Annotated in this window: 52 protein-coding genes (1 of these 52 running past the window's edge); 22 read left to right on the top strand and 30 right to left on the bottom strand. The window is 70.8% G+C overall.

What is annotated here, in order from left to right; all coding sequences use genetic code 11:
- Window positions 1-40 precede the first annotated feature (40 nt).
- The 4 genes from BIV03_RS00995 to BIV03_RS00975 all read left to right on the top strand — a co-directional run bounded on the left by BIV03_RS00995 (window position 41) and on the right by BIV03_RS00975 (window position 5,094).
- Window positions 41-532 (top strand): hypothetical protein, encoded by a 492-nt coding sequence (locus tag BIV03_RS00995; RefSeq protein ID WP_071294286.1) that lies wholly within the window; start codon window positions 41-43, stop codon window positions 530-532.
- Between the two features lie 416 nt (window positions 533-948).
- The gene (locus BIV03_RS00990; RefSeq protein ID WP_071294285.1) at window positions 949-1,206 is read left to right on the top strand and encodes a hypothetical protein; all 258 of its coding nucleotides are present in this window, start codon (window positions 949-951) and stop codon (window positions 1,204-1,206) included.
- A gap of 2,084 nt (window positions 1,207-3,290) precedes the next feature.
- The gene (locus tag BIV03_RS19375; RefSeq protein WP_175475658.1) at window positions 3,291-3,455 is read left to right on the top strand and encodes a hypothetical protein; all 165 of its coding nucleotides are present in this window, start codon (window positions 3,291-3,293) and stop codon (window positions 3,453-3,455) included.
- Window positions 3,456-4,161: 706 nt separating this feature from the next.
- Window positions 4,162-5,094, top strand: coding sequence for a TIR domain-containing protein (locus BIV03_RS00975; protein WP_071294282.1), 933 nt, complete (start codon window positions 4,162-4,164; stop codon window positions 5,092-5,094).
- A gap of 318 nt (window positions 5,095-5,412) precedes the next feature.
- Here BIV03_RS00975 and BIV03_RS00970 read toward each other — a convergent pair whose 3' ends face one another.
- The 4 genes from BIV03_RS00970 to BIV03_RS00955 all read right to left on the bottom strand — a co-directional run bounded on the left by BIV03_RS00970 (window position 5,413) and on the right by BIV03_RS00955 (window position 12,802).
- Entirely contained in the window at window positions 5,413-5,754 is a 342-nt protein-coding gene (locus BIV03_RS00970; protein WP_071294281.1) for a hypothetical protein, read from the bottom strand.
- 277 nt (window positions 5,755-6,031) lie between these two features.
- The gene (locus tag BIV03_RS00965) at window positions 6,032-10,405 is read right to left on the bottom strand and encodes an RHS repeat-associated core domain-containing protein (RefSeq protein ID WP_071294280.1); all 4,374 of its coding nucleotides are present in this window, start codon (window positions 10,403-10,405) and stop codon (window positions 6,032-6,034) included.
- A 192-nt stretch (window positions 10,406-10,597) separates the two neighbouring features.
- A complete protein-coding gene (locus tag BIV03_RS00960) occupies window positions 10,598-11,881 on the bottom strand; it encodes an SGNH/GDSL hydrolase family protein (protein ID WP_083403109.1) in 1,284 nt (427 codons plus the stop codon).
- A gap of 177 nt (window positions 11,882-12,058) precedes the next feature.
- Window positions 12,059-12,802, bottom strand: coding sequence for an NADH(P)-binding protein (locus BIV03_RS00955; protein WP_071294278.1), 744 nt, complete (start codon window positions 12,800-12,802; stop codon window positions 12,059-12,061).
- Between the two features lie 64 nt (window positions 12,803-12,866).
- Here BIV03_RS00955 and BIV03_RS00950 point away from each other — a divergent pair, with 64 nt between their 5' ends.
- Window positions 12,867-13,421 carry a TetR/AcrR family transcriptional regulator gene (locus BIV03_RS00950; RefSeq protein ID WP_070417396.1) on the top strand — a complete coding sequence of 185 codons (555 nt, stop codon included), beginning with the start codon at window positions 12,867-12,869 and terminating at the stop codon, window positions 13,419-13,421.
- A gap of 68 nt (window positions 13,422-13,489) precedes the next feature.
- The gene (locus tag BIV03_RS00945; protein WP_139201811.1) at window positions 13,490-13,963 is read left to right on the top strand and encodes a hypothetical protein; all 474 of its coding nucleotides are present in this window, start codon (window positions 13,490-13,492) and stop codon (window positions 13,961-13,963) included.
- A gap of 29 nt (window positions 13,964-13,992) precedes the next feature.
- Here BIV03_RS00945 and BIV03_RS00940 read toward each other — a convergent pair whose 3' ends face one another.
- The 4 genes from BIV03_RS00940 to BIV03_RS00925 all read right to left on the bottom strand — a co-directional run bounded on the left by BIV03_RS00940 (window position 13,993) and on the right by BIV03_RS00925 (window position 15,843).
- The gene (locus BIV03_RS00940) at window positions 13,993-14,304 is read right to left on the bottom strand and encodes a YciI-like protein (RefSeq protein WP_070417398.1); all 312 of its coding nucleotides are present in this window, start codon (window positions 14,302-14,304) and stop codon (window positions 13,993-13,995) included.
- Between the two features lie 75 nt (window positions 14,305-14,379).
- Window positions 14,380-14,988 (bottom strand): TetR/AcrR family transcriptional regulator, encoded by a 609-nt coding sequence (locus BIV03_RS00935; RefSeq protein WP_071294276.1) that lies wholly within the window; start codon window positions 14,986-14,988, stop codon window positions 14,380-14,382.
- A 68-nt stretch (window positions 14,989-15,056) separates the two neighbouring features.
- Window positions 15,057-15,614, bottom strand: a complete 558-nt coding sequence (locus BIV03_RS00930) for a MarR family winged helix-turn-helix transcriptional regulator (protein WP_070417400.1) — start codon at window positions 15,612-15,614, stop codon at window positions 15,057-15,059.
- A gap of 46 nt (window positions 15,615-15,660) precedes the next feature.
- Entirely contained in the window at window positions 15,661-15,843 is a 183-nt protein-coding gene (locus BIV03_RS00925; RefSeq protein WP_070417401.1) for a hypothetical protein, read from the bottom strand.
- 277 nt (window positions 15,844-16,120) lie between these two features.
- Here BIV03_RS00925 and BIV03_RS00920 point away from each other — a divergent pair, with 277 nt between their 5' ends.
- The 6 genes from BIV03_RS00920 (at window position 16,121) to BIV03_RS00900 (ending at window position 19,915) form a co-directional block, all read left to right on the top strand.
- A complete protein-coding gene (locus tag BIV03_RS00920; protein WP_071294275.1) occupies window positions 16,121-16,552 on the top strand; it encodes an Hsp20/alpha crystallin family protein in 432 nt (143 codons plus the stop codon).
- An 11-nt stretch (window positions 16,553-16,563) separates the two neighbouring features.
- Entirely contained in the window at window positions 16,564-16,884 is a 321-nt protein-coding gene (locus BIV03_RS00915) for a hypothetical protein (RefSeq protein WP_071294274.1), read from the top strand.
- Between the two features lie 75 nt (window positions 16,885-16,959).
- Entirely contained in the window at window positions 16,960-17,646 is a 687-nt protein-coding gene (locus tag BIV03_RS00910; RefSeq protein ID WP_071294273.1) for an SDR family NAD(P)-dependent oxidoreductase, read from the top strand.
- 124 nt (window positions 17,647-17,770) lie between these two features.
- Window positions 17,771-17,932, top strand: coding sequence for a hypothetical protein (locus BIV03_RS19370; RefSeq protein ID WP_175475656.1), 162 nt, complete (start codon window positions 17,771-17,773; stop codon window positions 17,930-17,932).
- A 34-nt stretch (window positions 17,933-17,966) separates the two neighbouring features.
- Window positions 17,967-19,247, top strand: coding sequence for a sensor histidine kinase (locus BIV03_RS00905; protein WP_139201810.1), 1,281 nt, complete (start codon window positions 17,967-17,969; stop codon window positions 19,245-19,247).
- Window positions 19,244-19,915, top strand: coding sequence for a response regulator transcription factor (locus BIV03_RS00900; protein ID WP_071294272.1), 672 nt, complete (start codon window positions 19,244-19,246; stop codon window positions 19,913-19,915). Before BIV03_RS00905 ends, BIV03_RS00900 begins: the two co-directional genes overlap by 4 nt.
- A 13-nt stretch (window positions 19,916-19,928) precedes the next feature.
- On the opposite strand, the gene BIV03_RS00895 is transcribed toward BIV03_RS00900, so the two are convergent.
- The 12 genes from BIV03_RS00895 to BIV03_RS00840 all read right to left on the bottom strand — a co-directional run bounded on the left by BIV03_RS00895 (window position 19,929) and on the right by BIV03_RS00840 (window position 35,958).
- Complete coding sequence (locus tag BIV03_RS00895; protein ID WP_071294271.1) at window positions 19,929-20,699, bottom strand: triose-phosphate isomerase family protein; 771 nt, start codon at window positions 20,697-20,699, stop codon at window positions 19,929-19,931.
- Window positions 20,696-22,402, bottom strand: coding sequence for a dihydroxyacetone kinase family protein (locus BIV03_RS00890; protein ID WP_071294270.1), 1,707 nt, complete (start codon window positions 22,400-22,402; stop codon window positions 20,696-20,698). Before BIV03_RS00890 ends, BIV03_RS00895 begins: the two co-directional genes overlap by 4 nt.
- Window positions 22,399-23,781 (bottom strand): MFS transporter, encoded by a 1,383-nt coding sequence (locus BIV03_RS00885; protein ID WP_071294269.1) that lies wholly within the window; start codon window positions 23,779-23,781, stop codon window positions 22,399-22,401. The genes BIV03_RS00890 and BIV03_RS00885 overlap by 4 nt, the downstream gene beginning before the upstream one ends.
- 78 nt (window positions 23,782-23,859) lie before the next feature.
- A complete protein-coding gene (locus BIV03_RS00880) occupies window positions 23,860-24,627 on the bottom strand; it encodes an SDR family NAD(P)-dependent oxidoreductase (RefSeq protein ID WP_071294268.1) in 768 nt (255 codons plus the stop codon).
- An 11-nt stretch (window positions 24,628-24,638) separates the two neighbouring features.
- The gene (locus tag BIV03_RS00875) at window positions 24,639-25,592 is read right to left on the bottom strand and encodes a 3-hydroxyacyl-CoA dehydrogenase family protein (RefSeq protein ID WP_071294267.1); all 954 of its coding nucleotides are present in this window, start codon (window positions 25,590-25,592) and stop codon (window positions 24,639-24,641) included.
- Entirely contained in the window at window positions 25,589-26,587 is a 999-nt protein-coding gene (locus BIV03_RS00870) for a sugar phosphate isomerase/epimerase (RefSeq protein ID WP_071294266.1), read from the bottom strand. The genes BIV03_RS00875 and BIV03_RS00870 overlap by 4 nt, the downstream gene beginning before the upstream one ends.
- Before the next feature lie 192 nt (window positions 26,588-26,779).
- Window positions 26,780-27,496, bottom strand: coding sequence for a GntR family transcriptional regulator (locus tag BIV03_RS00865; protein ID WP_070417415.1), 717 nt, complete (start codon window positions 27,494-27,496; stop codon window positions 26,780-26,782).
- A 50-nt stretch (window positions 27,497-27,546) separates the two neighbouring features.
- Entirely contained in the window at window positions 27,547-28,548 is a 1,002-nt protein-coding gene (locus tag BIV03_RS18560; protein ID WP_083403107.1) for a matrixin family metalloprotease, read from the bottom strand.
- 126 nt (window positions 28,549-28,674) lie between these two features.
- Window positions 28,675-29,589 carry a GNAT family N-acetyltransferase gene (locus tag BIV03_RS00855; protein WP_083403106.1) on the bottom strand — a complete coding sequence of 305 codons (915 nt, stop codon included), beginning with the start codon at window positions 29,587-29,589 and terminating at the stop codon, window positions 28,675-28,677.
- Window positions 29,590-29,696: 107 nt separating this feature from the next.
- The gene (locus BIV03_RS00850) at window positions 29,697-31,628 is read right to left on the bottom strand and encodes a prolyl oligopeptidase family serine peptidase (RefSeq protein WP_071294265.1); all 1,932 of its coding nucleotides are present in this window, start codon (window positions 31,626-31,628) and stop codon (window positions 29,697-29,699) included.
- On the bottom strand, window positions 31,625-33,409 hold the full coding sequence (locus BIV03_RS00845) for an N-acetylglutaminylglutamine amidotransferase (RefSeq protein ID WP_071294264.1): 1,785 nt from the start codon (window positions 33,407-33,409) through the stop codon (window positions 31,625-31,627). Before BIV03_RS00845 ends, BIV03_RS00850 begins: the two co-directional genes overlap by 4 nt.
- The gene (locus BIV03_RS00840; protein ID WP_071294263.1) at window positions 33,409-35,958 is read right to left on the bottom strand and encodes a carboxylate--amine ligase/circularly permuted type 2 ATP-grasp protein; all 2,550 of its coding nucleotides are present in this window, start codon (window positions 35,956-35,958) and stop codon (window positions 33,409-33,411) included. The genes BIV03_RS00845 and BIV03_RS00840 overlap by 1 nt, the downstream gene beginning before the upstream one ends.
- A gap of 127 nt (window positions 35,959-36,085) precedes the next feature.
- Between BIV03_RS00840 and BIV03_RS00835 the strand changes: the two genes are divergently transcribed.
- Window positions 36,086-37,435: an alpha/beta hydrolase gene (locus BIV03_RS00835; protein ID WP_083403105.1), complete on the top strand. Its 1,350-nt coding sequence runs from the start codon at window positions 36,086-36,088 to the stop codon at window positions 37,433-37,435.
- Window positions 37,432-39,021 (top strand): GMC family oxidoreductase, encoded by a 1,590-nt coding sequence (locus tag BIV03_RS00830; protein WP_071294356.1) that lies wholly within the window; start codon window positions 37,432-37,434, stop codon window positions 39,019-39,021. Before BIV03_RS00835 ends, BIV03_RS00830 begins: the two co-directional genes overlap by 4 nt.
- Window positions 39,022-39,090: 69 nt before the next feature.
- Here BIV03_RS00830 and BIV03_RS00825 read toward each other — a convergent pair whose 3' ends face one another.
- From BIV03_RS00825 to BIV03_RS00800, 6 genes are all read right to left on the bottom strand, one after another.
- Window positions 39,091-39,459, bottom strand: coding sequence for a hypothetical protein (locus BIV03_RS00825; RefSeq protein WP_071294262.1), 369 nt, complete (start codon window positions 39,457-39,459; stop codon window positions 39,091-39,093).
- Between the two features lie 429 nt (window positions 39,460-39,888).
- Window positions 39,889-40,764 carry an ABC transporter permease gene (locus BIV03_RS00820; protein WP_070417422.1) on the bottom strand — a complete coding sequence of 292 codons (876 nt, stop codon included), beginning with the start codon at window positions 40,762-40,764 and terminating at the stop codon, window positions 39,889-39,891.
- Complete coding sequence (locus tag BIV03_RS00815) at window positions 40,761-41,693, bottom strand: ABC transporter permease (protein ID WP_217637333.1); 933 nt, start codon at window positions 41,691-41,693, stop codon at window positions 40,761-40,763. Before BIV03_RS00815 ends, BIV03_RS00820 begins: the two co-directional genes overlap by 4 nt.
- Window positions 41,690-42,901, bottom strand: a complete 1,212-nt coding sequence (locus BIV03_RS00810) for a PotD/PotF family extracellular solute-binding protein (RefSeq protein ID WP_071294261.1) — start codon at window positions 42,899-42,901, stop codon at window positions 41,690-41,692. Before BIV03_RS00810 ends, BIV03_RS00815 begins: the two co-directional genes overlap by 4 nt.
- Window positions 42,898-44,085, bottom strand: a complete 1,188-nt coding sequence (locus tag BIV03_RS00805) for an ABC transporter ATP-binding protein (RefSeq protein ID WP_139201809.1) — start codon at window positions 44,083-44,085, stop codon at window positions 42,898-42,900. Before BIV03_RS00805 ends, BIV03_RS00810 begins: the two co-directional genes overlap by 4 nt.
- A gap of 42 nt (window positions 44,086-44,127) precedes the next feature.
- Window positions 44,128-45,570 carry a gamma-aminobutyraldehyde dehydrogenase gene (locus BIV03_RS00800; RefSeq protein WP_071294259.1) on the bottom strand — a complete coding sequence of 481 codons (1,443 nt, stop codon included), beginning with the start codon at window positions 45,568-45,570 and terminating at the stop codon, window positions 44,128-44,130.
- A gap of 125 nt (window positions 45,571-45,695) precedes the next feature.
- Between BIV03_RS00800 and BIV03_RS00795 the strand changes: the two genes are divergently transcribed.
- Genes BIV03_RS00795 through BIV03_RS00780 form a run of 4 tightly spaced genes read left to right on the top strand, consistent with a single transcriptional unit; the run spans window position 45,696 to window position 50,300 of the window.
- On the top strand, window positions 45,696-46,166 hold the full coding sequence (locus BIV03_RS00795) for an Lrp/AsnC family transcriptional regulator (RefSeq protein WP_092385836.1): 471 nt from the start codon (window positions 45,696-45,698) through the stop codon (window positions 46,164-46,166).
- Entirely contained in the window at window positions 46,163-47,596 is a 1,434-nt protein-coding gene (locus BIV03_RS00790; RefSeq protein WP_070417427.1) for an aspartate aminotransferase family protein, read from the top strand. Before BIV03_RS00795 ends, BIV03_RS00790 begins: the two co-directional genes overlap by 4 nt.
- A gap of 2 nt (window positions 47,597-47,598) precedes the next feature.
- On the top strand, window positions 47,599-48,963 hold the full coding sequence (locus BIV03_RS00785) for an FAD-binding oxidoreductase (protein WP_254790662.1): 1,365 nt from the start codon (window positions 47,599-47,601) through the stop codon (window positions 48,961-48,963).
- The gene (locus BIV03_RS00780) at window positions 48,963-50,300 is read left to right on the top strand and encodes an NAD(P)/FAD-dependent oxidoreductase (protein ID WP_071294258.1); all 1,338 of its coding nucleotides are present in this window, start codon (window positions 48,963-48,965) and stop codon (window positions 50,298-50,300) included. Before BIV03_RS00785 ends, BIV03_RS00780 begins: the two co-directional genes overlap by 1 nt.
- A gap of 64 nt (window positions 50,301-50,364) precedes the next feature.
- Here BIV03_RS00780 and BIV03_RS00775 read toward each other — a convergent pair whose 3' ends face one another.
- Window positions 50,365-50,811 carry a hypothetical protein gene (locus BIV03_RS00775; RefSeq protein ID WP_071294353.1) on the bottom strand — a complete coding sequence of 149 codons (447 nt, stop codon included), beginning with the start codon at window positions 50,809-50,811 and terminating at the stop codon, window positions 50,365-50,367.
- 136 nt (window positions 50,812-50,947) lie between these two features.
- Here BIV03_RS00775 and BIV03_RS00770 point away from each other — a divergent pair, with 136 nt between their 5' ends.
- Window positions 50,948-52,030 carry a VanZ family protein gene (locus BIV03_RS00770; RefSeq protein WP_175475654.1) on the top strand — a complete coding sequence of 361 codons (1,083 nt, stop codon included), beginning with the start codon at window positions 50,948-50,950 and terminating at the stop codon, window positions 52,028-52,030.
- 422 nt (window positions 52,031-52,452) lie between these two features.
- Complete coding sequence (locus BIV03_RS00765; protein WP_070417431.1) at window positions 52,453-53,106, top strand: DUF1345 domain-containing protein; 654 nt, start codon at window positions 52,453-52,455, stop codon at window positions 53,104-53,106.
- Here the strand turns inward: BIV03_RS00765 and BIV03_RS00760 are convergent.
- Window positions 53,099-54,031: an SDR family oxidoreductase gene (locus BIV03_RS00760; RefSeq protein WP_071294257.1), complete on the bottom strand. Its 933-nt coding sequence runs from the start codon at window positions 54,029-54,031 to the stop codon at window positions 53,099-53,101. The genes BIV03_RS00765 and BIV03_RS00760 overlap by 8 nt on opposite strands.
- 127 nt (window positions 54,032-54,158) lie before the next feature.
- Between BIV03_RS00760 and BIV03_RS00755 the strand changes: the two genes are divergently transcribed.
- Window positions 54,159-55,001 (top strand): helix-turn-helix transcriptional regulator, encoded by an 843-nt coding sequence (locus BIV03_RS00755; protein WP_071294256.1) that lies wholly within the window; start codon window positions 54,159-54,161, stop codon window positions 54,999-55,001.
- Between the two features lie 12 nt (window positions 55,002-55,013).
- Here the strand turns inward: BIV03_RS00755 and BIV03_RS00750 are convergent, their stop codons facing one another.
- Complete coding sequence (locus BIV03_RS00750) at window positions 55,014-55,832, bottom strand: SDR family oxidoreductase (protein ID WP_071294255.1); 819 nt, start codon at window positions 55,830-55,832, stop codon at window positions 55,014-55,016.
- Between the two features lie 108 nt (window positions 55,833-55,940).
- Window positions 55,941-56,381 carry a VOC family protein gene (locus BIV03_RS00745; RefSeq protein ID WP_071294254.1) on the bottom strand — a complete coding sequence of 147 codons (441 nt, stop codon included), beginning with the start codon at window positions 56,379-56,381 and terminating at the stop codon, window positions 55,941-55,943.
- A gap of 60 nt (window positions 56,382-56,441) precedes the next feature.
- Between BIV03_RS00745 and BIV03_RS00740 the strand changes: the two genes are divergently transcribed.
- Window positions 56,442-57,145 carry the 5' portion of a nitrilase-related carbon-nitrogen hydrolase gene (locus BIV03_RS00740; protein ID WP_071294253.1) on the top strand. Its footprint extends 331 nt past the window's final position, so 704 of the gene's 1,035 nt are visible here — the first part of the coding sequence; its start codon is at window positions 56,442-56,444; its stop codon lies off the right edge, out of view.

Raw genomic sequence — 57,145 nt, 5'->3', positions numbered from 1 at the left:
TCGCGCGACGCACCAGTGTCTGCGGTGCGATGCTGGCGGGGTGATCCTGCTGAACGAACCGCACGCGGCGCGGATCGTCGAGCGCGCCGGCCGCTGGGCGACCGTCGGAGGTGTCCCTGGCACGGGCTTCGAGGCGTACGCGAGGCTGCTGCACCCGGTGGATGCAGACCGGACCCATCCGAACACGGTCGACGAGTGGGGGAATCCCGTCAACGTTGAGTACACGCGTTGGGGGTGGGCCGAGGTCGCGCGACGCAATGGCCGGGTGATGCATCCCCTGGTGCAGTGGTGGCGCATCACTGACGAAGAGCAGACCAGGAGCTGGGCGGACGGGTGGAGTGTCGGCCAGTCCGACGACGGGTGGTTCGACCCGGAGGATCTCGCGGTCCTGACGACGCACCTGCGCGCCGCGACCCTCACCCCGAATGACCTGGTCGTCGGAGCGTGGGAGGGCACAGGCAACCCGCCATGGGCGGAGGGAGGTCGAGACGCCCGCGCGCGACCGCATGCAGTTCCATTGGCCGGGCCGTGACATGTGGTTGTTCGGTTCGAGCTTGGGCGAGCTCGCGGAGCCGACGTGGGCGCACCGCACCGTGCCTGGATGGGAGTGCAGCCGCTCCAACCAGGAGGGGCCGTACACGTCGATGATCTGGCCGGAGGATCACGCCTGGGTCGTCGCGTCGGAGGAAGGCTGGGACTCGACGATCGTCGCCGGCTTACGCACACTCGTCGATAACCGTGGAGCTTGTCGAAGCCAGCACCGGGTGGCCAAACCAGTCGTTCCCGATCCCCACGCATCCTGACGCGCTCACCCGCACCGCAGACGTCGCATCCGCCTTCATCGCTGGCCCCATAGAAGAGTTCCTCCTGCTCGGCCTCATCGTGGTCGCTCTGCGAACCAAGGACTACCCATGAGGGGCGGTATTTATCACCGCAGCGTTACTTCGCGTGCCCTTCCACCTCTACTATGGCTCGTCCGCGACCGCGACCGCGACCGCGACCGCGACCGCGACCACGACCACGACCGCGGTGTGGCCGCTTCTGATGGTGCTCCTCGTCCGCTGCCTCGGCCTCTGGGCCGTCCTCGGGGCAGCCATCGGACACTCCATCTGGGACATCTCCGCGTACCTGCCGGAAGCCGCGAAAATGAACGCAGCCGCCGGTTGGGCGGCGTGGCCATTGGGAGATGCCAGACTGCTCGAGTGAGGATGTTGGGGCGGATCCTGCTGATGCCCGGGCGTGGAGTTCGGAGCTGGTGGCGCAGAGCGTTCCCGAAGACGCCTGAGCACGCCCACTCGGACCTGCGGAACTTCGAGCAACGGCTCACGGCGTATCGGAACGCGAGCGATGCGGCCCGGGCCGAGGCCCGCGCCGTCCTGCGCAAGCGGTCCGCTGCAGCCGGCAGCACCCTTCCCGGGACCGTCCTCGGCGCGGGACTTACCGCGATCGTGGCACTCACCGGCCTCATCGGCACTTACACGATCTTCCTCATGCAGTCCGGCGTCGCTGCCGCGAGAGATGCACAGGTCCGTTCGGATGATCTTCACGACGCCGGCAACCTGGAAGAGGCGAGAACATCCCTCAGACCGTCTTGAAAGGCTTGGACAGCCTGTTGAGCAGCGGCGGAGAGCTACTCCTCACCATGGGCGCGGTCGTAGTGGGATCGATCTTCCTCGCCTGGCTCATCGCCCGAGATCGCGCAGCGCTTCACGCCATCGCAACCGCGTGGCTCGAGGCGTACTTAGAGGTTGAGGACGCAGCTACGGAGGACAACACCTTGGTCCCTCGAGCGCGCTGGTGGCGGCGTCGATAATATTGAGCATGTCAGCCTTGCTGACATTCAAGCGCTGACCACCAGTCCTCTCCAGCCACTCGCTCGTGCGCCCACTTTGGCTGAGGGCGTATCCCGCCCAGCCAATTAGGTGAGGTGGACGCGACCCGCGGCGGATGGGGAGCGGCATCAGTCGCGGGCGGAAGCGTTATCGATTCCCGCGAGCACGACCGCGACTGCGCCGTGCGTCGCCGTGGTGCTCCTAACGTCCCCGCTAGAACCAGTGAGCAGCTGCGTTAAGAACGCTCTCTCGAACCCACACGGGGCACTTCGCCTGAGCTGCGCAACGTTGCGCAGTCGCTGCGAGTTCCGTGGGCGTGACCTCGTCATCTTCAAGCCGGTTTCGGAGAGCGAGTACCTCCTGGTGAAGCGCCGGCTGCCCCGTCCGCACGGCGCCGGCGAGCTCGCCGAGTGGTTGCCAGAGTGCCTCACGGGGTGTCCGATCCATGGCTGCATCCTGTCAGAACGGCACCGTCCTGTGTGTGGCACGTTCGAGCGCGGCGTCCCCATGACGACCGCATGGAGGATCGGGTCGAACGTGATGGATAAGGGCCATGATGCGCACCGTTCTGCACGCTGACGTCAGGCTGGCCAGCCGCGCTTGTTCTGTATCCGAGTCGAGCGCCGCCCGGTAGCTCGACAGCGCAGGCGCAGTCACCCATGTCGCCGGCCGCCTGCGTCATGCGCGTCGTCACGGTACGTCTGTGATGAGGGCGATCGCATCGACGTAGCTGACGCTGCGGGGCTCTAGTACGGTCACTGGCGGCACAAGCGCCTCGAGCCTCGGCGCGCTGAGCTACCTTTCGCTGTCGCCGCCGACTGCGTCGCGGGCGAGCGCGACAAACGGGTAGGGGCCCCGCTGATTGGGGAACGGAACGGCGGTACCGGTCGGGTCCATGCCCAAGACCACGCTGGATCCCTGTCGGGCAGGTACCAGCGAAGCGCGGACATGTTCGTCGGTACCCGGGTAACCCGTCGGCCGCCGGAACCGGGAGTGAAGGTCTTGGCCAAGAAGAACCGCGACGACTATATGGGTGCACCGCGGCAGGACAACCGGTCCAGGGGTGCTGCCCTAGTGATACTTACGGGTGAGCCGACGAAATCATCCCCTGAGGCCGAAATTGGCCGTTGAGGGGCCAGTTTCAGCCCCGAAACGCGAGTCACCCCAGCTACCGTTGTTCCATGACCAGTTCCGCCGCATCTGCTTGCACCAGTCCGCGTGATGAGCACGGACCTGTGCGGCCGGCGCGGCTCGCACCCGTCCACATCGAAGGGTGGTTCATGCGACCGTAACTCGCTGAACCGCGTGTCGCTTGCCGTCTGTCAGGTGAACGCGGTGGCATAGAGACGCGCTCGGAGGTTGCCACCTCCGAGCGCGTCACAGAACACAGAACCGGGTATCGCTTCCAGGCTCGCCCGGCCCTACTCACAGCACGTCCTCACAGAAGGAAGTACGCACATGCGTAAGTCATCATCGCCCCCCGGCGGGGGTGTGTCCAACACCGGACACGCGAACGACCCAAATTCGGCTCCGCCGCGTTGGCTCGAGCTCGTGGCCCAGTTCGCAGGCCCGGTCGTCAACCTCATGGTGTTCGTCGTCTCGACGTTCGTCATCCACCACTGACGTCGGGGTACTTCATTTGATGTGCCTGTGGAGGGTGCGAGCGCTCTCCACAGGCACATTTAAAGTGCTCGGGAGCTTCAGCCACCACTACGGCGATGATGTGAGCGACGAGGACGGGATCAGCGCCGAAGGGCTTGCTGCGATCGCTACCTCGGCCTTCGAGCGCGGTCTCGATGACGCTGGAGCGGAGGCGGAGGCGGAGGCGGAAGCGCTTCAGTGTCGGCTTGCGCTGGGCTCACCCCAGGGGTGTTCCGTGCGGTCGCCGAGGCGATCGCGAAGCAACCGCTCCCACTGGAAAAGCCCTCAGGAGGCAGTGTTTCGCGAATCACTTGGGTGGTTCGCCGGTGACAGATCAGCTCGCCGCAGCTCTTCGAACGCGGACCAAGGCAGCGAGAGTGCTCGACCAGGACAGGATATGATTTCAAGGGACGAAGGGGAGTCGTTCTCCTCACACCACGCTACGGCGATGGGGGCGGTGGGATTTGAAGCGCCGCTACCTCATCCGCTCCTTCGGCCTTGACGCCTCACTCGTCCACGCCGATGTGGCTGATGAGTTCCTGCCGCCACCACTGGTGCTTCTGCGGCGACCGGCGAGCGGTTCACGCGCGAACACGAGCAGCAGCAGCGCCCGGATGAACAACCCGACGACGAAGGGGCATGCGCCGGCCACGAACATATGGTTCCAGGATGCCGATAGCGTCGTCTCGTGAAGATCTTCATCAGTTGGTCCGGCAGTAGCGAACAAGCCGTTGCGGAAGCACTGCAGTCGACGCTAACGGAGCTCTGCGCCTCGGATGTCGAGGTGTTCGTGTCGAGCCGGAGCATCTCGAAGGGCGCGAATGGAATCGCCGTAATCGAGGCAAACCTTGACAGTTCTGCGTTCGGAATCGTGCTCGTCTCGAAGAAGAACCAGTCGGCAGCATGGCTGAACTACGAGGCTGGCTGGCTTGCAAGCACCCTCGATCGGCCGGTAGCGACAATCTGCCTCGACTTGCGCCCAAGCGACATCACCTCTCCGCTTGCACCCCGCCAGGCGACGCAGTTCAGCGATCCGGCTGACATGGAGACCTTGCTCCGCGAGATCGTTCGAGTCGCAAATCCGTCGATGAACGACCGCACGTTTGCCACCCTCCTCGCGTCCGTGTGGCCGACCATTCGCGATTCGTGGAAGCCCCGCGATGGCGACGGAGAGACAACCGACCCCCGCTCGGAACGCGACATGCTTTCTGAACTCGTCGAGCGGGTGCGCGCAATCGAAGCGCAACAGTTGGCCGACGCAACGAGTCCCATGTTTGATCGAGCCATCGCGGCGCGGTACCCCTCCAATTCCTTCAAGGCGAAAGAGCGGCGCCGTTCAATGGAGGTAGCGCATGCCTCCGCGGCGAGATTGACGCAGCTCGTTGACGAAGCGTCAGCCGGCAACGTGAGCCTCATCGAGTTTGGTGAGACGGATGGCAACATCTACGCCGTGTTGTCGAGCAAGGCGGACGCAGCCCCTGCCGACCGTGAGGCCGCCGTCAGAGCACTGAGGCGCAGATATCCCGAAAGCAAGATGCGGATCACCTTCGGCCAAGAGAGCGCGAAACGTGGCATTTTCGAGACTGAAGGTATCCGAGCCTACGAGCCCCACGAGCCCTAGTCGACGGATGGACTGTCGCGGGACGCGAATTCGGCGTCCAAGGCACTGGCGATGATATGTCCCCGCGTGCGAGTTTGGAGCGGCGGAGGGTGTCGTGCTGTCGAAGGTTAGGTGGATCAAATCGACTCACCGCTACCGCAGCGGCTCGGTCAGCCCTGCGAGCGGCTGCTCCATCACGGTCGGTTGCAGCCCGGCGCAGCTCACGGACCGCGAGCGGCTTGACCACCGACATACCCAGGCTCCCACAGCCTCACGGTCGCCAGGAAAATCGTGATCCCGGGTAGCCGATAATATATCTTATGTCAGATTAGGGTTTCGTCATGCACGTGACGGCCCGCCTGGCACAGCGCCGTTCGGCACGCTCGCGGGCCACCGGTACGCCTCGATCGCCTGCAGGCGGTCGCTCTCGGTCAGTACGTCGGCGAGGCTGAGCGGCGGGTACTCGGTGAGGACGGGATAGCCGCCGAGCGTGTACTCGACGGTTAGAGTCGACCAAAGCATCTCCATGTCCTCGTACTCGTCGTCCTCGTTGACGAAGGATGGTGGACGCAGGAACCCGGCCCCGTACGCGTCGATCGATTCGACCTCCCACCCGCGCCACAGCAGGATCTCCCCCGTCCGGCCGATTCCCTTCAGGATCACGGGCAGGTTGAACGGCACCGGACCATCCGCTGCGATCGCCGCCCGCTACCGCTCCGAATTCGCTCGCGGCCTTGATGAACTTGGTCCATTACAATTAACGACTAATGAAATCCATTATTGCAAGAACTGCGGCAGTGGTCGCAAACGCAATCACTAAAACTTGAAGGACCCGGAGCGTTCCTTGCCTCTTTTCCCGAAGGCTAGGGCGAAGGAGGAAGAGGAGCAGCGAGGAAACACAGGTGGCTACAACTGCTAAGATCAAAGCCCACGTCATTTGAAGTCCCTCTACGAGTTGTTAGCATGCAAAGTCTAGTGCGACAGTTACGGCGGCGCCGCCGAGTGCTGCACCTAGGCCGAGACCGACGACAAAGGGGTTAGCCGTGATAGCCCCGGCTACTGCTGCAGTCGCCCCTCCAAGGATGCCAATGTCAGCAGTCTTTTTCCCCGCATCGCAAGCAGCGGAGCTCAATAGAGCTTGGCCTGACGGGTCAGCTCCATTAACGGGGTCGCAGCCGACAAACGCATAGCGGTTCGCGTTGCCCGGGTCGAGCGGTACATCGAGCGTGTCTCGTTCTGCCCACGATCCGGTTGTTGCAGAGAACCAGCGGTACCCGAACTTCGTGAGCCCGCTATCGCTGTTGCTGGCGCGGAGGCCGGTCTTGTACCCGTAGGGGTTCTGCTGCCACTGCGTGCTGCTCCCTCCCTTGGTGACGGCCTCGGCGCCATAGGCGTCGTAGGAGACTTGGTACGCGATCTTGCCGGTGTCGGCGATCGACGTGGTCGGGTTCCCAATGCCATCGAGGACGTAGAGGCTGGTGACGCCGTCGCTGGTGCGGAGATCCAGCGGCTGCCCGGTCACCGGGTCGGACACGACCGATGCGGTACCGGTGCCGATCTGCTCGCGGGTGGCGATCACGGGGACGCCGTTCTGGTCGGTGGTGCCATACGTGTAGTCGTACTCCGCACTTCCGTCCGTGGACTGCGTGAGCAGCTTGTTCATGTCGGCGCCGGCGTACTCGTAATTGGTGGTCACCCCGTCCTTCGTCGAGGAGGTCAGCTGCTGCGCGCCGTTGTACGTGTACGTCTCGCCCGGCGCCTTGGTGAGGTTGCCGGTTCCGTCGTAGGAGTACCCGTCGGTGGTGATCTGCGAGGCGGCGTTGTAGGTCAGCTTCTGGTCGCTGATGACCGCGTCGGTGGCAGCGTTGGTTGCCTTGGCTTCGGTGCGGTTGCCGGCGTCGTCGTACGTGTACGTCCAGTTCGTCGGGTTGGTGCCGCCGGTCTGGGTGATCCCGGTGAGGTGCCTGCTCGGGGTGCCGTCGGTGTTCTTGTACGCGTAGTTGGTCACCTGCCCGGTGATGTTGTCCTTCGCCCACTGCAGCTTCGTGCGGTCGTTCGCCGTCGACACCGTGCAGGTCGGAGCAGTGGTGGACGCCATGTAGCAGTAGTCGGTGTCGACCACGAGCTGCGGGTCCTCCTCGGCGGCCCAGGCCTGCACCTTGGTGACCTTGCCGGACTTGTCGTAGGACAGCTTCTGGTGTGCGCTCCAGGTCGTCGGAGCAACACCGGGCGTCGCCGACGTGTCGGCGCCGAGCCAGGTGTCGGTGCGGCGGCCCTGCGGGTCGGTGAGGTAGATCTGCTTCGCCGTACCGGAGCTCGTCGGGTATGTCGTCGCGGTGAGGACCTCGGACGCGTCGTATGTGTGGGAGACAGTGCCGGTGGAGTCGGTCACCTGCGCGATGTTGCCGGCGAGGTCGTACCCGTAGGACACGGTCCCGCCACCGGCAGTGTTCACCGTGGAGATGAGCCGGTTGCGCTGGTCGTACGTGTTGGTGATCGTGCCCGGGGCGGAGGTCTGGCTGGTCTGGTTGCCGTTGCCGTCGTAGACGTTGGTGACCGTCGCCGTGCCGTCGCTGAACGCGGTGGTGGTGTTCCGGTCGGCCTTGTCGTACCCGTAGGTGGTCGTGTTCCCACGTCCGTCGGTTTCGGTCGCGACCCGGCCGAACGCATCGTACGTGTAGGTCTTCACGCCCAGGCTTGTGCCAGTGGGCGGGGTGATCTTCGACAGCTGCTTGTTGCCGTCGTACGTGTACGTGGTCGAGTTCGATCCGTTGCCCGGCGCCGTTGCACTCTTCACTGTGCCGTCGTCGTTGTACGCCACCTTGGCTTGGACGCTCGAGTCCGACCCGGACTGCGATGACGTCTGGTTCCCGACACCGTCGTAGCCGATGGTTGTGCTCTTGCCGGAGCTGTCAGTGACCTTGGACGGCAGGTACGCAGTCGCAGATCCCGACCCGTACTCCGCGGAGCTCGAGGAGCCCGAGCCGGTGGTGGACTTCGTCAGCGACTGGCTCTGGTTCTTGCCGTACTCATTCGACGTCGTTCCCGTCCCACTGTCGCCGGCCGCACCGATCGTCGACTTGGCGACACCGTTGTTCGCCGCGTTGTACGTCTTCGACCGTTCACGCCCTGCCGCGTCGACCGTCTTCAAGACGAGGTCGTTCGCGTCGAGCGTGTATGTGGTGTGGTCCGCGGTCGCGACGGGCTGAGCCTGGTCAGAGCGGGGGTCGGCGACCTGCGTGGTGTCACCGTCCGTGTACGCGAACCGGGTCACCGCGGTACCCGGGGATCCGGCGGTGGTGTTCGCCTGCGACACCTTCGTGACCCGCTTGTTGGAGTCGTACGTGAACGAGGTCACCCCGCCGGTCGGTGCGGTGATCGAGGTGAGGTCCCCGCTCGTGTACCCGAACGTGGTCGTCGCTCCGGTCGCGTCCGTGTACGTCGTGATGTCACCCGCGGCGTTCTTCGTCCACGAAACACTCCGCGACGACGAGCCGGAGGTCTGCGTGAACGTCGTCTTCCCGTTCGCGTACGACACGTTCGCCGTCTTCGCGCCATCGGTGCCGGCAGTGGAGACCAGGGTGCCGAGCGAGAACTTGTCCGCCGCCACGTTGAAGCTGACCTGGTTGCCGTTGCGGTCGTTGACCGACTTGGGCTGGCCGCCGAGGGTGAAGTGGATGACCTGGTTCGTCGTCCACGACGTCAGCGTGTACTCCCGCGTGTCCGCGTTCGCGACCCGCGCCAACGTCATCTGCAGGCCCGGCGGGGACGTGAACGCACCAGCGGTCCCGGTGGGCTTGAACTGCCACGCCGTCCCGACCGCGTCCGTGTAGACCACACCCGCAGCGTTCGCCGACAGGTCCCCCGCACCCGCGAGGGCGTACTGCCACCGGTTCGCTTCCATCGTGTTGCTGTTCGCCGTCGTCGTCGACCGCGAGTTGTACGCAGCACCGATCGTCGTGCTCTGCGTCACACCCGGCAGCGTCAGCGCACTGGTGGTGACCAGCAGGTTACCTGTGCCGACGTCGACGCTTGCGTTGGTCTGGTCCGAGATCGGGAACGGCAACGTCGTCGAGGACGTCCGCTGCCCGGTGACGTTCGTCGACACGGGTCCGCCCGGCAGCCAGTTGTAGGTGCCCTGCAGGTCGAGCACGAAGTCCGTGGTCCCCGAGGAAACGTTCTGGATCCGCACCTTCCCGTTCGACCCCACGGGCAGGATCGCCGTCGTCGTCCGGATCGACGACGTCGGCGCGTACCCGATGACCGCCCCGGTGGGCTCGGAGGAACCGTCCGCCCATGCCTTCGCGTACCCGCCGGTCGTGCCCGAGTGGATCGCCGTGACCGTCACCGCGACCGCCGACAGGCCACCCTCGACCGTCCCGATCCCAGCAACTCCCGCGACCTGCACCGCGACCGACGCATTCGCCCCGACGCTCGAGGACGTGCGGGTGTCGACGATGCGGCCCGTTCCCGGAGTGAACCCGCCACCCGGATTGCTGGGAACGAAGTACCCCTGCACGTCGACCTGGATCTGCACCGTGCCACCGTCGGGAGCGTTGTCGATCGTGATCTTCCCATCGGAGCCGACTGCGACCTGCGCGCTCATCGCCGTGGTCAGCTTCGTCGACGGGTAGTTCAACGACCCTGTGCTCTTGGGTCCATCGGACGGCGACGGACGCACCCACCCGGCACCACCGCCGGTGTTCTGCACCACGACACTGACCGCCACCGCGGCCGCGTTCGTCGGAACGCCACCCTTGCCGGTGACCTGGAACGTGATGCTGTCCCCACCCGACAGGGCACCCTGCCGCACGTTCGTGCCGTCCGCCGTGTTCGCGATCCGGGTCCCGGACAGCGGAACGAACCCGCCAGCGCCGACACCGTTCGCCGTGGACGTGTAGTAGCCGGTCACGTCCAGGATCACCCGCGACTGCGCAGTCGTCGTGTCGATCCGGATGGATCCGTCGTCCCCGACCGCGAGCAACGACGTGTTCGACGTGTTCCCCGCCACTCCGCTGCCGTAGATCATCAGCAGCGTCGGCCCGTCGCTCGACTCCGCTCGACCCTTCAGCTGCCCGGTGCCGTTCGCGTCCGCGACCGTCGCCAGCACACTGATCGCGCCGACACCGTCAGCGGGGATCCCCTTCACCCCGGCTACCGGCACCGTCGTCGACGACCCGGCAGGCGTGGCGCCGTCGAAGATCCTGGCGTTGGTCGGCATCGGCACGAACTGCCCACCCGTACCCGTCGCGAACGCCTGCGCCGGAGCAGGTGGCGAGACCACCGCCAACAACGACCCCAGCAGCGCCACCAGCGTGACGACGGCCAGCACGACCCAACGAGAACGAACAGACAACGGCGACGTCGCGAACACGCGCAGAACCCCTCAACAGGTCACCACCAGCGAATCCGCCCCCATGACGGCACTGTGCAACCACACAGAACGCTACGGAGCATCCCTCACCACTGCTCCCCCACTACAGGGGGTAGAAAGTTCCGCGTCCGAACCGATAGGGCTCCGGCCCTACCGGATCACGAGGTCGTCGAGCCGAGCTCGAGTGTCGGTGATCCGGACACCGCTCCTCGTGGCGGACCCGTTGAAGCTGTCCGCGCTGGAGTACACGGCGGGACCGTCGACGTAGACCTTGATCTTCGCGCCGTCGGCCCTGACCCGCACGGTCGACCCCGGCTTGACCTCGCGGCTCAGTGCCTTACCGATCTGGATGAACCGCCCGTTGACCCGCTTGTAGACCTTCGCGTTGCCCTTGCCCGACCCGTGGACGTCGAGCACGAAGTAGTCCTTGGCGCTGCTCAGTCGCCACACCGGCCCCGCACCCTTCGAGGAGATCGCCGTCATGGTGAGGCTGATGTCGACCGCAGCCTTCTTCGTGTCGACGGTGGCCGCGGATTCACGAACGGCCCCGCTGCTGGCTCGGTAGGCACGGCCAGCAGAGATGCCGTACTTCACTCCGCCGACCGTGGAGTAGGACCAGCCGTGCAGGTCCTTGCCGAGCCCGGTGATCATGTCGGGCCGGTTGAACGAGTCGTAGCGAACCGCCGGCGCCGGCGTCAGGACGTTCTGCCCCTCACGGAGCCGCACCCCGCTCAGTGCTGAGGTGATCGTCTCCGTGATGTGCGCCTGCCCGACGTCGTTCGGGTGCTGCCCGTCGGGCCCGATCATCGTCGCCTTGTTCCATCCGGTGAAGGCATCGGCGATGATGACCGATCCATCCTTCGGGTACGCCGCGACGACGCTGCGGAGGTAGCGGTTGTACCGGACGACGTCAGCGTCGGTCGGAGGTGACGGGTACCACGCGTAGCCCTTCGTCGTCGACGGCGTGTCGAGCACGATGACGATCGTGGGTGGGAACGGCCCGGTTCCCCGCACCCAGTCGATGAAGCCCCGGACGTTCGCCTTGAACGTGGCCTCGGGCACGTGGCGGCCGACGTCGTTCTGGTTCCCGAGGTACGAGACGACCCCGTAGTCGCCGCGGTTCCACGTCGAGCGCGCGCGGTCGAGGATCTGCGCCGTCGAGGCCCCGCTGATGGTCTCGTTCGACCAGAGCGTCGGATCCGCGCCGAGGCTCGTCCGGACCATGGACGGGTACATCCGGCTCGGCACCGAATCGGAACCGAGTTGGACCTGTCCGAACGAGTGACCGTACGCGGCGTACCGCACACCACGCAGCGCGTCGTTGCCGGGCGACGGAGCGGCCTGCACACCGCCCGGTAGGAGCGCACCGATGACCGCGAGGACGGCAGTGGCCGCCGTGATCACGGCAGAGCGGTGGCCACGGGTCGTGCGCATGTTCGTCCCCCTCCGGACGCCCCATGCGCCGCGACAGATACGGGCGCATCGATCGCACCCCCGCCTACGCTAGGGCAGAAACAAGCTCACCTTCTGCTCCCCGTTCGCGTGACACGCAGAGGAACGGGGCAACGCCCCGCCTAGAGATGACGACCGGACCGTTCGGTCGGGCGAGCGCTACCGGTCGCGAGCTGCGAGCCACTCATCGAAGGTCGGGCCGATCACCTCGACGTCGTCCGCGGGCAGGAGTGCACCGTCACGGAACGCCCGGCCCGTCCGGCCCGGGATCGGCATCGGGACGGGCACCACGCCCGGATGCGGCAGCGCCGTCGTCATCGCCCACAGGGACGTCGTCTCGGGCCCGGCGACCTCCACGACCGGCGCGGACCGCCGGCCCGTCGCGACCTCGGCGACCACCGTCGCCACCGCTTCGAGCGACACCGGAGCGATGGTCATCCGCGGCACGAGCGCGATCGGCCCGACGCGCAACCGCTCGAGGTTCTGCGCGGCGAACTCGAACCACTGGGCCGAACGGACGATCGTGGCGCCCCGGCCCGCCGCTCCCGCTGCCCGCTCCTGTGCAGTCTTGCCGGCGAAGTACCCGTAGCCCTGCACCTCGGACCTGGTGCAGTTGAGGATGGACAGCAGCACGTGTCGCGCCCCGGACCGTTCGGCCGCCGCACCGACCACCGCCGTCGAGCGCGTGAAGAAGTCCGTCGCACGCCGCCGACTCGTCGTGAACCGCCCGGTCGCCTCGACGACGACCTCCGGCCGGACCGACGCCAGCCGATCGACCGCGTCGTCCGCGAGCACGTCGAACCCCGATGACCGGGACAACCTCGTGACCGAGCAGCCGTGTGCCCCCAGCGCTGCCTCGATCGCGACTCCGGAGATCCCGCCTCCGACCACTGCAACCCGCATCCTGCCCCCTTCGGCTCTACATCCGTAGAGAACACTACGATGGTAGAGGCGAGAGGGGAAGAGCATGGGGCGACGCGAGGACCTGGCGGACGCGGGAGTACGGCTCACCGCTCGCGGTGGGGTCCGAGCCCTGACGCACCGGGCAGTCGACACCGAGGCCGGCGTGCCTGCCGGATCGACCTCGTACTACGCGTCGACGCGGCGCGAACTGACCGCGCTCGTCGTCGCGCGCATCACGGAGCAGCTGTCGACGGAGCTGGGCGCGTTGCGTCTCCCCGAGCCACTCGACGACGCGACGGTCGTCGAGGTCGCCGCCACGTTCCTCCAGGGCCTCGCAGAGCGGGCGGAGGCGCAAGCCGCTCGCCTGGCCCTCCTCCTGGAGCTCCGGGACGACGAAGCGCTCCGCGCACCCCTCACCGGCGCCGACCCGGTGCGCGCCGCGCTGCTCGCCACGGCGGAGGACCTGCTCGACCGCATCGGCGTCGACGACCCCCGGCGATCCGCGGTCGACCTCGTCGGACTCGTCGATGCACTGCTCCTCTACCGCGTCGCGGGGGTCGCGCCCGTGGACGACCGAGCGGTGCTCGGCGCGTACGTCGCAGGGCTGCCGCGCAACTGAACGCGCCCTCACCCACTCGCAGCTGCACCGGGCGATCGGCGGGTCCACCCCCTGCCAGGATGAGCGCCGTGGGGAGACGTCGGCTCGTGCTCGGAGGGGTGGTCGCCGCCGTGCTCGTGGCGGCCGGCACGGCGACGGTGCTGTCGGTGACGCACGCGCAGACCGTGGCCGCGCGACTCCCGCCCGCGAGCGCGTCCTCCGAACAGGTCCTCCGCGTCTACCTCCGCGCCGCGAAGGCCCACGACTGTGCTGTCACCGAGGCCCTCACCGACGACAGCGGCGGCTCGGACACGGCCTGGTGCGGCGGACGGACCCCGTCCTCGTGGTTCGACGACCACCCCGACCTGCTCGGCTACCGGCACATCGGGGCGGTCTCGCGACTGAGCGCGAAGGAGACGGGCCGGGCGGCGGAGGAGTGCATCCCGGTCGACGTCACCGAGACGAACATGACGGGCGCCGAACCCGGCGTGCTCCCCGGGTGGCAGTTCTGCTTCCGCCACACGCCGGCCGGCTGGCGCCTGACCGACGAGGGCTACGGCTGACCCGACGACGTCGCCGGTTCCCGAGAGCCTCAGTCGGGGCGGACCGGTCCCGCCGCGAGATCGCCCACCACGGTCGTCCACGGTCGCGCGGTCCACGACGTCACGAGTCCCCCGGTCACGTACGGGTCCGTCGCCGCGAACGCCCGCGCACGCCCGAGCGCGTCGTCGCCGACGAAGACGATCAGCGCGGTGAACGGTCCGGTCCCCTCGCCGACCGCACCGCCGAGGAGCAGCTCGCCGCGCTCCGCCGCAGCCCAGGCCGCCCGGAGGTGCTGCTGGCGGAACGCATCTCGGCGCTCGAGGTAGTCGTCGACGTAGGTGTACTCGAGTACGGCGTGCATGGTCCTGCTCCGATCCGGTCGTCAGCGGGACCCACGGCCCCGCTGACACGAGTGTGGCAGGACCGGCGGGTCCGGTCAGCCCGCCGGCGGCACGATCTGCTCGAGCAACCGCAGCACCCGCTCGCCGTCGACCGCGTCGGGGTCGAGCAGCCACTGCACCTGCAGTCCGTCCGACGCCGCGATGCTCAGGGACGCCAGGTCGACGGGGTCCAGGTCGGCCCGGATCCGCCCGGACGCCTGGTCCGCCTCGATCAACTCCGCCAGGTCCGCCCGCAGCCGGGTGAACCGTTCCCGCATGAACTCCCGCGTGGCGGGGTGCCCCTCCTGCACGGCATCGGCCGCCAGGGTCGTGTACAGCTGCACCAGCCCCGGGACCGCGCGATTCCGCGAGGCGCTCTCCCGCATGTCCCCGATCGCGGACTTCATCCGGTCCGGTGCCCCCTGCTCGCGGACCTCGTGCTCGCGGTAGACCGCGAGCAGCAGTTCGTCGCGGCTCGGGAAGTAGTGCCGCAGCGCCGCGTGGGTGATCCCGAGGGCGTCGGCGACGGATCGCAGCGAGGACGCGTCGACACCCTGCTCGGCGACCATGCGGATCGTCTCGTCGAGGATCTGCGTCCGTCGTTCGGCACCCTTGCGGTAGCCGCGTCGCGGCAGGGCCGCGTCGTCGTCGGCAGGGTGCGTCATGCGCCCAACTTACCGCTGGAAGGTTTTTTCCGGGAGGCGCGGCTCGGCGCCGTCACGGACCGCCCGGTTCAGGAGTCGTACGGCTCCGCGTCGCCGTCCGGGTCGACCGTGTACTCGTCGACGGGAGCTGGCGCGCCACCGACGAGGGCCTCGGTGATCTGGACGAGGCAGCGGGCGAGGACGTCGTTCTCCTCGGAGGACAGGTGGTCCATCACCTCGACCACGGCTTCGTGGAAGCGTGCGTAGGACGCGTCGATCTTCTTCGCCGCCTGCACCGTGGGCTCGAGCACCTGTGCCCGACGGTCGGTGGGGTGCGGGGCGCGGACGAGGTCGCCCTTCTCGACGAGCCCGTCGACGATCTTCGTCACCGACGCGTTCGAGACGTTGAGCATGACGGCGAGGTCCTTGGGCCCCATCGCCCGGCCGTCCCGGTGCGCCTGGAGCATGTACCGGACGGCGAGGAACTCGTTCTTGGTGAGACCGCTCTCCGACCGTGCCTGTTCGAGCTGCTGTTCCTCGGCGTGCTGCAGGCGGAGGAGCGCGTCCACGGCGCCCTTCGCGGCACGCGACCGGGGTTCCCGGGCGTAGAGGTGCATGTGCTCACGGCGGACGACGGTCAACGGCATCTGGTCGGGTGTGCTCTCTGCCTGGTGCGGATCGGGGGTGCGGGGCCTACGCCGCCGGGACCGAGAAGAAGTCGGCGTAGGACGGTTCGGAGCGACCGGACAGGAGCGACGGGTCCTGGATGCGGCGCTCGACGTAGGCGTCGATGATCGCGGGGTCGGTCAGACCGACGCGCGTGTGGGTGCCGCCGAGCCGTGCCTGTCGCGGCATCCCGGTGTACGTGCTGTGCATTGCGATACCGCCCCTCGTCGTCGTTGCTGTCCCCATCGGACGCCCGAAGTCTTTCACAACGTGAACGATCAGCAAAACGAACAATTCGTGTTCTGTACGGTTCACGCACTGAACAGTCAGCCCATCCGAACTACATCACTGTCATTCGCCGTCGCCGCGGATCCCCGGCTCCGAGCGGATTCCGAGCGTTCTTTTGGCACTCGCCAGGCTTGAGTGCTAAAAAATGTCGCAGTTGAGTCGAGGGGACTCAACACCAGACACGAAGGAGTTGACACCGATGACGATGAACTTCGATCCGTTCCGCGAGCTGGACCGTCTCGCCGGCTCCCTCCTCGGCACCGCGGGCCCCCGCTCGATGCCGATGGACCTCTACCGCACGGGTGACCACTACGTCCTCGACGTCGATCTGCCCGGCATCGACCCGGGTTCCGTCGACATCGACGTGGACGGCTCGGTCCTGACCATCCGCGCCGAGCGCACCCTCGGCGCTCCCGAGGGCTCGCAGTGGCTCACCCGAGAGCGCCAGCCGGGCACGTACGTCCGTCAGCTGACGCTCGGCGACGGCCTCGACGCCGAGCGCATCACGGCCGGCTACGACAACGGCGTCCTGAGCGTCACGATCCCCGTGAAGGAGTCGGCGAAGCCGCGCAAGATCGCCGTCACGACGGGTGGCGGACGCGAGCAGCTCGCCGTCGGCAGCGGGGAGTAGGAGCGGCAGCCGTGTTCGACCTCGTCAACGCCCTGGCCGCGATCGCCGCCGTGACGGTCGCGCTCGCGCTGTCCAGTCTCGACCGACGGACCGCGGTCCTGCTCGGGGCGACGGGCGGCCTCGCGGGGAACTTCCTGACGTGGCTGGCCGTCCCGTCGCTCTGGGACCGGTGGGCCGTGGTGCCGTGGGTCGCCGCCGTCGCGGGCACCGTCCTGCTCATCGCGGGATGGAGCGCCGTCCGGGCGTACTCGGGCCTGTTCGAGCCGCCGCGTGCGGACGAGACCGACACCGGCGCGCTCCTGACGGTCGGCGGGAGCGGCCACCGCAGCTGATCGAACCGACGGACGCCTCGGGCTCGGTGCACGACGTGTGCCGAGCCCGAGGCGTTCCGGGCGTAGCGTGACGTCGTGGACCTCGAACTGCAGAACCGTGTCGCGCTCGTTGTCGGAGGGAAGGGGTACATCGGCGCCGCCGTCGCCGATCGACTCCGGGCCGAGGGGGCGACCGTCGTCGTGGCCTCCCGCAGCGCCGGCGACTCCCCCGACAGCGTCGCGATCGACACCGCCGACCAGGCCTCCGTCGAAGCCGGAGTCGCGCGGGTGCTCGAGCAGCACGGCCGCATCGACGCCCTCGTCGTCACCGCGGCCCCGAGCGCCGGCACCCTCGACCCGGCGAAGAAGTCCGACCCCGAGCAGGTCCTCACCGCGATCGACGGCAAGGCACTCGGGTTCCTCCGCGTCGCCAACGCGGTGCTGCCGGCCCAGCGCGAGGCCGGGTTCGGGCGCGTCGTCGTGGTCAGCGGACAGAACGCCTACCTGTCGGGCAACATCACCGCATCGCTCCGCAACACCGCGGTGAGCGTCATCGCGAAGAACCTCGCCGACGAGGCCGCCGGCTCCGGTGTCACGGTGAACGTCGTCAACCCGGGGCTGGTGACGGACACCCCCAGCACCGAGGTCCGCCCCGGTGGCCCCGGCGACTCCAGCCCGCAGCAGATCGCCGACCTCGTCGCGTTCCTCGCGTCGCCGCTGTCGGTGGTGTCCGGTGAGTCGATCTCGATCGCCCACCGCGTGCTGGGCCAGATCACCATCTGACCGACGGGCGGGTCCGGCAGACCGGTGCGACCTGCGGGCCTGGAGGCGCGGTGCGGGCCCGACCCGCGCCTCCAGGCCGCCACCCGGTCGCGTCGCGACGGACCAGACGCCTTCATCCGTGCGGATGAACGCGTTCACCCGTGCGCCCGATGCCCTGCGCGCCCCGCTCGGCGAGGCTCGGAGCATGGAGTCCTCGACGAAGCACACGATCGCCACCCTGCTGGTCTGCGCCGCGATCGTCACGGTCACGGCCACCGCCCTCATCGCGATGTCGCCGGTCCCGTGACCGGCGGACGACGCCCCCGTGCGATGATCGTGCCGTGACGGAACGGCGCACGTTCATCCGGCCGCTCGCCACCCGCTCGATCATCATCGACGTGGCCTGGGCGGTCTTCGCGGCGTTCGTCTTCCTGCTCCCGATCGACCTCGAGCTCGAACACGCGAGCTTCTTCGCGGTCCTGGCCGCGGCCGGGGCGATCGCGCTCCGACGGGTCTCGCCGTCCGCGGCGATGCTCATGATCGTCGTCCTCGGCATCGTCCAGGTCGGCGGCGGCGAGCGGCCGTCGCTCGTCGACATCGCCATCTTCGTGGTCATCGGCACGGCGGCGGTCGTCGGCACGCGCGGTGAGGTCATCGTGTCGGGCCTACTGGCGTTCGTGGCCGGCATCAGCGCGACGCTCTACCTCGCACTCACCGGCTTCCGGTTCCTCGTCCTCATCAACGGCCCGCGCGACCAGGCGTTCCTGGCGATGGCCGCTCCGGTGACGGCGCTCCTCGGGGTCTGGGCGGGCGGGGTCGCCGTCCGGGCCTTCCGTTCGCGGGACCGCGAGTCCGAACGCCGGGCGGACGCCGAGGCCGCGGCGTCCCGCGCCGAGGCCGTCGCCACCGAGGCCGAGGCCACCGCCACCCGGGCCATCGACGTCGCCGAGTCCGAGCGCATCCGTGCGGACATCGCCCGCGACGTGCACGACGTGGTCGGCCACTCCCTCGCCGTGATCATCGCGCAGGCCGACTCGGTGCCGTTCCTCGCCGACGAGGCCCGCATCCGCGAGGTGAGCGCCACGATCGCGAGCACTGCCCGGAGCTCCCTCGTCGAGGTCCGGCAGGTGCTCGGGCACATCGACGGCTCCGGCGCCTCGACCGACCCGGGGTCGCTCGAGGAGATCGTGCAGGGCATCCGCGAGGCCGGGGTCGACGTCGACCAGGCCGTCCGCGGGGTCCCGGTGGTGCTCGGGCCGGAGAGCGGGACCGCCGCCCGCCGGGTACTGCAGGAGATGCTCACGAACGCGCTCCGACACGGCGCCCCCGGGATGCCGGTGACGGTGCGGGAGACCTGGCGGTCGGCCGACCTGGTGCTCGAGGTCGAGAACCTCGTCCCGACCGCCGGCACCGTCGGGACGGCCGCGCCCGGCGCCAGCACCGTCGGGACCGGCCCGGTCGCCGTCCCGCCGGTGAGCACCCGCGGGTCCGGCCGTGGCCTCGCCGGCATGCAGTCCCGGCTCACCGCACTCGGCGGGTCCTTCGACGCCGCCGTCCTCGACGACGTGTTCGCCGCACGTGCCCGCATCCCGTTCGACGTCCTTGGGGGGACCAACCGATGACCGATCCGATCCGCATCCTGCTCACCGACGACCAGGCACTGTTCCGAGCAGGCCTCCGCGTCGTGCTCGACGCCCAGGACGACATGGTCGTCGTCGGCGAGGCGTCCGACGGCGCCGAGGCCCTGGCGAGCATCCCCGAGCTGCGACCGGACGTGATGCTCCTCGACATGCGGATGTCGGGCATGGACGGGGTCGAGACCGTCCGGCAGCTGTTCTCCGGCGCGGTCGAGGGGCCGCTCCCCCGCGTGGTCGTGCTGACGACGTTCGGCCTCGACCCCGCTGCCGCCACCGCGATCCGCCTCGGCGCGAGCGGCTTCCTGCTGAAGGACACCACGCCGCCGTTCCTGTTCGCGGCCGTCCGGGCGGTGCACGAGGGGAGCTCGGTGATCGCGCCGAACGACCTATCCCAGCTGTTCGGCGCCGACGTCGAGCGCGCGCCGGCGCCGCAGCCCGAGGCGTTCCAGTCGCTGACGGACCGGGAGCGCATCGTGTTCGGCTGGGCCTCGCGCGGGTTGTCGAACGCGGAGATCGCGGCGAAGGAGTTCGTCACGGAGTCCACGGTGAAGACGCAGATCTCGAGCATCCTCGGGAAGCTCGCGCTGCGGGACCGGGTGCAGCTCGTGGTCTACGCGCACGACCACGGGCTGGCGGGCGCTCGCGACGCCTGAGCGGCGGGCCGGCTCAGCGTCCCTCGAGCGCCGCCACCTCGTCGAGGATCGTGGCGATCGCCGCCGGGTCGTGCGCGAACCGCCCCAGGAAGAGGCCGCCGATCCGCCCCTGCCCGCGGGTGAGCAGCCCCGGTCCGGCACTGCCGCCGTAGATCACGACCGACCCGGCGAGTTCCGGCCGCGTGGCCAGGTGCTCCTCGATCCCCGCGAGCACCCCCACGACGTGCTCGTCGGGCGCCGGTGCCGGGGCGCCGATGGCCCACACCGGCTCGTACGCCACGACGAGCGGCCCCGCCAGTCCGTCCGCGACCGCCGTCGAGACGGCCAGGTCGAGCTGCGCGGTCACCTCGGCGACGGTCTCCGCTCGGGAGGCGCGACTCGCCTCCCCGACGCAGACCAGCGGCCGCAGGTGGTTGCGGAAGGCGGCGTGCACCTTCCCCGCGACCTCGTCGTCCGTCTCGTGGAACAGGGAGCGCCGTTCGGCGTGGCCGATCTCGACGAGGTCGACGCCGATCTCGCGCAGCTCCGCACCCGTGACCTCGCCGGTGTACGCCCCCGCGTCGGCCCACGACAGGTCCTGGGCGCCGAGCAGCACGGGAGCACCGGCGTCGGTCAGGATGCGGCGGACCGGGACGAGCGCCGGGAACGTCGGCACCACGAAGAGCGACGCGGCACCGGAGGTCACCGCGGGGTGCCGCCGGGCGACGTCCGCGACCTCGGCCGCCCACGACAGCGTCCGGGCGTGCGAGAAGTACGTCTTGAGCGACACCCCGATGGTGATCACGGCGCGACGGCCTCCACGATCAGCGCGAAGGACACCGCTCCCGGGTCGACCGTCCCGACGGCGTGCTCGGCGTGGGTCCTGGCCCGGCCCTTCCTCGGCAGCAGCTCGGCGGTGCCCTGCGCAGCGTCCTGCGCGGCGGACACCGCCGCACGCCAGGCATCGGCGAGCGCCGCATCGTCGTCGACCCGCGAACGGAGGGCCTCGCGGAACGGGACGAGCGCGTCCACCATCGTCTTGTCCCCGGGCGCCGCGCCGAAGGCGAGGACCGCCTCGGTCGCCGCACCGACGGCCTCGACGACGTCCACACCCGTCGGACGCGAGTCGTCCCCGAGCACGCGACCCAGTGCCTCCAGGGCCGCGCCCCAGATCGCACCGGACGTGCCACCGGCCTTGTCGGACCAGGCGTCGCCGGCGATCCGCAGCACGCTGCCCACGCCGGCTCCACGCTCGACCGCGTCGGACGCGGCCTCGGCGGCGGCTTGCGATCCCCGCTGCATGCCGATGCCGTGGTCCCCGTCACCGGCCACCGCGTCGATGCGGCCGAGTTCGTCGGCGTGCTCGTCGATGACCGAGCGGACCGCGGCGAAGCCGGCGGCGACCTGGACGGCGACGGCCCGGGAGTCCTCGCTGGCCGGGCCGACCTCGTCGGGTGCCGCGTCGGCCGCCGCCACGGAGGGTGCGACGCGCTCCGCGGGGACGGCACCGCCCTTGCGGTACGCGGGGGTGTCGGCCGGGGCGGCCCAGAGCTCCTCGAGCTCCGCGTCCAGCCAGAACAGCGTCAGTGAGACGCCGGCCATGTCGAAGCTCGTGACGAGCTCCCCGACCTCGGGCTCGACGATGACGACGCCCGCGTCGACGAGCCGGCGCTGCACCGACCGGTAGACGACGAAGAGCTCCTCGTACTTCACGCTCCCGAGCCCGTTGAGGATCGGGACGACGCGGGAGCCGGCGGCGGTGACCCCGGCCGGCAGTTCGTCGAGCAACCGGTCGACGAGCAGCGCGGCGAGTCCGTCGGCGGTCGGGACGTCGGTCTCGTCGATGCCGCGTTCGCCGTGGATGCCCATGCCGATCGCCATGCGACCCTCGGGGACGGTGAACAGGGGTTCCTCGGCGCCGGGGAGGGAGCAGCCGGAGAACGCGACGCCGAACGATCGGGTGCGGTCGTTCGCCCGCTCCGCGATCGCCGTGACGGTGTCGAGGTCGTCGCCCCGCTCGGCGGCGGCTCCGGCGACCTTGAACACGCAGAGGTCCCCCGCGATCCCGCGCCGTTCGTGCGCGCGATCGGCGGGCGCGCTCACCACGTCGTCCGTGACCCGCACCGTGCGGACGCTGATCCCGGAGGCTTCGAGCGTGCGTGCGGCCGCGTCGAAGTTGAGGACGTCGCCGGCGTAGTTGCCGTAGCTCAGCAGCACCCCGCCGCCGTGCTCGGATGCATTCGCGACCGCCGTGACCTGCTGCGCGCTCGGGCTGGCGAACAGGTTCCCCATCGCCGCACCGGCCGCGAGCCCGTGCCCGACGAGCCCGCCGAACGCCGGGTAGTGCCCGGACCCGCCGCCGATCACGAGCGCGACCGTGCCGTCCGGCGACGTGGTCGACCGGGCGACCCCGCCGTGGACCTTCCGGACCCACCGCTCGTTCGCGGCGACGAACCCGTCGGTCGACTCGTCGGCGAAGTCCGCCGGGTCGTTGAAGAGCCGGGTCATCGCTCGTCCCCCTGGGTGCGCACGTGCGTGGTGTCGAGCAGCTCGTCCGCCTTCGCACCACGGAAGTACTTCGTGCAGAAGATCATCACCGCGGCCACGAACGCCAGGACCCCGAGCGACACGATGCCGAACGCTCCGCTGTCCGTGGGCACCACGTCGTTGATCGCCGTGCGCATGATCGGCGCCACGAACCCGCCGAGGTTGCCGAGCGAGTTGATGAGCCCGATGCCCGCGGCCGCTGCGGCCCCGGTCAGGAAGGCCGTCGGGTACGCCCACGTGATCGGTCCCACCGCGAGGAAGCTCGCGACCGCCAGCGTGATGAACAGGATGCCGAGGATCGGCTGCCCGTTCGCGCCGGCCCAGGCGGACCCGAGGATCGACAGGCCGGTGGTGATGTAGAACCAGGTGCCCCAGCGTCGACGACGCCCGACGGTGTCCGCCCGCGAGCCGACGAGGTAGCAGGCGACGAGCCCGACGAGCCACGGGATCGCCGCGACCAGCCCGACCTGCCAGCCGACGTCCTGGCCGAGCAGCGACGAGACCTGCTGCGGCAGGTAGAACGTCGTGCCGTACACGGCGACCTGCAGGCAGAAGTAGATGATCGTGAAGTACCAGACGCGACCGCTGGCCAGTGCCTTCCAGATGCCCGTCGGGCCGTCCTCGCTGCGGGCGGTGTCCTCGCGGGCCATCGCCGCCGTGAGCGAGTCCTTCTCCCCCGGCTCGAGCCACTTCGCCTGCTGCGGACTGTTCGTCAGGAACACCAGGGCCGCGATGCCGGCCAGGACCGCGAGCAGTCCCTCACCCGCGAACATCACCTGCCAGCCGTGGAACGGGGTGGCCTGGTCGCCGAAGCTGATCAGTCCGCCCGACAGCGGTGCGCCGATCATCTGCGAGAACGGCTGCGCCAGGTAGAAGATCGCGAACATCCGCACGCGGACCTTGTTCGGGAACCACTCGGACAGGTACATGATCACGCCGGGGAAGAGTCCGGCCTCGGTCACGCCGAGGATGAACCGCAGGATGATGAACATCGTGTCGTTCGTCGTGAACGAGAACAGCGCGGCGACGATGCCCCACGTGATCGCGATGCGGGCGAGCCAGAAGCGTGCACCCAGGCGCTTGAGCAGCAGGTTGGACGGGATCTCGAAGATCGCGTAGCCGATGAAGAAGATGCCGGCACCGAGCGCGAAGGCGGCGTCGGAGATGCCGCGGTCGACGCTCAGGGCCTCCTCGGCGAACCCGACGTTGGTGCGGTCGAGGAACGCGACGAAGTACAGGATGACGAGCATCGGCATGAGGTGCTTCGTCGCCTTGCCGATCGCCGACTTCAAGGCCGGGTCGTGCGTGGACCCGAGCGCGGGGGCAGGGGGAAGTGACACGGGTTCGCTCCTTTGCGAGCACGGTGCGGTGGGTTGGGAGGGGACGGTGCGGTGGGTTGGGAGGGGACGGTGGACCCGTCAGTGCATGTACAGGCCGCCGTCGACGTTCAGCGTCTGGCCCGTGACGAACCCGGCGTCCTCGCTGATGAGGTAGGCGATCGCGGCGGCGATGTCCCTCGGGGTGCCGATCCGCGGCAGCACGCCGTCGGCGGCCATCGCGGTCTTGCGCTCCTCGGTCAGGGTGCCGCCCATGATGTCGGTGTCGATCGGCCCGGGCGCGATCGCGTTGACGGTGACGCCCTTCGGCCCGAGCTCGCGGGCGAGGCCACGGGTCAGACCGATCACGCCGGCCTTCGCGACCGTGTAGGGGGTCTTGCTGAACGTGCCGCCGCCGCGCTGGGCGGAGACCGACGACAGGTTCACGATGCGGCCGTAGCCGTTCCGCACCATCGACTCCGCCGCCCGCAGGCTCGCGAAGTGCACGCCGTCGAGATTGATCGACAACACACGGTGCCACTCCCCCTCCGGGAGGTCGAGGTAGGCGTGCGCCGAGGACACCCCGGCGAGGTTGACCAGGGCGACGATCGGGTCGAGCTCGGCCTCGATCGTGTCGAAGGCGGTCCGGACGGCGGTCTCGTCGGCGACGTTCGCGCCCACGCCGACGGCCCGGACGCCGTGCTGCTCGCGGATCTCGGCGGCGACCGCCGCGCTGGCGTCCTGGTCGACGTCGATGATCCCGATGTCCCACCCGGCCTCGGCGAGGTGGTGGGCGGTGGCGCGGCCGATCCCCCGGGGCGATGCGGCCCCGGTCAGGACGGCGGTGCGGTGCTGCTGTTCGTTGTCCATGGTGTTCCGCCTCAGTGGATCGGGGCCGGGCCGAGCTCGTCGAGGAGCTTCTGCATCGCGACGTAGGCCTTGTTGCGGTAGGCGACGAGTTCCGGCGTGCGGTCGGCGGGCACCTCGAGGTACCCGGCACCCGACTTCGTGCCGAGCTCGCCCGCGTCGACGTGCTGCTGCAGGGACGGCGGGGTCGCGAAGCGCTCGGGCCAGCGGGTCTGCAGCGACTCGAAGCAGAACGCGTACACGTCGAGTCCGGCCATGTCGGCGATCGCGAACGGGCCGAAGAACGGCAGGCGGAAGCCGAACGTCGTCCGCACGATGGTGTCGATGTCGTCGGGGGTCGCGATGCCCTCGTCGGCGATCTTCGTGGCTTCCTCGAAGAGCGCGTACTGCAGGCGGTTCAGCACGAACCCGGTCGAGTCCTTCACCCGCGCGGACTGCTTGCCCGTGGCCGCGACGACGGCCTCGCCGACCGTGATCGCGTGCTCGTTCGTCGTCGGGTGCGGGATGAGCTCGACGCCGGGGATGAACGGCGCCGGGTTCGAGAAGTGCACGCCGAGGAACCGCTCCGGACCCACGACGGCCTCGGCCAGCGACTCGATGAGGATCGTCGACGTGTTCGAGCCGATGACGGCGTCCGGGCGGGCGGCCTCGCTGATGCGCCGGAGCGTCGCGTGCTTGATCTCGAGCTTCTCGGGGACGGCCTCCTCGATGAAGTCGGCCGAGGCGACCGCTTCCTCGATCGAGGCGGCGGCGCTGAGGTGGGCCTCCACCCGCGACACGGCATCAGCGGGGAACAGCCCGTCCGCGACGAACTGCTCCGTCTCGGTGATGAGCCGGGCGCGGTTGGACGCGGCGATCTCCGCCGAGACGTCGGCGATCCGGACGGTGTGACCGGCGAGGGCGAGGACCTGGGCGATCCCGCCGCCCATGTAGCCGGATCCGACGACGGCGATGTCGAGGGTGCTCATCGGGTGACTCCTTGCTTCGTCGCCCCGACCACCGAGGTGGCGAGGACGGAACGGATGTACTGCTGGTTGGTGGCGCAGACGCCGAGGCTGTCCCCGCCGTACTGCTCGGTCATGACGATCCCGCGGAAGCCGTCGGCGACCGCGTCGCGCAGGACCTGGCGGTAGTTGATGAGTCCGGCCTCCATCGTGCTCGGCGCGCTCGTCGCCCAGCTTCCGTCGCCGGCCTCGTCCCGCGTGTAGTTCTTCACGTGGAGGTAGTTCGTGTACGGCAGGGTCTTCGCGAACAGCTCCTTCCAGTCCTCGACCGGACGGTGCAGGCGGATGAGGTTCGCGACGTCGGCGTTCAGCCCGACGTTGTCGAGGCCGATCTCCTCGACGAGTCGGACGGCGCTGTCCGCCGTGCCGAGGTAGGTGTCCTCGTACAGCTCCAGCGCCATCGGGAGTCCGACGCTCGCGGCGTGCTCGCCGAGCTCACGCAGACGGGACACGGCGGCGGCACGGACCTCCGCGTCGTCCGGGTCCTTCGGGCCCTGCGCGGTCCAGAACCAGAGCGCCTTCCGCTGGGCCTCGTTGAACGGCTGGTGGAGCCCCGTCGAGAACACCTGCATGCCCCACTCGGCCGCCGCATCGATCGTGCGGTGGGCGTAGGCGAGGTTGTCCTCCTCGTGCCCGGGCTGGACGACGCTCTTGCGCTGCAGGTGCACCGACGGGATGCCGACGCCGTGAGCCTTCGCGATCGCGAACAGCTCGTCGCGGCGGGACCGTTCGAGGTCGGCGGGCCGGATGTGGCTGTCGGCGAGTTCGGCGAGCGAGAACCCGACGGCCTCGATCTGGGCGAAGACGTCGTCCCACACGGCCGGGTCCGCGTCGTGGAAGGCGACGCCGTCGCGCGTCACCTGCGGGAACCCGTGCAGACACGTCGCGATCGGCCAGGTGTCGGCCGTCCAGCTGCTGGAGTCCCAGTCTTGGTCGACCCAGTCCTGCGGTGTGCTCACGGGATGCTCCTTCGCATGTCGGGGTTCGTCATCGAACCTCTTTCCTATAGGAAAGATACTCCGTCGTCGGAGATTCGCAATCGATCGGACCAAACCCCTCGTCCGGGGGGCTCCGAAGGAGGGCGGGCACGGAGGATCAGGACGCCCGTCCCGTTGACCCGAACCTCGGGACGGGCGTCCGCCCGGGCCGGATCAGGCGGTGTGCGACGCGTCCGCTCGCGACCGGAGCCGCACGGCATCGATGTGGTGCCGCATCGCCGCGACCGCCGATGCGGGGTCCTCGGCCAGTGCGTCGAGGACGGCGCGGTGCTCCTGCACGGCACGGTCGGTGTCGTCGCCACCACCCTCGACGATCTGCCGCATCCGGTGGACGCGGGTCGTGATGATCTCGGACATCTCCTCGAGGAACGGGTTGCGCGTCGCGTCGAAGACGACCTGGTGGAACTGCCAGTCGGCCCGGAAGAACCGCGCCATCAGCTCCTCGGACGCCGCACCCGCACCGATCGCGGCGATCTCCTCGGCCACGGCCGCCTGCTCGGCGAGTGCCGTCGCCAACCGTGACCGCAGGGCGGGGACGTCGCCGCGCGCAGCCAGCTCGACGGCCCCCGACTCCACGATGAGTCGGGCGTCGAAGAGGGCCTCGAGCTGGTCGCCGGCGAGCGGCGGGGACACCCGGTACCCCTTGTTGGCCTCACGCGTGACGAGCCCGGTGCGTTCGAGCTGCACGAGCGCCTCGCGCACCGGGGTCGGCGAGACGCCGAGGGAGCGGGCCAGTCCGTCGATCGACAGGCGCATGCCCGGTTCGACGTCGTGCCCCATCAGGACCTCGAGCACCCGGTCGTAGACGCGGTCGCGCAGCCCGAGCTGGGTGATGCGCTCGGTCCCGAAGCCCGGCATCGTGGTCGACATGCATCGATCCTAGAGAATCCAGGATCGCGGGCGCCTCGCCCCGCTCCGGATCAGTAGAGCGCGTCGATGCCGATCAGGTCGCCGAGGCCGAGGGTCCGCTGGCCGGTCTCGCACGTCGTCGACGCGGGCTTCATCACGAGGCCGCTCGTCGCCGCGGTGTGCCCGAGGCCGTACGCGTGCCCCCATTCGTGCGTGGCGACCCCGCGCAGGTCGAAGCGCTTCCCCGAGCAGGTCGACGCGGCGGACCAGTCGACCGACGTCGAGTACCGCTGGTCGGCCTCGACCGCGACGCCCGAGCGCGACCAGACGCAGGTCACCGCGAGGGTCCCGGAGCGCAGCGATCCCCACCCGACCATGTTCGAGCCGTCGGACGCGCCGCAGCCACCGGTGGCGGTGACGCCCATCGCGCGCTTCCGGCTGCCGAGGGGCTTGTCGTCCGCAGTCGACTTCACCGTCCGGCCGCACGCCGACGTGGTCCCGGTCCAGGCGTCGGCACCGGCGCCGATGGCTGCTGCGCCGGACACCTTCTGGTTGTTCGGGTTGTAACTCCACTCGACGGTGTTGGCCCAGCGGAAGCCGAGCTTCGTGTACGCCGTCGCGGAGCAGCTGGACGTCCCGCCCGTGGCCGCCGTCGACGATGCCGCTCCGCCCGTGGCCCGGAGTCCGGAACCGCCCGGGAGCGTCCGGTGCGCGAGGGCGGCACGCTCCTGGCGGATGGCTGCCGGTGCCCCGGACCACTGGTCGTGCACGAGGACCGCGACGCCCGAGCGGCCGGTGTTCGTCACCGACACGTCCCCGTCGTCGGCACTGCCCGCTGCGCCGACCGGCATCGCGGAGACCGTCGTCCCGACCGGCGGCACCCGGAACTGCCGACCGTCCGGCAGCACGACCGTACCGGACGACACGGCACACCCCGACGACAGCGCGGCGACGGTGATCCGGTCCCCGCGGCAGGACGGTGCGGCATCGGCGTGCGGGACGCCGACCGACGTGGAGACGACCGCGGCGAGCGCGATCCCGAGCACGACCGCCCCTGCGGTCACGGTGGACATCCGCACGTTGTCGACCCTCCTGGTCCCCTGTACCGGCAGCCCCCTGCCGGGCGCAGTCAGTGTGCGGACCCCCGGACGGCGCGGTCAACCCCCCGAACTGGCCGTGCGCACGCGCGGAGACTGTGCTCAGGGCACCTGCACGAACCGCGGCGCACCCCGCTCCCGCAACCGGAACCCGAGGTGCTGGTACAGCCCGATCGCCCCGGTGTTGCCGGCGGCGGCGTGCATGAGCGGCGTCTCGCCCCGCGCGCGGATGCCGTGCGCGACGTCGAGCACGAGGCGTCGTCCGAGCCCCTGCCCGCGGAAGTCGGCGTCCGTGCACACCGCGCTGATCTCGGTCCACCCCGGCGGGTGCAGGCGCTCCCCGGCCATCGCGATGAGGCGGCCCTCGCGCCGGACACCGACGTACCGGCCGAGCTCGATCGTGCGGGGCAGGAACGGCCCGGGCTTCGTGCGGGCGATGAGCTCGAGGATCTCGGGGACGTCGTCGGGGGTGAGCTCGACGGCCTCGGGGTCCGGAGCGCCCTCGATGTCCTCGCCGGTGAGCTGCACGCCCCCGGAACCCTCGACGGCGTGCCAGCCCTCGGGGAGGACGGCGGACGCACCGACGCCGAAGACCGCGCCGGGTCCGAGCAGCGCGCGCACGTCGTCCCAGTCCGCGGCCGTCGGTCGCTCCGGGATCCCGGTCCAGACCGACACGTCGGGCAGGTACCGCGCGATGTCGCCGCGACGCTCGGCGAACCGGGCGTGCTCGCCGTTCAGGGACGCGAGCGCGGGGTTGTCGAGGAGCCGGGTCGGGGTGCCGTCGTCGGCGATCGTGAGGTCGAGCGTCCGCACCGCCGCGCCGCGGGGGTCGCCGCCGCGGAAGCCGAGGTCCTCGAGGCGACGCCGGTCCCCGTCCTCCCAGCCGGCCGTGTCCGCGACGACGGCGGCGGCGTAGGTGTTGCGGGCGCGGGCGACGACGGCCTCGACGTCCGTCGCGGTGGTCAGGACGACCGCTCCGGGTCGGGTCAGGTCGGTCGTCGGGGCATCGGTCGTCATGGGTCCATCCTGCGACGCCGCGGACACCGACCGCACATCGTTGCACCGCGTGACACAGCACCCGGGGGGGGGGCCGGCGGCCAGCGGCAGGCGGCCAGCGGCAGGCGCTACGCCAGCCGCGCCGCCACGAACGCCACCATCCGCCGCACGAGCTCCGCGCGCGACGTGGCCCGGCGGTACTCGTGCCCCTCGCCCGCGAGCTCGAGGTACTCCACGTCGTGCGACCTCGCCGTGAGCGCCTCGACCACCTGGTGCGCCTCACCGATCGGCACGTTGGTGTCGAGCTCGCCGTGCACGACGAGCAGCGGCGCGGTGACGTCGTCGATCGCCCGCATCGGCGACAGCGAGTCGAGCAGCGCGGCGTCGTCCACGGGGTGGCCGTACTTCGTCGCGGCCGCCGAGGCGATCCACGGCTCGGTGTCCCGGTAGAAGGTCGCGAAGTCGCTCATCCCGCACACGGCGACCCCGGCCGCGAAGACGTCCGGCGTGAACGCCAGGGACGCGAGCGTCGCGTACCCGCCGTACGAGCGGCCCTCGACGGCGACGCGGGAGCGGTCCGCGTACCCGTTCGACACGAGGAACCGCGCGCAGTCCACGACGTCGGCGAGCGCGTTCCAGCGCAGCCCGAGGTCGTCCGCGTGCACGAAGTCGCGTCCGTACCCGCTGGACCCGCGGATGTTCGGTGCGAACACCGTGATGCCCGCGGCGGCGAGCGCCTGGTGCTGCGGGGAGAACGTGGGTCGCTCCTGCGACTCCGGTCCGCCGTGCAGGTGGACGAGCGCTGCGCGCGGCTCGGGAGGCACGGCACCGACGTCGGGACCACCACCGGTCGACGACGTGGCCGGCTCCACCGCCCGGTACAGCCAGCCGGTGATCTCCAGTCCGTCGCGCGCCGCGAAGCGCTCGAGCGTCGGCTCGACCAGCGGCACGTCCGGCAGCCCGGGGACGCCGGTGACCCGGCTCCACGTCAGCGCGTTCGTGTCCAGGCGCCAGAGCTCACGGGGCCGCAGGGGTCCCTCGACGGCGAGCAGCACGCTGCGCCCGTCGCGGCTGAGCACCGGGTCGGTGACGACGTACCCGGGCAGGTCCGGCACGGGCGTCCGCGAGGCGTCGTGCGTGTTGATGAGGTCGAGTTCGCTCCGGCCGTCGACGTTCCAGACGAGCAGCAGGGTCCGGCCGGCGTCGTCGGCGTCGAGGTACTCCAGTTCGGCGTCGTCGCGCTCGGTGATCCGTCGGGGTGCACCGCGCCATCCGTGCGGGCCGACCGGCTGGGCGACGAGCCCGCGACGGGGCAGCCCGGCCTCGGTGGCGACGTAGGCGACGAGCGGACTGGTCTCGCTCGCGGGTGCCGGTCGGAGGAAGGCGATCTCCGCCGAGCCGTCCGGCGAGTCGGCGAGCAGCGCGTGGCTCTCGTCGGTGAGCCGGTCGACGACCACGACGAATTCGTGGCCACGCTGCCCGTCCCGGAGCACGACGAGGCGCTCCTCGACGCTGAGGTCGAGGATGTGGATGAGCTCCCCCACCGCGAGGTCGTCGCGGTCGCCGGAGACGGGGTCGACGAGGTACGAGCGGGCGGGCTGGTCGGCCTCGGTGGACGGCAGGGTGATGACGACCCGGTGGCCGCTGCGGCTCCACGGGCCGAGTTCGGCGTGCTGGTACCGCGACCCGGCGATCTGCGCGGCGTCGGTGCCGTCGGGTCGGACCACCCAGACCTGCTGCTTCACGCCGCCGTCGGTCGCGATGGCCACGGCGAGCCACTCCCCGTCGGAGGACCACGTCACCCGGATCACGGGGTCGTCGGACAGCCGGATCCGCACGGGCTCGGGTGCTCCGTCGCCGACGACGACGTCCTGCACGAAGACCTCGGGGGTGCCGTGCCGGTCGCTCACGAACGCGACGCGGCGGGCGTTCCGCGTCATGGTGGGCCCCCACGATCCCCAGGCCGCGACGAGGCGCTCGCCCAGGTCGGCCGCCTGCCGGGCGCGTGCCGACGGCTCGAGGTGGGTCGCGCCTCCTGGCCGCACGGCGGGCCCGCTCACCGCACCCCCTGCTGCTGCAGCCACATCTCGATCAGGCCGAGCTGCCAGAGCGCGTTCGCGCCGATCTCGGTCCGCGTGCTGTTCGGGTCCTGGAGCATCCGCTCGACCGTACCCGGATCGAAGAGCCCGCGCTCCCGCGCCTCCGGGGCGTGCAGGGCCTGCCGGACGCGCTCGAGGTACGGGCCCTCGAGCTGCCGGATCGCCGGCACCGGGAAGTACCCCTTCGTCCGGTCGATGACGGCGTCGGGGACGATGCCGCGGGCCGCGCGCTTCATGACGCCCTTGCCGCCGTCCGCGAGCTTGAGCTCGGGTGGGATCGCGCCGGCGAACTCGACGAACTCGTGGTCGAGGAACGGAACGCGGGCCTCGAGTCCCCACGCCATCGTCATGTTGTCGACGCGCTTCACCGGGTCGTCGACGAGCATCGTCATCGTGTCGCTGCGGAGCGCGGCGTCGACGCTGGTCTCGGCGCCCGGCACGGCGAACGCGGCGTCCACGAACGCCGAGGGCGTGTCGTCGTCGCTCCGCCAGCGTTCCCCGAGCAGGGGTTGGAGTGCCGGCCACCGGCGGTCCATGAACACCGAGCGGTAGACCTCGGCGGCCTGGTCCCGCGGGACGGAGGCGAGCGGCGGGTACCAGCTGTAGCCGCCGAGCACCTCGTCCGCACCCTGCCCGGACTGCACGACCTTGACGTGCTGCGACACCTCTTCCGAGAGCAGGTAGAAGGCGACGCAGTCGTGGCTGACCATCGGCTCGCTCATCGCACTGATCGCGCCGTCGATGCCGTCGAGCAGGCGCGACGAGGGGATGCGGATGCGGTGGTGGTCGGTGCCGAAGTGGCGCGCGACCTCGTCGGAGTACTCGAACTCGTCGCCGGACTCGCCACCGGCCGACTCGAAGCCGATGCTGAACGTGGCGAGGTCCTGCTGCCCGGCCTCGGCGAGCAGTGCCACGACCAGCGAGGAGTCGATCCCGCCCGAGAGCAGCACGCCGACCGGGACGTCGGCGACCATGCGGCGCTCGACCGCAGTGCGGAGCTTCGCGGTGAAGGCCTCCTGCCAGTCCTGGTCGGTCCAGTCGGCCTTGTCCGGGTCGCGCTCGAAGCGGGGCTCCCAGTACGTCTCGTCACGGGAGGTCCCGTCGCGCTCGATGACCCGGACGGTCGCGGGCGGCAGCTTGCCGACGCCGGACAGGATCGTGCGGGGCGCCGGGACGATCGAGTGGAAGGTCATGTACGACGCGAAGGCGACCGGGTCGATGCTCGTGTCGACGCCACCACCGGCCAGGACAGCGGGCAGTGAGCTCGCGAACCGCACCCCGCCGGGGACCTCGGCGACGTAGAGCGGCTTGATGCCGAGCCGGTCGCGGGCGAGGACGAGCCGGCCGCTGGCGTGCTCCCAGATGGCGATCGCGAACATCCCGACCAGGTGGTCGACGAACCGGGTGCCCCACTCGGCGTAGGCGGCGAGGATGACCTCGGTGTCCGAGGTCGAGAAGAACTCGTGGCCCCGGCCGCGCAGCTCGTCGCGGAGCTGTCGGTAGTTGTAGACCATGCCGTTGTAGGCGATGGTCAGTCCGGCACGGGGGTGCACCATCGGCTGCGCGCCCGCGGTGGACAGGTCGACGATCGACAGCCGTCGGTGCCCGAGCGCGACCGGTCCGCGCGCCCACAGCCCGTCGCCGTCGGGGCCGCGGTGCACGAGGCAGCCCGTCATCCGCGCCACGGCCGCGACGTCCGGCGCCGTCCCGTCGAACCGGAGTTCTCCCGCGAGTCCGCACATCAGCTGTCCCCTGCCGTTCCGGTGATCCAGGTGTCCTTGGCGCCGCCGCCGCGCGAGGAGTTCACGACCATGCTCCCCTCCGGCGCCACCCGCGTGAGCGCGACGTCGGCGAGGTGGGTGTCGTCCGGCCCCGTGCCCGTGACGTAGACGAAGGCACGCAGGTCGACGTGCCGGGGGTCGAGGCCGGCCGGGCCGATGGTCGGGTGCGACGACAGCTGCACGACCTCCTGCCCGACCCAACGGTCGGGGTCCGCGGCGATCGCCCGGCGCCGCTCGGCGACCTCGGGAGCGCTCGCGCTCGGACCGATCAGGACGTCCCGACCGCCCTCGCCGTCGACGGGCTTCGTCACGAGCTCGCCGACGCGGTCGAGCACGGAGAGCCGTTCGCCCTCGATGCTGGTCCGGTACGTGGGGACCGAGTCGAGCAGCGGCTTCTCGTCGAGGTAGTACCAGATGAGGTCCGGCACGGTGACGTACATCGCCTTGTCGTCGACGAGCGCGTTGCCCGGCGCGTTCGCCAGGTGCACGCCACCGGCCTCGGCGACGTCGAGGATGCGCGCACCGAGGTCCGGTGCGTGCTCCGCCGCGAGCGCGCTGACGTCGCGGTCGATGCGCAGGTACAGCCCGTGCAGCACGTCACCCGTCCGCGCCTCGACGACGTGTCCGTCGCGGACGTCCAGGTCCGAGCCGGCCAGGAGGCGCAACCCGGCCCCGTCGGCCAGCCTGCGGTGCTCGAACCACGCGCCGGCGGCGGGGCCGTCGCTGATCAGCGCGATCACCGGGTCCGGTTCACCGGTCACGGCGGTCGCGTTCGTGCGGAGCGTGTCGCGGAGGCGGTCGACCACACCGTGCGGGTCGAGCAGGTGCTCCGGCCGCGGGGCGTCCGGCACCACCTCGTCCATCAGCTCGCGGAGCGCGATGCCGTACGCGACGCCTGAGGGCGACCGGACGTTGTCCTCGAGCACGCGCCACCCGCCGAACTCGTTCCGGACCAGGTCGAACCCCATCACGGGCGCACGCACGGCGTCCTGCGGCAGCCGGGCGGCCGCCGGGTCCCACCCGTTGGCCCCGACGAACTGGCGCTCGTCCATCGCGCCGTCCGCCACGATCCGCCGGGGCCCGTAGGCGTCCCGGAGGAACAGCTCGATCGCGCGGGCGCGCTGCCCGAGGCCGGCGGCGAGCTGGCTCCACTCGTAGGCGCTGACGGTCCGCGGGACGAGGTCGCAGCCGAACGCCTGGACGCCGCCGTCGACCACGAAGCCGACCTCGTGCTCGCGGGTCCAGGTGTCGCGGGCGGCGCAGCGTTCGATGGTGGTCTCGGCGTCCCACCCGCGGAAGAACACCGCGAGGTCGCGGAACGCGGGGCGGGGCCGGGCTCCCGGACCGACGGCCTCGTCACCGGCGCGGACGCGGTACGACGGCAGCGTCACGGTCGGGTGCTCGGTGCGGCCGGAGGGCGTCCCGGCGGTGTCCTCGACGACCGAGGCCACGACGTCGTCGAGCTCGCCGCGCTCGGCGTACGCGGTGCGCTGCCGGTCCGTGGAGTTCCCGCGGGCGAGGGTGTCCTCGACGAGCTCCGCCACCGTGCCCCAGTCGCCGAGCTCCTCGAGCTCCGGACGGAGCCGTGAGACGAGCTGGCGGACGGCGGTCTCGGCGGGCAGCCGCTCCGGGTGTTGCCCGAGCCCGAGCAGTTCGCCGGTCAGGCCACCGCGGGCGGCCTGCCACATCGCTGCCCGGTGCAGGGGCTCGCTGCGCGGTCGCCACTCGGCACCGGACTCGACCGCCTTCTCCGCCTTGCGGACGGCGGCGCGGAACAACCCGGCGATGAGCACGGCGTCGTCCACGATCGGCGTCGCGTCGCACACCCGGAGCTCGAGCGTCGGGGCGTGCGAGGACGGCCGCACGTCGAAGTACGCCATCTTCTTGTCGGCGATCACCCCGGACGCGATGAGGTCGTCGAGCATCGCGTCGTACTCGGCGGCGTCCTTGACGCGCCCGAAGCTGCCCGCCGAGGGCCAGCGCTGCCAGATGATGCTGCGGAACGATGAGTACCCGGTGTCCTGCCCGTTCCAGAACGGACTCGACGCACTGAGCGCCAGCAGCACCGGCAGCACCGGGGCCACCCGCTGGGCGATCTGCACCGCCAGGTCGCGGTCGCTCACACCGACGTGCACCTGCAGGCCGCAGATGAGCTGTTCGTCGACGAGCATCCGGTACTGCTCCTGCATGCGGCCGTACCGTCCACCGGAGGTCAGCTCGAAGTCGGCGTACTCCGACCGCGGCGCGGTGCCGGCAGCGGCGATCGTGACCCCGGCGGGGGCGATCGCGGCGCTCAGTTCGCTGCGCAGGTCGACGATCACCCGTCTCAGGTCGTCGAGGGTGCGCACCACGGGGGTGTTCGTTTCGATGGTCGTGCGCTGGAGTTCAGCGCCGAACCGGTCGGCGGGCAGTTTGGGCAGAAGGCGCGGGGCCTTCGCGGAAAGTCGTCCGGAATCGAGGTCGATGAGGTGCAGTTCTTCCTCGGCGCCGAGCGTCAGCTCTGCACTCATGGGCCGAACCTATCGCCGCACCTTGTGGAAGGCCCCGCCCGACGGCAGATCGTCGCATGCTCGAAACAATGCCGCACGGGGTACACCCCGCTGGGAGCGCCGGCGCCGCGGCACGTAGGAACGAAGGATGCCCACCACCGTGTTCTGCCTGCACGCCCTCGGATCGAGTTCCGAGGAGTTCGTCGGGCTGCGGTCCCGCCTCGCCGGGACGCTCGACCTGGTCGGGATCGACCTGCCCGGGTTCGGTACCAGCACGGCCGCGACCGGCACAACCGTCGAGGAGATGGTCGTGCTCGTCGAACGTGCGATCGGCCGGAGCGGTGCCACCGACTGGGCGCTGATCGGGCACTCGATGGGCGGGAAGGTGGCGTCCGTCGTCGCCTCGCGCACCGTCGACGGCAGCAACGGCCTGTTCGGCCTGCGCGCCGTGGTGCTGCTCGCCGCGTCGCCGCTCTCCCCCGAGCCGATGGACGACGAGCGCCGGCAGACCATGCTCGACTGGGCGTCGGACGGCGAGATCGGCCCCGACGAGGCGGATGCGTTCGTCGACGCCAACACCGCGTCCCGCCTCGACCCGGAGCCGCACGCGATCGCGGTGCACGACGTCGAGCGCGCCGTCCCGCAGGCCTGGACCGACTGGCTCGTCCGCGGCAGCCGCGAGGACTGGTCGACCGTCTTCCCGCCGAACCCTGTCCCCGCCCTGGTGCTGGCCGGCGCCGAGGACGGCGACCTCGGCCCCGAGGCCCAGCGGACGCTGAACCTGCCGCACTGGACCGCGGGCGAGTTCGACGCGGTGCCGGACGCCGCGCACCTGCTGCCGTGGGAGCAGCCCGACGCCGTCGCCGACCGCATCCGCGACTTCTGGCACCGCCGGGTCGACCACGGTCCGCTCGTCCCCGCCGAGACCGCCCGCGTCATCGCCTCACCCCGCGTGAGCGCACGGACCCGCGGCATCCTCGCCGTCCGAGCGCTCCCCGACGCCCCGGACCGCGAACCGCGTGCCCTCACCCGCGAGCAGCTCGACACGTTGCGCGCCGTGGCCCGCGTCGTCGTCCCGCAGCCGGGCGACCGCCACCTCGACCTTGCACTCCGCGTCGACGACCAGCTGGCCGACGAACTCGGCGACGGTTGGCGACCGGACGGCCTTCCCGCCGACGTCGAGGCCTACCGAGCCGGACTCGACGCACTCGAGGCCGACGCCGCGCAGGGCGACGAGCACCTCGCCGGGGTGCTCGACGCGGTCACCGCGGGCGAGTACACACCGACGACGGGTCCGCTCGACGGTTCGCAGCTGCGAGCGTGGCTCGAGGACGCCAGCGTCGACCTCGCCAAGCAGTGGATGGCGCACCCGGCGACGATGGCCGCGGTGGACTACGACGGCTTCGCCAACGGCGGCGACGGGCTGCGCAAACAGGGCTTCCTGCTCCTCGGAGCCGGCGAGCGCGAAGCATGGGAACCGACGGGAGCCGGACGATGAGACTCGACCACCAGCGCCACCACAGCGAGGACGAAGTCGTCGACGTCGTCGTCGTCGGGACCGGCGCGGGCGGCGCACCGCTGCTCGCCACCCTCGCCCGCCGAGGCCTCAGCGTCGTCGCGCTCGAGGCCGGCCCGAACACCGACCCGGAGCAGTACACCCCCGACGAGGTCGAGGCGCCCGGGGACATCAACTGGATGGACGAGCGGATCAGCGGCGGCAGCGCCCCGACCGCCTTCGGCCCGAACAACAGCGGCACCGGCGTCGGCGGCTCGACCCTGCACTGGGGCGCGTTCACACCGCGGCCGAACCAGCACGACATCCGGCTCCGCACCGACTCCGGGCAGGGCGAGGACTGGCCGATCGACCACGCCGAGCTCACCCGCTGGATCGAGCAGGCCGAGCACGACGTCGGCGTCGCCGGACCCGCGCACTACCCGTGGGACCCGGAGCGCCGCTACCGCATGGGCCCGCCGCCGCGGAACGCCTCGTCGGACATGATGATCCGGGGTGCCGCCGCCGTGGGCATCACCGCCACGGACGCCCCCGTCGGCCTCACCACCGAGGACCGGCACCAGGAGCACCACGGGCTCCGCCAGGCCTGCGTGTCCTGCGGTTCCTGCCACCAGGGCTGCCGGAACGGGGCGAAGGTGTCGATGGACACCACCTACCTGCCCGCCGCCGTCGCGTTCGGTGCGGAGATCCGCGCCGAGGCGTTCGTGCACGGCATCGAGCTCGACGCCCGGGGCCGGGTCGAGGCCGTCGTCTACCGCCAGGACGGCCGCGACCACCGGCAGCGCTGCCGCACGCTCGTCCTCGCCGCGGGTGGCATCGAGACCCCGCGCCTGCTGCTGCACACCGGGATCGCGAACAGCAGCGGCCAGGTCGGCCGGAACTTCACCGCGCACGGGGCCACCCAGGTCTGGGCGACCTTCGACGAGTCGATGCGGTCCTACCGCGGGTACCCGTCGTCGATCATCACCGAGGACTTCGTCCGCCCCGCCGACGCGGACTTCGCGGGCGGCTACCTCATCCAGAGCCTCGGTGTGCAGCCGCTGACGCTCGCCACCTCGCTCGTGCGGGGCGGCGGGCTCCGCGGCGCCGCGCTCGTCCGGGCGCTGCAGGACTACCCGCGCATGGCCGGCGTCGGCATCAACGCCGAGTGCCTGCCGTACGACGGCAACCGGCTCGTCCTCGCGGACGAGGTCGACGCGAACGGGGTGCCGAAGGCCCGCGTCACGTTCTCGCCCGGGTCGAACGAGGAGGCCATCACCCGCCACGCGGTGCGCACGATGACCGCGATCGTCGAGGCAGCGGGCGGCACGGACGTCCGGGTCCTCGACCGCACGGCGCACACCGTCGGCACGGCGCGGATGGGCACCGACGCGGGGAACTCGGTCGTGGACGCCGCCGGCCGGTCGTGGGACGTGCCGAACCTGTGGGTCGTGGACAACTCGGTGTTCCCGAGCTCCCTCATCGCGAACCCGGCGCTGACGATCATGGCGCTGTCGCTCCGCACCGCCGACCGGCTGCTCCGCGACGACGCCTCCGCCGACCGCGAGCAGGCCGCGACCGCCGTCGCCTGACGCGCGAGCCGAGGGACGGGAGGCGCGGTGCGGGCTCGCACCGCACCTCCCGTCCGTCATCGGTGGCGGTCAGGAGTCGGCGGGTGCCCGGTCCTCGATCGGCACCACGACCGGATCCGCCCGCCGCGCGCGCATGCGCGCACGGCGGTCGACGTCGAGGTCGTCCTCCGGTGGGTCGTTCGCGTCCGATCCCACGAGCCAGGTGAGCCCGCGCAACCCGCGCCGGTCGTCGGAGACGAGTGCGAGCGACCAGAGCGCGCCCTCGTGCTCGGCGGCGCGGCGCTGGGCCCAGTCGACGGCCTGCAGGACGTCGGCCTCGAGCAGGTCGGTCGTCTCCGTCGCGAACACGTCGCCGTCGGGGCGCTGGACGTACACGCGGAGGCGCGGGCGCGGGTCCTCCCACGTGCTGTCGCGCTCGTCGACCTCGATGACGTCCATCCCCCGAGCCTCCTGGCTGATACTGGAATACCACGTAGGATCGGTGCGGGGGTGCCGCACAGCCGGACTGCACCCCTGGGGCAAGCGTGAAGCCCACCACCGCGCCAACGGTGATGGGCTTCTGGGTGCTCTCCGAGTGGAAAGCCGGGACGGGCACAAGCCGTTCCCGAGTCTGAACGCTCGGGATCAGTGTAGCGGGACCGGGGTCCCACTGCACGCCCGTCCCGGCCCGCTCCTCGTGTCCGCCGGCGCCGACACCCGGAGGTGGGATCGATGTCGCACGACGACGGATCCAAGCCCAGGCGTCAGGTTCCCTGGCTGGGGATCGCGAGCTTGCTCGTGACCGTGGCCAGGCTCCTGCACGACCTGTGGCGGAAGGGCTGAGACAGGGCGTCCCGCAGCGGTGCAGACCGGTGCGGGACGCTCCACTCAACCGCGGGTACGCGCCAACCGCCGGTTCAGCGCCCCGTTCAGCAGCGCCACGAGCAGCCCCACCGCGAAGACCAGCGTGCCGAAGCACAGCACCTGCGGCGGCATCCCGGCCTTGGCGGCGCCGTACACGAACAGCGGGAACGTGACCGAGGGCCCGGCGACGAACGAGGTGATCACGTAGTCGTCGATCGACATCGCCAGCGCGAGCAACCCCGCGGCCAGCATGCCCGGCGCGAGCAACGGCAGGGTCACGAGCCGGAACGCCTGCAACGGCGTCGCCCCGAGGTCCCCCGCGGCCTCCTCGAGCGCCCGTGACGTCCCCGCGATCCGCGCCCGGAGGACCACGACGACGTAGGCGACGTCGAACGCCACGTGCGTGAGCAGGATCGTCAGGAACCCGGTGCCGAGCCCGACCGACAGGAAGAACGACAGCGACGCGGACCCGACGACGATCGACGGCGCCGCGATGTCCGCGAACACGACGGCGTTGACGGCACCGCGCCCGGGGAACCGGTAGCGCTCGAGCGCCAGGGCCAGCGGCAGGCCGATCGCGACCGAGATGATCGCGGCGAGGAACGCGATGACGACCGAGGTGACGAACGCCTGTCCGAGGCCGGAGACGTTCACGAGGTTCGCGTACCAGTAGGTCGTGAACCCGTTCCACGCGAACGACAGCCGGTTCGTCGGTGCGTCGTTGAACGAGTACACGATCATGTAGACGATCGGCACGAGGGTGATCGCGATGGTGACCCAGTACACGATCGCGAGCCACGGCCCGCGGCGGTTCACCCCGTGTCGGCCGGGTCGGCGCGCGGCCGTCCCGGTGGCGGGTGCGGCGGGAGCGGTGGCGCGGGGCGGTGCGACGGCGGTCATACGAGGTCCTCGAGGTCGTCGGTGCCGGAGACGCGGGCGTAGATGAACAGGATGATGCCGAGCACGACCATGAGCACGGTCGAGAGCGCCGCGGCGACGTTGTACTGCTGGTTGCCGGAGTAGGCGTCCTGGATCGCCTGCCCGATCGTGTACGTGTTCGTGCCGCCCAGGAGCGCCGAGTTCACCGGGTCGCCCACGCTGTCGATGAAGACGAGCAGGACACCGGCGAAGATGCCCGAGCGGGACAGCGGCAGCGTGGTGTGCCAGAACGCCCGGACCTTGCCGGCGTAGAGGTCGTTCGCCGCCTCGCCGAGTCGGGGGTCGATGCGTTCGAGCGCGGCGTAGATCGGCAGCACCATGAACGCCAGGTCGTTGTAGGCGTCGCCGAAGATCACCGCGCCACCGGTCCCGAGGATGTGGAAGTCCTTGCCGGCCAGGCCGATCGCCTGCAGCGCCGTGACGACCGGCCCCTGTGAGGCGAGCACGAACGCCCACATGTCGGTGCGGATGACGAACGACACGAGGAAGCTCACGAACACGAGCATCAGGAGCGGGTTCTTCCACCGTGGCGACACCCGGAACGCGATGAAGTACGCCACCGGGTACCCGACGATGATCGTCACGACGGTCGCGGCCGCGCCGTACCAGAGCGACCGGCCGAGGAACGTCAGGTACGGCACCTGCGGGTCGATGAACAGCGAGCCGTAGATCCCCCAGTTCCACGTGAACGTGTAGCCGTCGTCCGGGTTGCCCGACATGAGCGAGACGATGAGTCCCGACACGAGCGGGATGACGAAGAACACGGCCAGGTACGCGGTGCCGACGACGGCGAGCAGGAACGGCACCCGCAGGCGACGACCGTGCCGCACGGGCGCGGGTCCCGGTCCGGCCCCGAGACCGGCGGTCCCGGCCGTCCCGACGGCGCTCACGACTGCACCACCGCGTTGAAGATGCCGTTCCACTCGGAGTACTCGTCGTAGTTCTCGAACACCCGGAACTCGTGCGACTTGTCGAGCACCTCGGACGAGGGGAACACCAGCGGGCTGTCCGCCACGGTGGGGTCGTCCAGCTCGTCCCGGACGTAGGCCTCGGCGGCGGGGACGGGGCAGACGTAGTTGACGTAGTCCTCGACGATGCCGGCGATCTTCGGCGTGTAGTAGAAGTCCATCCACTCCAGGGCCGACACCGGGTTCGCCGCCTGGCGGGGGATCATGAGGTTGTCGTGCCACATCATCTGGCCTTCCTCCGGCGTGACGAACTTCAGGTGCTCGAACCCGGACTGCTGCGCCTGGAACACGTCGCCGGACCACGCCTGGGTGATCCAGGTGTCACCGTTCTCGAGCTTGTTGATGTAGCTCTGGTCGTAGAACCCGGTGACGCTCGGGCGGAGCTTCCGCAGCCAGTCCTGGGCCGTCCGCCAGTCCGCGGGGGTCGAGGTCTCCGGGGCGATCCCGTTCGCGAGCAGCCCGAGGGACCCGAGCTCGGTGTTGTCGCTCATCAGTCCCACGCGGCCCGTGAACGCCGGGTCGAGCAGGTCCTGGAACGACGTGATCTCGCGGTCGATGTACTTCGGGTTGTAGGCGATCCCGGTGAACCCGGTCTGCCACACGACCGAGTGCTTGTTCCCGGGGTCGTAGGTCGGGTCCTTCACCGAGTCACCCGCGTTCGCCGCGAAGTTCGGCAGCCGCGAGTGGTCGAGCTCGCACACGAACCCGTTCTTGATCATCTGCGTCAGCTCGAAGCCGTTCGTCATCACGACGAGGTCGTAGCCGGTGGCCCCCTGCGCGCGGAGGATCGGCGACACCGTCGCGTAGAACGTGGCGTTGTCCTGGATCACGGCCTGGTAGTCGACCGAGATCCCGGTGGCCCGCTCGAACAGCTGGATCGACTCGGACTTGCCGTGGTCGGAGTCGATGTAGAGCGGCCAGTTCGCGAAGTTGAGCTGCTTCGTCGCCTGCTGGTCCTTCCAGAACCGCTCCCAGTCCACCGGGTGCTCGGCGAGCGACGCCGCCGACCCCTTGATGCTGCAGCCGGCGAGCAGGGCGGCGACCGCGGCGGCCCCGCCGCCCGCGAGGAACCCGCGACGGCTGACGCGTGCGGACGTCAGTCCGCGCACCAGGTCCGGCCGCGGACTCACGCGACGACCCCCGCGGTGGCGGGTGCGGACTGGAGGCGCGGGTCGGCTCCGGCGGTGACGGTCGCGTCGGACGCGGGGTGCGCCTCCAGGCCGAAACCGTGGTCGACGCCCCACGTGAGCCAGACCTCGGTACCGGTGGCGATGCGCGGTCCGCCCTTGGAGTTCTGCGCGAAGACGGAGACGCGGCCCGCGCCCGGCACGTCCACGAGGTACTGGGTGCTGACGCCGGAGAACGACACGTCGACCACACGGCCGGGGCCGAGGATGTTGCGACCGGCCTCGGGTGCCGGCTCGGCGGTGCGGATCTTGAGCTTCTCGGGACGGACGCCGACCACCACCTGTCCGGTCGTCGCGACGGCCCGGTCGGTCGGGACGGCGATCGTGCCGGCCGCGGTCGCGACGACGAGGAGTCCGCCGTCGGTGCCGCGGACCTCGCCCTCGAGCAGGTTCGACTGCCCGAGGAAGTTCGCGACGAACGCCGTGCGGGGCAGCTCGTACAGGTCCTGCGGGCTGCCCATCTGCTCGATACGGCCGCCGTTCATGACGGCGACCGTGTCGGCCATCGTCATCGCCTCCTCCTGGTCGTGCGTGACGTGCAGGAAGGTGAGACCGACCTCGGCCTGGATCGTCTTCAGCTCGAGCTGCATCTGGTGCCGCAGCTTGAGGTCGAGGGCGCCGAGGGGCTCGTCGAGCAGGAGCAGGGCCGGGCGGTTCACGATCGCGCGGGCGAGGGCGACGCGCTGCTGCATGCCGCCGGACAGCTGCGCCGGACGCTTCGACGCCGAACCCTCGAGCTCGACGAGCCGCAACGCCTCGGTCGCCTTCGTCATCGGGTCCGGGATGCGCCGGCGCTTCAACCCGAACGCCACGTTCTCGAGCACGCTCATGTGCGGGAACAGCGCGTAGTTCTGGAACACCGTGTTGACCGGCCGCTGGTACGGCTTCGTGTCGGTGACGTCCCGGCCGCCGATCGTGATCGTGCCGCTCGTGGGCTCCTCGAGGCCGGCGACGAGACGGAGCGTCGTCGTCTTGCCGCAGCCGGACGGGCCGAGCAGCGCGAAGAACGAGCCGGCCGGGACGGTGAGGTCGAGGGCGTCGACCGCGGTGTGGCCGGGGAAGGACTTGGTGATCCGGTCGAGCCGGAGATCGGCTCCCGATTCGGCGAAGGTGCCGGTCATTGCCATGGTGCCTCCTGCTGCTCGTGCTGCTCGGGGTCGGGTTCGGGCTCAGCCGATGTAGGACATGACGTGCTTGATGCGGGTGTAGTCGTCGAACCCGTACTGGGACAGGTCCTTGCCGTAGCCGGAGTGCTTGAAGCCGCCGTGCGGCATCTCGGCGACGATCGGGATGTGGGTGTTGATCCACACGCACCCGAAGTCGAGGTCGCGGGCGAAGCGCATCGCCCGCGCGTGGTCCGTCGTCCACACCGAGCTCGCCAGGCCGTACTCGACGCCGTTCGCCCACGCGAGGGCCTGCTGCTCGGTCGAGAAGCGCTGGACGGTCTGCACCGGGCCGAAGATCTCCTGCTGCACAGCGCGGTCGTCCTGCCGGAGCCCGGAGACGATCGTCGCCTCGTGGTGGAAGCCGCGGTCGCCCAGACGGTGGCCGCCGAGCTCGATCGACGCGTGGTCGGGGAGGGTGTCGATGAACGACCGGACCTGGGCGAGCTGGGCCGCGTTGTTCACCGGGCCGAAGTACGGGGTCGGCGCATCCGGGCCGGTCTGCGCGTCGGTCCGCGCCGCCTCGGCGAGCGCCGCCACGAACTCGTCGTGGATGCCGTCCTGCACGAGCAGGCGGGTAGCGGCGGTGCAGTCCTGCCCGGCGTTGAAGAAGCCGGCGGCGACGATGCCGGCCACGGCGGGCGGGACGTCGGCGTCGTCGAACACGATCACCGGGGCCTTGCCACCGAGTTCGAGGTGGGTCCGCTTGAGGTCACCGGCGGCGGCGCGGGCGACCTCGATGCCGGCGCGGACGGAGCCGGTGATCGACACGAGCTGCGGCGTGGGGTGGTCGATCATCGCGGCACCGGTCGTCCGGTCCCCCACGACGACGTTGAGCACGCCCGGCGGCAGGAACTCGGCAGCGACCTCGGCCAGCAGCAGGGTCGACAGCGGGGTGGTGTCGCTCGGCTTGAGCACGGTCGTGTTCCCCGCGGCGAGCGCCGGCGCGAACTTCCACACCGCCATGTTGAGCGGGTAGTTCCACGGGGTGACCTGGGCGACGACACCGATCGGCTCGCGCCGGACGAACGACGTGTGGTCGGTCATGTACTCGCCGGCGCTCCGCCCCTCGAGGTTCCGGGCGGCGCCGGCGAAGAAGCGGATCTGGTCGACGGAGAGCAGGATCTCGTCCTCGACGAGGGTGGCGCGGGGCTTCCCGGTGTCGAGCGACTCGAGGTCGGCGAACTCCTCCGCCCGCTGCTCCATCGCGTCGGCGATCCGGAAGAGCGCGAGCTGTCGTTCCGCCGGTGTGGTGCGGCCCCACGTCCCGAACGCGGTGCTCGCCGCACGGAAGGCCGCGTCGACGTCGGCGGCACTGGACACCGGCGACGTGCCGTAGACGTGCTCGTCGGTCGGGTCGATCAGGTCGAAGGCCGCGTCGGCACGGACCTCGACGGACGCGCCCCCGATGAAGTTCCGGACCTCGCTCGTCTTCGTGGTCTCCCGCATGGCGGCGATACTGGCACGGAAAAAGTCGGTTCGGAAGACTTGTAACAACGGAAATCGTCGTGAAACACGGTGTTCACAACGGATTCCCTTGCTTTCTGGGCGATGGCGCTGCAATGCTGTCCGGCATGGCGGCAGCACCACGACGTCCGGGACCGATCGACGACACCTCGAAGCGGATCATCGAACAACTCCAGGCGGACGGGCGCCGTCCGTACGGCGAGATCGGCAAGGCGGTCGGTCTCAGCGAAGCGGCGGTCCGGCAGCGCGTCCAGAAGCTGACCGAGACCGGCGTCATGCAGATCGTCGCGGTGACGGACCCCCTGCAACTCGGGTTCCACCGCCAGGCGATGATCGGCATCCGGGTCAGCGGCGACACCCGAACCGTCGCCGACGAACTCGAACGGCTCCCGGCGGTCGACTACCTCGTCATGACCGCCGGGAGCTTCGACCTCATGGTCGAGGTCGTCTGCGAGGACGACGACGACCTGATCGAACTCCTGAACGGCACGATCCGGGCGATCCCGGGCGTCGCCGGTACCGAGACCTTCGTCTACCTGCAACTCCGCAAACAGCTCTACGACTGGGGAACGCGATGACCATCTCCGAACGACCCACCACCCGTCTCGGCTCGTACGACCCGTTCGCACCGGTGGACGACGCCGCGCTGCAGCAGAAGTCGCGCGACCACCTGTGGATGCACTTCGCCCGGCACGGCGCGAACCAGGCCGGTGCCGACGTGCCGATCATGGTCCGCGGCGAGGGGCACCACGTCTACGACAGCCACGGCAAGGAGTACATCGACGGGCTCTCCGGCCTGTTCGTCGTCGCCGCGGGCCACGGCCGGAAGCGCCTGGCCGAGATGGCCGCCAAGCAGGCCGAGACGCTGTCGTTCTTCCCGATCTGGTCGTACGCGCACCCCGCGGCGATCGAGCTCGCGGACCGGTTGGCCGACCACGCCCCCGGCGACCTCAACAAGGTGTTCTTCTCGACCGGCGGCGGCGAGGCCGTCGAGACCGCGTTCAAGCTCGCGAAGTACTACTGGAAGCTCCGCGGCAAGCCGATGAAGCACAAGGTGATCTCCCGCGCGGTCGCGTACCACGGCACCCCGCAGGGAGCGCTCGCGATCACGGGCATCCCGGCGATGAAGCAGATGTTCGAGCCACTCGCGCCGGGTGGCTTCCGCGTGCCGAACACCAACTACTACCGCGCCGCCGAGATGGGCTTCGCCGGCGAGAGCGAGGAGGAGTTCGGCTTCTGGGCGGCCGAGCGCATCCGCGAGATGATCGAGTTCGAGGGTCCGGACACCGTCGCCGCGGTCTTCCTCGAGCCGGTGCAGAACTCCGGCGGCTGCTTCACCCCGCCGCCCGGGTACTTCCAGCGGGTCCGCGAGATCTGCGACGAGTACGACGTGCTGCTGGTCTCCGACGAGGTGATCTGCGCGTTCGGTCGGATCGGCACCATGTTCGCGTGCGACACCTACGGCTTCGTGCCGGACATGATCACGTGCGCGAAGGCGATGACCTCGGGCTACTCCCCCATCGGCGCGACGATCATCAGCGACAAGCTCTTCGAGCCGTTCTCCACGGGCGACACGACCTTCTACCACGGGTACACGTTCGGCGGGCACCCGGTCTCCGCCGCCGTCGCGATGGAGAACCTCGACATCTTCGAGGAAGAGGGGCTCCTGCAGAACGTCCAGCAGAACGCCCCGCTCTTCAAGGCCGAGCTCGACACGCTGCGCGACCTGCCCATCGTCGGAGACGTCCGTGGTGACGGGTACTTCTACGGCATCGAGCTCGTGAAGGACAAGGCCACCAAGACGACCTTCGACGACGCCGAGTCGGAGCGCCTGCTCCGCGGGTTCCTGTCGAAGGCGCTGTTCGACGCCGGGCTGTACTGCCGTGCCGACGACCGCGGCGACCCCGTCGTGCAGCTCGCGCCGCCGCTCACCATCGGGCAGCCGGAGTTCCGCGAGATGACCTCGATCCTGCGGAGCGTCCTGTCCGAGGCCTGGACGAAGATCTGACCGTGACCGGCTACCGGGGCGTCTCGTTCTGGCTCGACGCGCTCGTCATGAGCGGCCGCGACGACCTGACGCCCCGCCCGCCGCTCGACGGCGACACCACCGCGGACGTCTGCATCGTCGGCGGTGGACTGACGGGTCTCTGGACCGCGTGGTACCTGCACCAGGCCGACCCGCGCCTCCAGGTCGTCGTCGTGGAACGCGAGATCGCGGGGTTCGGAGCGTCCGGACGCAACGGCGGCTGGTGCTCCGCGCTGTTCCCGCGATCCGCTGACGCGATCGCGCGCGAGCACGGCCGCGAGGCAGCCCTCGCCCTGCGCCGGGCGATGCGCGACACCGTCGACGAGGTCGGGCGCGCAGCGTCCGAGGCCGGAGTCGCCTGCGACTACGTGAAGGGCGGCACCGTCCTCTACGCGCGCTCCGCCGTGCAGGAACGCGCGGCCCGCGACGAGGTCGCCGCCTCGGCCGCGTGGGGCGACGACATGACGTACCGCGACGCACGCCCCGGCGATGCCGCCGGATCGGCGGGCGTCGCGTGGACGCCGGACTGCGCGCGGGTCCAGCCCGCAGCGCTGGTCCGCGGCCTGGCGGCGGCCCTGGAGGCGCGGGGCGTCCGGATCGCGGAGCACACGCCCGCCGTGTCGTGGGGTCCAGGGCACGTGGTCACGTCGCGCGGGACCGTCACGGCCGGTGCCGTGGTCATCGCGGTCGAGGGCTACGGCGCGCAGCTCGAGCAGACGAAGCGGCGCATCCTGCCGCTGTACTCGCTCATGATCGCGACCGCTCCCCTGCCGGCCGCGGTGTGGGACCGTGTCGGGCTCGAGCACGGGCAGACGTTCTCGGACTACCGGCACCTGCTCGTGTACGGGCAGCGCACGGCGGACGACCGACTGGCGTTCGGCGGGCGCGGAGCCCGCTACCACTGGGGGTCCGCGATCACCCCCGGCTACGACCGGGTACCACGCGTGTTCGAACACCTGCGGCGGTCCCTGGTCGAGCTGTTCCCCGCCGTCGCCGACGCCCCGGTCACGCACACGTGGGGCGGACCCCTCGGGGTGCCCCGTGACTGGTGCGCCTCGGTCACGTGGGACGGCCACGTCGGGACCGCCGGCGGCTACGTCGGCGACGGCCTGTCCACGACGAACCTCGCCGGACGGACGCTCGCCGACCTCGTGCGGGGTGTGTCCTCGCCGCTGACCGCGCTGCCGTGGGTGAACCACCGGTCGCCGGACTGGGAGCCGGAGCCGCTGCGGTTCCTCGGGGCGAACGCCGGACTCGTGGCCACCGACCTGGCCGACCGCGAGGAAGCACTGACCGGGCGGCCGAGCCTCGCCGCCCGCCTGATGGCACCGCTGACCGGAGGACACTGATGGCTGCACTCGATGCCGACGTCGTCGTCGTGGGGGCCGGGGTCGCCGGGCTCGCCGCTGCTCGAGCGCTCGTGCAGGGCGGGCAGCGCGTCGTCGTGCTCGAAGCACGCGACCGCATCGGTGGCCGCACCTGGACCGACGACGAGATCGGGGTGCCGGTCGACCTCGGAGCCTCCTGGATCCACGGCATCGAGGGCAACCCGCTCTGGTCGCTGGCGTCCGCGTTCGGGATCGAGACCGTCGAGTTCACCGTCGGCAGCTTCCAGTTCGACGGCCGGCCGATCGGCTGGCACGCCCCGTCCGGACGGCGGTTGACCGCGCCCGAGGCCGCGTCGTTCGTCGCGGACCTGCACACCGTCGACGCGGCCCTCGCCGCGGTGGTCGCCGACGCCCCGCCGCCGGCGACCTACGCGTCCGCCGTCGACACCGCGCTACGGTCCCTGCAGTGGCAGGGCGACCGGGCCGCGCGGATCCGCGAGTACACGGCGCACCGCTCCGAGGACCTCTGCGGCGCCCCGGTCACCGTGCTCGACGCGCACGGGCTCGACGAGGAGCACGTCGCCGGCGACGAGGTGGTGTTCCCCGGCGGCTACGCCCAGTACGCGCACGCCCTGGCGGCCGGGCTCGACGTACGCCTGTCCTCCGTCGTCGCCGCCGTGCGCTCGTCGTCCTCGGGCGTGGTCGTCGGGCTCGCCGACGGGACGACCGTGTCCGCTGCGGAGGTCGTCGTCACGGCACCCCTCGGCGTGCTGCAGGCCGGCGCGATCACGTTCGAGCCACCGCTCGAGCCCGCGGTGCTCGACGCGATGGGCCGACTCGGGATGGGCGTCTACGACAAGGTGTTCCTGCGGTTCCCCGAGCGCTTCTGGGGTGACGACTGGGTGGTGCGGCAGCAGGGTCCGGCCGGGGTCGACTGGCACTCCTGGTACGACATGTCCCGGGTGACCGGCGAACCGGTGCTCGCGGCGCTCGTGGGCGGTGCCGGCGCGCGGCGGATCGAGTCGCTGCCCGATGCCCTGGTCGTCGACGAGGCGGTCGAGGCGCTGCGCCGGATGTTCGGGCCCACGGTCCCGGAGCCGGACGGCGTGCGGATCACCCGGTGGGCGGCGGACCCCTTCGCGCGCGGGTCGTACTCGTACCTGCACGTGGGGGCGTCACCGGACGACCACGACCTGCTCGGCACCCCGTCGGGGCGGGTGCAGCTCGCCGGTGAGGCCACGTGGGGCGACGACCCCGCGACGGTGCACGGGGCGCTGCTCTCCGGGCTGCGGGCGGCGGGGCGGTTGCTCGGGCGAGAGGTGTCGGCCGGGTCGTTGGCGGGGCCGCTGCCCGGCTGACGGACGGGGCCGGTGTCGGCCGGTTCCGGCCGACACCCGCCGGCCGGTCGGGCGTGACGCCCCGTCAGTCGAAGGCCGGGGTGTCCGCCGAGCACCGCACCGCGTCGCCCGGCCGCGCCGACGTCTCGCTCGCGATCTCGCGCTTCCCGTCGAGCAGGATCCGGCACGTCGCCGTGGCCCGGGCGGCCGGCGTCGCCCGCACCGACGCCCGCTGCTCGGCGAGGACGATCGCGTCGTGCTCCCAGCGCGACCCCTCGCCGTCCGAGGACCCGGTCTCCTGCGCGTCGAGCCGGTGCACCGCGGGCGTTTCGCCGCGCCGCTCGGCACCCTCGACCCGCACGTCGGTGAGGGCGGCCCCGCTCGGCTGGTCGACGCGGACCTCGTAGGTCACGGACCAGGCATCGCCCGTCTGCTGCTGGACGAAGCTGCACCCGGTCGCGAGCACCGCGACGGAGCCGGCGACCACGGCGGCGGCGAGGAGACGGACGGTGGGACGGTTGCGTTCGGACATGCCACCAGCCTGCGCACCGACCGCCCGCGGATCGTCCCCCGGGCGACGCGACCCCGTGCGACGTCGGATCGATCCCGGGTCCTCCGAGCGGTTGACATCGGCTCCGTCCGCCCGCGCGGTCAGTACCGTCGACCGCATGGGAACCGTGCTGCCAGGCGTGATCGCGTTCGTCGTCGGGGTCGTCCTCGCCGTCGGGGCGCTCGTGCCGTGGACGGCGTGGGAGTACCGCCGTCACGGACAGCTCGGCTTCCGACGCTCGCTCGTCGCGTTCGGCACGCTCGTCTACGCCCTCGCGCTCGTCACCTACACGCTGCTGCCCCTGCCCGACGACGTCGCGACGATGTGCCGGAACGCGGCCTCGCCGCAGCTGACGCCGTTCGCGTTCCTCGGGGACGTCGCGAAGGAGGGCGGGATCTCCGGACCCCGGTCACTGCTGTCCAACCCGGCGTCGGCGCAGGTCCTGTTCAACATGCTGCTCTTCGTGCCCCTCGGCGCACTCGCCCGGCACGCGATCGCCCGGAGGCGCGTGTTCGCCGGCCTGCTCGTCGGGCTCGGCACCGGGTTCGTGGTGTCCCTGCTCATCGAGACGACGCAGCTCACCGGCGACTGGTTCCTCTACCCGTGCTCGTACCGCCTCTTCGACGTCGACGACCTGCTCGCGAACACGACCGGCGCCGTGGTCGGCACGCTCCTCGCCCCGCTCGTGGGACTGCTCGCCGGGTCGGGGCGGACCACCGACGCGGACGCCCCGCGCCCGGTCACCGCGGCACGACGGTTCTCCGGCATGCTCGCCGACGTGCTGGCGATCTGGCTCCTGTCCGGCACGCTGAGCGTCGGGACCGCCCTGGTGTGGGCGATCGCCGGGCGGGACGACCAGGACCCGGTGCTCGGCACGCTCATCACCGCCGGCGCACTGGTCGCCCCGTTCGCACAGCTCGTGGTCGTGCTCGCGACGGGCCGGACCCTCGGTGAGCACGTCGTCCGGCTCCGTCCGGCCCCGACACCGGGGACCGGGAGGCGCGTCGTGCGCTGGGCGCTCGGCTCCGGCGGGTGGGCGGCACTGCTCGCCCTGGACGTCCCGTTCTCCGCGTTCCTCGCCTTCGTGCTCGCGGTGACGTCGGTCATCGCGGTGTGGACGACCCGCAGCCGGCGCGGGTTCGCGCTCGCGGTGATCCGGGCGGAGGTCGAGGACGACCGGGTTCCGGCGCGAGTCGGCTGAGCGGGTCCGACGGGTGCCCCGCGCCGGCGAGAGCGCGGGGCACCCTGGGCTCAACCCTTGCGCCACACGTCGTGCAGGAACCGGGCCAGGGTCACGAGCAACGTCGCGATCCCCAACCACGGCACCTGACGGCGTCGACGCGGTTCGTCGTCGGAGGACATCCGAACCACCTTCCGTGTCAGCGCCGGCGGACACGAAGAGCAGGGGCCGAGGGACGTGCGACCCGACGGTGATCGGGTTACACTGGTTCCGAGTTCAAGCTCGGGACGCATCGTGTCCCTCGTTCTCCACTCGGAGAGCAAGTCGAAGCCCATCGCTGTTGTCCCAGCGGTGGGCTTCATCCTTGCTCGGGCCACGCTCCGGCGGTGACGCGGCCCGCCACCACGGGGCCGGAACGGTGTTCGAGTGCCACACTCGGAGCCGTGACGACGACGCGGACCACACCCCGGCACGAGCACCGCGGGCCGGTCGCCGTCGCCGTGCTGGTGAACCTCGCGCTGAGCCTGTTCCTGCCCGACGAGGTCCTGTTCTTCCCGTCCTGGGTGGTCCCGCTCCTCGGGGTGCTGCTCCTCACCCCGCTCATCGTGTTCAACCCTCGGCGGCTGACCCGTGAGACCACCTGGTCGCGGTGGCTGTCCACGGGCCTCGCGGTCCTGCTGACCGTCGCGAACCAGCTGACCGTCGTCCGCACGATCGACGAGCTGCTGCACGGGCATCCCGACGGCGGCGCGGTGCTCCTGACGGCCCTGCAGGTCTGGGTGAGCAGCATCATCGCGTTCGGGCTCGTGTACTGGGAGCTCGACCGGGGCGGCCCCGTCGCCCGACGGCAGCCGGGGCTGTGGGTGACCGACCGCGCCGACTTCCAGTTCCCGCAGGAGACCGACCCGAAGACGGCGGCCTGGCGGCCGGTGTACCTCGACTACCTCTACGTCGCGCTGACGAACATGATGGCGTTCAGCCCGACGGACACGATGCCGATGACCATCCGGGCGAAGATGATCATGGCCTACCAGTCGATCGGCGGGTTCATCCTGCTGGCGCTCGTGATCTCTCGCGCGGTGAACATCATCAGCTGACCGAACTCCCGACGAGCGACTCCGACACGTCCCAGAGCCGAGCGGCGTCGTCGTCACGGAGCAACGGCGCCCACGGCTTCCGACGGCCGGCCGGTCCGCCGAGCTGCCCGGGTCCGGTCGGACCGACGAAGCCTCCGTCGAGGTCCGCGTCGGTCGCCGCGAGCAGGGCCGGCTCCGCCGCCGAGGCCGGTGTCCCGACGAGGAGCCCGCGCGCCGACAGCCAGCGGATCAGCCGGACGGCCACGGTGTCGCCCGAGCGTCCGATCTCCGGGCGTGCGGCGAGCAGGCTCGTGGGTGCGACGCCGGGGTGGCTGACCGCACTCGTGATCCCCCACCCGCCGGCCCGGCTCCTCCGACCGAGCTCGAGGGCGAAGAGCGCGCATGCGAGCTTCGACTGCCCGTACGCCCGCGCGACGTCGTAGTCCCGCTCGGACTGCAGGTCGTCCCACCGGATCGAGGCACGCTGCGCCGCCACGCTGGACTGCATCACGACCCGACCGTTCGCGGCACGGAGCAGGGGGAGCAGGGCGCCGACGAGTGCGACGTGCCCGAGGTGGTTCGTGCCGAACTGCAGCTCGAAGCCGTCCCGGGTCGTCTGCCGCTCCGGCGGGTTCATCACGCCGGCGTTCCCCACGAAGACGTCGATCGGCGTGCCCTCGGACCGCATCCGCTCCCCGAGCGTCGACACGGACTCCAGCGAGGAGAGGTCCAGGTCCTCGAGCAGCACGGATGCATCCGGGTGCTGCGCGGTGATCCGGGCGACGGCCGCCGCTCCCTTGTCGCGGTTGCGCACCGGCACGACCACCTCCGCCCCGGCGCCGGCGAAGCGCGCGGCGATCTCCAGTCCGATGCCGTCGCTCGCTCCGGTCACCAAGACCCGGCGTCCGCCGAGGTCCGGGAGGGTGAGTCGTTCGTTCCGTGCCATGGTCCGCCTCTTCCGTCGTGGTGAGCACCCGATCCGGCACCCGAGACGATCGTCGCCGCGTCGTGCACACGCAACCACGGCCTGACGATCCGTGGCTGCGGTCGACGCCCCGGGAGAGGATGGGCGCATGATCGACCGAGCGTCCCTCGCGGACTTCCTCCGCAGCCGTCGGACGGCCCTGCAGCCCGAGGACGTCGGCCTGTCCCGGGGCCAGCGCCGTCGCACGAGCGGGCTGCGGCGCGAGGAGGCGGCGCTGCTGAGCAACATGTCCGTCGACTACTACGCGCGGCTGGAGCGGGAGCGCGGACCGCAGCCGTCCGACCAGATGCTCGCGTCGATCGCGCAGGGCCTGCGCCTCACGATCGCGGAGCGCGACCACCTCTTCCGCCTCGCCGGACACGAGCCCCCGACCGCGGCGTCCGGCGGCGACCACGTCAGCCCCGGCATGATGCGCATCTTCGACCGGCTCGCCGACAGCCCGGCCGAGATCGTCACCGAGCTGGGCGAGACGCTGCAGCAGACGTCACTCGCCGCCGAACTCACCGGTGACGCCAGCGGCCGACGGGGCGACGACCGGAGCATCGGGTACCGGTGGTTCGCCGACCCGGCGTCCCGGGACGTCCACCCGGTCAAGGACCACCCCTTCCTCTCCCGGATGTACGCCTCGGGTCTCCGCACCGTCATCGCTCGCCGCGGTCCCGACTCCCGGGCCGCACACCTGGCCGGGCGGCTGCTCGCGACGAGCGAGGAGTTCCGCGAGGTCTGGGCGCGCCACGAGGTCGGCATCCGCCCGCGAGACGTGAAGACCTACCGCCACCCCGAGGTCGGGCTGCTCACCCTGCAGTGCCAGGTGCTGCAGGACCCCGACAGCTCGCAGAACCTGCTCGTGTACACCGCCGAACCCGGCAGCGAGATCGCCGAGCGACTCCGGCTGCTCGCCGTGGTCGGCTCGGCGGTCGGTCGCGCCTGACCTCGGAGGTCGTCAGGCGCCGTGCGCCTCCTCGGCCACCGGCTGCCACTCGCGCCAGGTCGCCAACCGCGACTCGTAGTCACGCTCCGCGATGCCGAGCGGCGCCTTGCCGAAGAACACCCGCAGCGGCGGCTCGTCCGCGTCGACGACCTTCAGGATCGCCGACCGGGTCGCCTCCGGCTTGCCCGGGTCGGCGGCGGACGGGCGCTTGGACGCGGCCTCGCGCACGTCGGCGTAGGCGGCGATCTCCTCGCTGTGCTTCGAGGACGGACCGGACCAGTCCGTCGAGAACCCGCCGGGCTCGACGAGGGTGACGTGGATGCCGAACCCGCCGACCTCCTGGGACAGCGACTGCGAGATCCCCTCGAGCGCCCACTTCGACGCGTGGTACGCCCCGACCGTCGGGAACGCACTGATCCCGCCGATGCTCGACACCTGGATGATGTGTCCGGACCCCTGCTCGCGCATGATCGGCAGCGCCGCCTGGGTGACCCAGAGCGCACCGAACAGGTTCGTCTCGAGCTGCGCGCGCACCTCGTCCTCGGTGAGCTCCTCGACCATGCCGAAGTGGCCGTAGCCGGCGTTGTTGACGACGACGTCGAGGGAGCCGAAGTGCTCGGCGGCACGCTGGACCGCGGCGATGTCGGCTGCACGGTCGGTGACGTCGAGCTGCAGTGCGAGGAACGTGTCCGGGTACTGGTCGACGAGGTCGTGCACGTCGTCGGGGTTGCGGGCGGTCCCGGCGACGGAGTCCCCGCGCTCGAGTGCCGCTTCCGTCCACTCGCGGCCGAAGCCCTTGGACGCGCCGGTGATGAACCAGGTCTTGCTCATGTGTCCTCCTGTTGTCTGACCGGATCAGCCAACGCCCGGGGCACGGGTGTCACCTCGACGCCCGGGGGACGCGCGCGCCGACCGGACAGCCCCTCGGGCGACACCGACTCACGCCCGGGGCGCCGCGAACTCCAGGTTGACGTCGTCCGGGTCCTGCACGGACAGGATCACGAGCCCGAACGGCGGCAGGTCGGTCACCTCGCCGTGCTCGATCCCCGCCGCTTCGAGGCGGCCCACCGCGGCGTGCAGCTCGTCGACCGAGGCGACCCGGAACGACACGTGGTCGAGGCCGACCCGGTCGGCGTCGAACCGGTCCCCCGCCGGCGCGACCGGCCGCAGGCCCAGCGTCTGCCCGCCGAACGTGAAGGAGCACCCGCCGTAGGTCCGCCACGGGTCGTCGTGGATCGTCGGGTCGTCGATCTGGTCGCTGAAGTCGCTCCCCGGTGGCATCCCGAACAACTGCTCGTAGAAGGCCTTGCTGCGTCGGATGTCGGTGACCGTCAACCGGACGTGCGAGAAGCCGAGCGGCGTGACGATGGGTTCGCTCATGCGTCCACACAACACCTCGAGGGGGTTGCACTCGTTGATCGCGCGATCAACAATGGCGTCATGGACGTCATCACCGGCACACCGCAGCGGTCTCCCCTGCACGAGGACACCGGCCGACCCCGACGCCGGGTGCGCGTCGGCCTCGTGCAGTCCCGGTGGCTCGAGGATCCCGCGGCCCACCGTGCCCAGCTCGCGAACGGCATCGCGAGGGCAGCGGCGAACGGCGCCACCGCGGTGTTCCTCCCCGAACTGACGCTCTCGCGCTACCCGGGCGACACCCCCGCGACCGGCGCACCGAAGGAGTCGGCCGAGTCGCTCGAGGACGGCCCGACGGTCGCGTTCGCTCGCGCCCAGGCGGCGGAGCACGGGGTGTTCGTGCACGCCTCGCTGTACGAGCGTCCGGCCGCCGACGACCGGCCCGAGGACCCGCGCGGCTACAACACGGCCGTCCTCGTCGCGCCGGACGGCACGCTGGTCGGTCGGACGCGCAAGACGCACATCCCGATCAGCGCCGGCTACTACGAGGACACCTACTTCCGCCCGGGCACCGACGCCGACGCCTTCCCGGTGTACGAGCCGGCCGGACTCGGCGCCCGTGTGGGCCTGCCGACCTGCTGGGACGAGTGGTTCCCCGAGGTCGCGCGGTCGTACGGTCTCGCCGGCAGCGAGGTCCTCGCGTACCCGACGGCGATCGGGTCCGAGCCGTCGTTCCCCGCGTTCGACACCGCCCCGATCTGGCGGCAGGTCATCGTGGCGAACGGCAT

This window comes from Curtobacterium sp. MCBA15_016 (assembly GCF_001865105.1).
Classification (GTDB): Bacteria; Actinomycetota; Actinomycetes; order Actinomycetales; family Microbacteriaceae; genus Curtobacterium.
Note: the sequence above shows the minus strand (reverse complement) of the source record. Positions and strands in the feature narration are given on the sequence as shown.

Bases quoted from the DNA above. Each gene is read 5' to 3' on its own strand.
- BIV03_RS19375 (WP_175475658.1), top strand. From the start codon at position 3,291: ATGCGTAAGTCATCATCGCCCCCCGGCGGGGGTGTGTCCAACACCGGA.
- BIV03_RS00960 (WP_083403109.1), bottom strand. From the start codon at position 11,881: ATGCGCACGACCCGTGGCCACCGCTCTGCCGTGATCACGGCGGCCACT.
- BIV03_RS00955 (WP_071294278.1), bottom strand. From the start codon at position 12,802: ATGCGGGTTGCAGTGGTCGGAGGCGGGATCTCCGGAGTCGCGATCGAG.
- BIV03_RS00950 (WP_070417396.1), top strand. From the start codon at position 12,867: ATGGGGCGACGCGAGGACCTGGCGGACGCGGGAGTACGGCTCACCGCT.
- BIV03_RS00940 (WP_070417398.1), bottom strand. From the start codon at position 14,304: ATGCACGCCGTACTCGAGTACACCTACGTCGACGACTACCTCGAGCGC.
- BIV03_RS00935 (WP_071294276.1), bottom strand. From the start codon at position 14,988: ATGACGCACCCTGCCGACGACGACGCGGCCCTGCCGCGACGCGGCTAC.
- BIV03_RS00930 (WP_070417400.1), bottom strand. From the start codon at position 15,614: ATGCCGTTGACCGTCGTCCGCCGTGAGCACATGCACCTCTACGCCCGG.
- BIV03_RS00925 (WP_070417401.1), bottom strand. From the start codon at position 15,843: ATGCACAGCACGTACACCGGGATGCCGCGACAGGCACGGCTCGGCGGC.
- BIV03_RS00920 (WP_071294275.1), top strand. From the start codon at position 16,121: ATGACGATGAACTTCGATCCGTTCCGCGAGCTGGACCGTCTCGCCGGC.
- BIV03_RS19370 (WP_175475656.1), top strand. From the start codon at position 17,771: ATGAACGCGTTCACCCGTGCGCCCGATGCCCTGCGCGCCCCGCTCGGC.
- BIV03_RS00900 (WP_071294272.1), top strand. From the start codon at position 19,244: ATGACCGATCCGATCCGCATCCTGCTCACCGACGACCAGGCACTGTTC.
- BIV03_RS00890 (WP_071294270.1), bottom strand. From the start codon at position 22,402: ATGACCCGGCTCTTCAACGACCCGGCGGACTTCGCCGACGAGTCGACC.
- BIV03_RS00880 (WP_071294268.1), bottom strand. From the start codon at position 24,627: ATGGACAACGAACAGCAGCACCGCACCGCCGTCCTGACCGGGGCCGCA.
- BIV03_RS00875 (WP_071294267.1), bottom strand. From the start codon at position 25,592: ATGAGCACCCTCGACATCGCCGTCGTCGGATCCGGCTACATGGGCGGC.
- BIV03_RS00865 (WP_070417415.1), bottom strand. From the start codon at position 27,496: ATGTCGACCACGATGCCGGGCTTCGGGACCGAGCGCATCACCCAGCTC.
- BIV03_RS18560 (WP_083403107.1), bottom strand. From the start codon at position 28,548: ATGTCCACCGTGACCGCAGGGGCGGTCGTGCTCGGGATCGCGCTCGCC.
- BIV03_RS00855 (WP_083403106.1), bottom strand. From the start codon at position 29,589: ATGACGACCGATGCCCCGACGACCGACCTGACCCGACCCGGAGCGGTC.
- BIV03_RS00845 (WP_071294264.1), bottom strand. From the start codon at position 33,409: ATGTGCGGACTCGCGGGAGAACTCCGGTTCGACGGGACGGCGCCGGAC.
- BIV03_RS00840 (WP_071294263.1), bottom strand. From the start codon at position 35,958: ATGAGTGCAGAGCTGACGCTCGGCGCCGAGGAAGAACTGCACCTCATC.
- BIV03_RS00835 (WP_083403105.1), top strand. From the start codon at position 36,086: ATGCCCACCACCGTGTTCTGCCTGCACGCCCTCGGATCGAGTTCCGAG.
- BIV03_RS00830 (WP_071294356.1), top strand. From the start codon at position 37,432: ATGAGACTCGACCACCAGCGCCACCACAGCGAGGACGAAGTCGTCGAC.
- BIV03_RS00825 (WP_071294262.1), bottom strand. From the start codon at position 39,459: ATGGACGTCATCGAGGTCGACGAGCGCGACAGCACGTGGGAGGACCCG.
- BIV03_RS00820 (WP_070417422.1), bottom strand. From the start codon at position 40,764: ATGACCGCCGTCGCACCGCCCCGCGCCACCGCTCCCGCCGCACCCGCC.
- BIV03_RS00805 (WP_139201809.1), bottom strand. From the start codon at position 44,085: ATGGCAATGACCGGCACCTTCGCCGAATCGGGAGCCGATCTCCGGCTC.
- BIV03_RS00800 (WP_071294259.1), bottom strand. From the start codon at position 45,570: ATGCGGGAGACCACGAAGACGAGCGAGGTCCGGAACTTCATCGGGGGC.
- BIV03_RS00795 (WP_092385836.1), top strand. From the start codon at position 45,696: ATGGCGGCAGCACCACGACGTCCGGGACCGATCGACGACACCTCGAAG.
- BIV03_RS00790 (WP_070417427.1), top strand. From the start codon at position 46,163: ATGACCATCTCCGAACGACCCACCACCCGTCTCGGCTCGTACGACCCG.
- BIV03_RS00780 (WP_071294258.1), top strand. From the start codon at position 48,963: ATGGCTGCACTCGATGCCGACGTCGTCGTCGTGGGGGCCGGGGTCGCC.
- BIV03_RS00775 (WP_071294353.1), bottom strand. From the start codon at position 50,811: ATGTCCGAACGCAACCGTCCCACCGTCCGTCTCCTCGCCGCCGCCGTG.
- BIV03_RS00770 (WP_175475654.1), top strand. From the start codon at position 50,948: ATGGGAACCGTGCTGCCAGGCGTGATCGCGTTCGTCGTCGGGGTCGTC.
- BIV03_RS00760 (WP_071294257.1), bottom strand. From the start codon at position 54,031: ATGGCACGGAACGAACGACTCACCCTCCCGGACCTCGGCGGACGCCGG.
- BIV03_RS00755 (WP_071294256.1), top strand. From the start codon at position 54,159: ATGATCGACCGAGCGTCCCTCGCGGACTTCCTCCGCAGCCGTCGGACG.
- BIV03_RS00750 (WP_071294255.1), bottom strand. From the start codon at position 55,832: ATGAGCAAGACCTGGTTCATCACCGGCGCGTCCAAGGGCTTCGGCCGC.
- BIV03_RS00745 (WP_071294254.1), bottom strand. From the start codon at position 56,381: ATGAGCGAACCCATCGTCACGCCGCTCGGCTTCTCGCACGTCCGGTTG.